The following is a 55,237-nucleotide window of genomic DNA, read 5'->3' as shown; positions in this document are numbered from 1 at the left end:
AGAGGGCGGGCTGTCCCTCGATGAAGTCCACGTTGCTGCGCACGATGCGGAAATGGCTCTCCGCATAGCGCGCGAGCGCACCCGTGAAACGGCCGCCCGTGAAATGAATGTGCCGGCGCGGATCGGAAAGAAGCGTCACCACCGCCTCGAACTCGGCGGGGGCGATGTTCTCCACCGTCGCCCTTAAGTTGCCGATGACAGCTTCCGAAAAGGAAGAGAGCGCCGGGGCGCCCTGGCTCTTGTCGGCGGGGCCGGCCTTGGCGAGCGGCGAGAGCAGCTGGGCCTCCAGCTCCTCCCGCAGGTGCTTCTGAAAGTCCGGAAAGCCGCTGAAGCCCAGGCGGGTGACGAAGCGCAGGGCCGACGGGGCGGAAATGCCCGCGCGGGAGGCGAATTCCGCCACCGTATCGAGGCCGGCGAAGGGATAATGGCTCAGGAGCAGGTGCGCGGCCCGCTTCTCGCTGGGCGTAAAGGACTCCATCTCGAGCCGGATGCGCTCGGCGAGGCTCGGCGGGGCGGTCGGCGGAAGGCGACGGTCGTGACGCATACCGGATTGATTCACAGCCCCTCCTTGACGGTTCTGAAAACCTGTATCAGAAATTTCAAAACAAGAGAAACAGCAAGAAACGTATCAAGCGTTCAAGTGGGGACTTATCCTGCTCTAGGCAGGTCAAGGGAGTACCGGATGATGCAGGCGGCTCAGATGACAGCCGGAGTGACCTCTGCCGCAACGGCAGAGCAACCGGTTGCTGTCGTGGAGAATCCAGGCGGACGCTCGCCGATCTTGCTCATCTGTGAACATGCCTCCAAACACCTGCCGGCGCGCTACGGCACGCTCGGCCTCGGGCCTGTGGAGCTCGAGAGCCATATCGCCTGGGATCCCGGCGCGCTCGGCGTGGCCATGGAACTCTCGCGGCTTCTCGATGCGCCGCTGATCCATGCCAGCGTCTCACGCCTCGTTCTCGACCTCAACCGGGATCCGTCCGCGCCGGATTCGATCTGGACCCTGAGCGAACGCACCACGATCCCTGGCAACCTCGATCTCGACGCGGCGGAGCGGGCCTATCGCGTGCGTGAAGTGTATCATCCGTTTCACGACGCGATCGACGCCTTCGCCGATGCGCGAAAGGCGGCCGGGCAGCTTAGCGCGGTGGTCTCCATCCATTCCTTCACGCCCGTCTACCGGGATGTGCCGCGCCCCTGGCAGATCGGCCTCATCTTCAACCGCGACGAGCGCTATGCCCGCAGCGTCGAGGCCGGGTTGAAGAAGGATCCGGCGCTCGTCGTCGGCATGAACGAACCCTATTCACCAGCGGATCGGGTTTTCCACACCCTCGAGCGCCATGCCGAGAAACGTGGCCTGCCTCCGCTGATGATCGAAATCCGCAACGACCTGATCCGCACGGAAGAAGGACAGGCGTCGTGGGCAAACCGTCTGGCGCCGCTTTTGAGGGAGGGGGCACGGACGCTCTGATCACGGGCATGGCGCAGGACGTGCCATGGCCCGAAAGGCAGACTATTCTTGGAGGAAGAGTCGATGTCAGTCGGACAAGGAAGTCCTGGGGTTCATGCCCCGCCAGCCGGCGCGCAGAATGCGGCCGGCGTTACCTACACTACTGTCGATGAAAGCTACTTCGAAGCAAGGCGTCTGAAACGCCACGCGCGCGTCTGGTCGCTCTGGGCGCTCGGCGTCGGCGCAGTGATCTCGGGCCATTACTCGGGCTGGAACCTCGGCCTCGCCAACGGCTTCGGCGCCATGTTCTTCGCCACCATCATCATCGCCATCATGTATCTGGGCCTGACCTTCTCGATCGCCGAGATGTCGCCGGCCCTGCCGCATACGGGCGGTGCCTACTCGTTCGCGCGCACCTCCATGGGGCCTTGGGCGGGCTACATCACGGGCATCGCGGAGAACATCGAGTTCGTTCTCACACCGGCGGTGATCGTGTTCTTCATCGGTTCGTATCTATCGGCGATCTTCGGCACCGCACCGGAGTTCCAGCCCGTCTACTGGATATTGTGCTACGCGCTGTTCGTGGGGCTCAACATCGTCGGCGTTGAGCTCTCGTTCAAGGTGACGGTCACCGTGACCGTGCTTGCGCTGGCATGCCTCGTGGTCTTCTACGTGTCGGTGCTGCTCTCCGGCCAGTTCGATTTCTCGCGCTGGGCGCTGAACATTGGTCCCGACGGTGCCGAGCTGCCGAACGGCGGCGGAGCGTTCCTGCCCATGGGGGTCGGCAGCATCTTCGCTGCCATGCCGTTCGCCGTATGGCTGTTCCTCGCCATCGAGCAGCTTCCGCTTGCGGCTGAGGAATCCCACGATCCGCAGCGCGACATGCCCAAGGGTATCATCGCAGGCATCCTCACGCTGATCGTCTCGGCTTTCTGCGTGGTGTTCCTAAACTCCGGCATCGCTCCGGGTGCCGCGGGCGTCGCGAAATCTGGCGAACCGCTCCTGGACGGTTTCCGCACCCTCTTCGGCACGGATATCGCGAAGATCCTGGCGGGCGTGGCCGTGATCGGCCTCATCGCCTCGTTCCACACGATCATCTTCGCTTTCGGACGGCAGATCTACTCGCTCTCGCGGGCAGGCTACTTCCCGTCCTTCCTGTCGGTGACACATGGTACCCGCAAGTCGCCACACATCGCGCTCATCACAGGCGCGCTGCTTGGCCTGGCGGTCATGCTGATCATCTGGTTCGTGCGCGGATCGGAGGCTGGCGCCACAGTCATCGGCGGCACATTGCTCAACATGGCCGTGGCAGGCGCGATGCTCGCCTATTTCATGCAGGGCATGTCCTACATCGTGCTCAAGAAGAAGTTCGCTCATCTGGCGCGGCCCTACAAGAGCCCGTTCGGCATCGCAGGCGCCGTAATCTGCATGGCAATCGCTGCCGTGACGCTCTACTTCCAGCTCACCGATCCGGTCTTCCAGACGGCGGTGTTCGGCGTTGCGATCTACTACGCGATCATGATGGCCTACTTCCTGGTTCATGGACGCCACAAGCTCATCCTCTCGCCGGAGGAAGAGTTCGCCGTGTCCAAGGGCGAGGCCGAGTACAAGTCATACTGATGACAAGCGGGAGCGCGCACCCTGCGCGCTCCCTTCATCTTTCTCGTTGGGGTTTACGAGCATGACCGCTCCCAAAATCAAGAACGCTGCCGACGCAATCGAATACGTGCGCAGCCGCGACCTGCCGTTCGTGAAGATCGGCCTCACCGATGTCGATGGCATCATGCGCGGCAAATACATGGCCCGCGACAAGTTCGAATCGGCCCTCGAAAAGGGCTTCGGCTTCTGCGACGTGGTGCTGGGCTGGGACTCCAACGATCAGCTTTATGACAACACCACGTTGACCGGCTGGCATACCGCTTATCCCGATGCCACGGCGCGGGTGATCCCGGAATCCATGCGCCTCATTCCCTTCGAGAACGACCTGCCGTTCTTCCTTGCGGAATTCGAGGGCTATGCGGAGGCGGCCTGTCCGCGCGGCGTCCTGCGCCGTGTGTTGAAGAAGGCACAGGAGATGGGCTTCGGCGTCTCGGCCGCCGCCGAGTTCGAGTTCTTCGTGTTCGAGGAAACGCCGCATTCCGTGCGCGAAAAGGGTTACAAGGACCTCAAGAACATTACGCCGGGCTTCTTCGGCTATTCGGTTCTGCGCTCCGGCGTGCACGCGGATTTCTACCACGAACTGCTCGACCTCGCGAACAAGATGGATTTCGAGATCGAGGGCCTGCACACGGAAACCGGCCCCGGCGTTCTCGAGGCCGCGATCCGCGTGGACGATGCGCTCAAGGCTGCCGACAAGGCGGTCTTGTTCAAGACCTACACCAAGATCCTCGCGCAGCGCCGTGGCTGGATGGCCACCTTCATGGCCAAGTGGTCCCGCGACTGGCCCGGTCAGTCCGGCCACCTGCACTCGTCGCTGCGCCATCTGAGCACCGGCAAGGGCGCGTTCTACGATGCCCAGGCTAAGCACAACATGTCGGACATCATGCGCTGGTATGTGGGCGGCCAGCAGCAGCTGATGCCCGAGATCCTCGCCATGGTGGCCTGCACGGTGAACAGCTATACCCGCCTCATCCCGGGCTTCTGGGCGCCCACCGATTCCGCCTGGGGCGTGGAGAACCGCACCACGGCGTTGCGCGTCATCCCGGGCTCGGAAAAATCGCAACGTGTAGAGTATCGCGTCGCCGCCGCCGACATCAACCCGTATATCGCGCTTGCCGCCGCCATCGGCTCCGGCCTTTGGGGCATCGAGAACCAGATCGATCCGGGCGAGCCGATTGAAGGCAACGCCTATGCGGTGGAGCACCCGAAGGAGCGGGCCCTGCCGCGCTCGCTTGGCGAGGCGGCGGAGCGCCTGAAGGGCTCCAAGGCGGCGCGCGAGCTGTTCGGCGATACCTTCGTGGAGCATTTCGCGGCAACCCGCGAATGGGAGGAGCGCGAGGCCCGCAAGGCCATCACCGACTGGCAGCTCGCCCGCTACTTCGAAATCATCTAAAAGACCTTTTAAGATTCAAACCAGGAGAAGACGGTGGTCCTTAACCGGCCATCGTCTTTCAAACGTAAAATCATGGCTGATACCGATATCGTCTGCATTTCCCCCATCGACGGACGCGAACTCGTCCGCCGCCCCATCATGTCCGAGGCCGCCATCGACGCCGCCGTGAAGGCCGCGCGCGAGGCGCATAAGGCGTGGCGCCACGTGCCACTCTCCGAGCGCGCCGCGAAGGTCTCGGCCTTCCTCGATGCGCTGCTCGCCATGAACCAGGAAGTAGTGCCCGAAATCGCCCAGATGATGGGCCGCCCGGTGCGCTATGGCGGCGAGTTCCGCGGCGTCGAGGAACGGGCGCGCTACATGATCTCCATCGCGGAGAAGAGCCTGCAGAACATCCCCGCCGATGACGAGAAGCCTGGCTTCCGGCGCATGATCAAGCGCGAGCCGGTGGGTCTGGTGATGGTTATCGCGCCGTGGAACTATCCGTATCTGACCGCGATCAACACCATCGTGCCCGCGCTCATGGCCGGCAACGCGGTCCTGCTGAAGCACGCCTCGCAGACGGTACTCGCGGGCGAGCGCTTCCAGATGGCGATGGACCGGGCGGGCATGCCGAAGGGCCTGTTCCAGAACATGCACCTGTCGCACGATCAGACGAGCCGGATCCTGGGTGGCGGCCTCGTCGACCACTGCAACTTCACCGGCTCCGTCGGCGGCGGCAAGGCCATCGAGCGCGCGGCGGCGGGTTCCTTCACCTCTCTCGGCCTCGAGCTCGGCGGCAAGGACCCGGCCTATGTGCGGGCGGACGCCAACATCGACCACGCCATCGAGAACCTAGTCGACGGCGCGTTCTTCAATTCGGGCCAGTGCTGCTGCGGCATCGAGCGCATCTATGTGCACGAGAAGCACTATGACCGTTTCGTGGAAGGCGCGGTCGACCTCGTGAACAAATACGTGCTCGGCAACCCGCTGGAGGAGGCGACGACCCTTGGTCCGATGGCGCACAAGCGCTTCGCCGACATCGTGCGCCAGCAGAACGCGGAAGCGGTGGCGAAGGGTGCAAAGGCGCATATCGACGCGAGGAAATTCGCGGCGGATGTGGGCAACACCGCCTATCTCGCGCCGCAGGTTCTCACGGACGTCGATCACTCCATGAGCGTCATGCGTGAGGAGAGCTTCGGCCCCACCGTGGGCATCATGAAGGTGAAGGGCGACGAAGAAGCCATTCGCCTCATGAACGACTCGCCCTATGGCCTCTCCGCGGCGATCTGGACCTCCGACGTGGATGCGGCGGAAGCCATCGGCGAGAAGCTGGAAACCGGCACTGTCTTCATGAACCGCTGCGACTATCTCGATCCCGCGCTCGCCTGGACCGGCGTGAAGGATACGGGCCGCGGCGCGAGCCTCTCGCGCCTGGCTTACGAGTCGCTCACCCGTCCGAAATCCTACCACCTCCGTCAGATCTGATCGGAAGCATCATGACCACGTCTCCACGCTCCAACTGGAACTACCCCACCGCCGTCCGCTTCGGCGCAGGCCGCATCGCGGAACTGGCGGAAGCCTGCAAGGCGGTCGGTATCTCCTCGCCGCTCATCGTCACGGACCCGTTCCTCGCCACGCAAGCCATGACGAAGGCGGCGCTCGACCAGCTCAATGCTGCGGGCCTGAAGGCCGCGCTCTTCTCCGAGATCAAGCCGAACCCGGTCGAGACCAATGTCTACAAGGGTCTCGAGGTTCTGCGCGCCGGCAAGCATGACGGCGTCGTCGCCTTCGGCGGCGGCTCGGCGCTCGATGCGGGCAAGGTCATCGCCTTCATGGCGGGCCAGACGCGCCCCATGTGGGATTTCGAGGATATCGGCGATTGGTGGACCCGCGCGGATCCCAAGGGCATCCTGCCGATCATCGCCGTGCCGACCACGGCGGGCACGGGCTCGGAAGTGGGCCGCGCCGGCGTGATCACGCAGGAAGCGACGCACACCAAGAAGGTGATTTTCCATCCGCTCATGATGCCGAAGATCGTGATCTGCGATCCGGAGCTGACGGTGGGCATGCCGCCGCACATCACGGCGGGCACGGGTCTCGATGCGCTGGCTCACTGCATCGAAGCCTATTGCGCGCCCGGCTATCACCCGATGGCCGACGGCATCGCGGTGGAAGGCATCCGCCTTGTGAAGGAATATCTGCCGCGCGCTTACAAGGACGGCAAGGACATCGAAGCCCGCGCGCAGATGATGTCCGCAGCCGCCATGGGCGCCACCGCCTTCCAGAAGGGTCTCGGCGCGATCCACGCGCTGTCGCACCCGACCGGCGCGCTCTATGACACGCATCATGGCCTCACCAATGCGGTCTTCATGCCGTATGTGCTGGTCTATAACCGCAAGGCCATCGAGGAACGGATCGTGCGGCTTGCCGCCTATATCGGCCTCGAGCCGTCGTTCCAGGCCTTCCTCGATTGGGTGCTGAAGCTGCGCAAGGATCTCGGCGTGCCGCACACGCTGGACGGCCTGAAGGTCGACAGCGCGCGTTTCGACGAGATGTCGGAGATGGCGCCCAACGATCCCACCGCCGGCGGCAATCCGGTGCCGCTCACCAAGGAGAGCGCCCGCAAGCTCTTCGAGGATGCGCTGGCCGGGCGGCTCTGAGCCAAGTTACAGCCGCTTCATGAAAAGGCACCGCTGTCGGTCGGCAGCGGTGCCTTTCCCGTCATAGGTCTTCGGTCGGTTATGCGGCGGCCTTCAGGGGGGCCTTGCGCTCGGCGCGCAACGGCTTGAGCGCCTCCGTCCAACGGAACAGCTCGTCGAGCATCGTCGCCGCCGAGGTCTTGTAGATGTCGAGCGGCTTGAGCTTGCCGTTCTCGTCCAGGTTCTGGAACACCATCGGCATGGGAACGCCTTCCGGAATCGGCATCATCTTCAGGGTGGTCACGATCTGCTTCGCCATCTGGACGGAACGCAGGCCGCCCGAGATGCCGCCATAGCTCACGAAGCCGGCGGGGGCGTAGTTCCACTCACGGGACAGGTAGTTGAGGGCGTTCACGAGGGCCGGGGGCGGCGCGTAATTGTATTCGGGCGTCACGAACACGAAAGCGTCGGCGGCCGATACGCTCTCGGCCCAGGCCTTGGTGTGAGCGTGGTGATAGCTCTGTTTCATCGGGTGCTCAGGCTCGTCGAAGACCGGCAGGTTGAACGCGGCCAGGTCGACCAGAACCGGCTCGAACTTGCCGTGCTCGGCCGCAAACTCGCTGAACCATTGCGCGATGCCGGGGCCGACCCGGCCGGGACGGGTGCTGCCGATGATGATGTGGAGCTTGGGCTTCATGGGATCTCCAGGTTGCTTTAGGGACGAGAACGATTAAGTTCTCTTTTGTTACCGAGGCTCATTAAGTAACTTTCAGAGCGCGGCGCAAGGAGGCACTTTCATGTCACCCGGTCACATTCATGTGCCCACCGATTGCCGGACCGTGACGGAAATCCTGTCCCGGGTCGGCGACAAATGGAGCGTCCAGGTCGTGGTCCAGCTCGGCAGCGGACCTAAGAGATTCAATGAGTTGCGCCGGATCGTGAGCGGAATTTCGCAGCGCATGCTGACCCTGACCTTGCGGGGGCTGGAGCGAGACGGGCTCGTCACGCGCACCGTTTATCCGACCATTCCGCCGCGGGTGGAGTACCAACTCACAGGGCTGGGTTGCTCCCTGCTCAAGACTGTGCGGGCTCTAGGCGCCTGGGCCATCGAGAACCGGGACGAGATTCTGGCCGCCCGGCGGCGTTTCGATGCGGCGGAGGATGAGGGCCGAGCCCCGGAGCGGAAGCGTCAGGACGCCGCGTGAGTCGTGTCAGGCGGCGATCCTGCGTTCCAGAAGCTGCCAGAGGGCCCGGTCGTGAAAGGTTTCGATCACGTCGTCGGCCCCGACGGCCCGCATATCCTCGGCGCTGAGGCCCGTCAGGACGCCGAAGGAGTAAAGCCCCGCCCCCTTGGCCGCCCTCATGCCGGAAGGCGAATCCTCGAAGGCGATGGCCTCGTCCGCGGCGATGCCGAGACGTTCCAGGGCCGTGAGATAGGGCAGGGGATCGGGCTTGCCGCGTGCCACCTGATCGATGGTGATCTTGATCGCGAATCGGTCGGTGATGCCCAGGACATCCAGGATATGGGTGGCGTTCAGAAGCGGGGCATTGGTGACGAGGGCGATCCGGATGCCGCGCGCATCGGCCCAGTCCAGCAGGTCGAGAAGCCCGTCGAGAGGTTTCAGGGCCTGCGCCAGACGCCGGAAGGCGGCCTCCTTGCGGTCGGCATAGGCCTCGTGCTCCTCGACGGGCAGATGGGGCAGGAGCGCCGCGAAGATCGCCTCGTTGGTGTGGCCGATGATCGAGCTGCGATAGAGTTCCTCGTCGATGACGATGCCCTCGGGCGCCAGGATCTCGGCAAACGCCTCCAGGTGCACGGGGTCGCTGTGCACGAGGGTGCCGTCCATGTCGAAGATCAGGGCTTTCAGCATCGAACAATCTCTTGAAGATATCGGGAAGCGTTCGGAGAACGGGGATAACTCCCTTTCGGCCTGAATGCACCCCGTTGGAATTGCAGCTCTGCTCTATAGATATTCATGGAAGAGATAAACCGCCTCCGAGCCACTTCCGCCATGGTTCCTGCCTGCTGCCAGCCCGGTTCGGAGACATGACGATGCGGCTGAAGACTTATCTCAGGCGTCTTTACGAGGGCGACAGTCCTCAGGCTCACCGGTTTCGCTACGGGCTGCTCGTTTTCGACATCGCGACCATCCTGTTCATCGTCGCCACGTCGTTCTTGCCGCGCTCTCCGGCCTTCGAGTGGATGGACGTCGCCATCGGCGTGATCGTTCTGGCCGATTTCACGGCCCGCCTCGTCATCAGCCGGACCCCCGTGAAGGATCTGGCGCATCCGATGACACTGGCGGATGCTGCGGCGATCGTGTCGTTCCTCGCGCCCGCCGTGGGCGAGCATTTCGGGTTCCTGCGCATCCTGCGCACGGTCCGGCTCTTGCGGACCTATCAGCTGCTGGCCCGGCTGCGCGCCGATTTTCCGTTCTTCCGGCGTTACGAAGACCTAGTCATCGCAGCCGTGAACCTGGGCGTCTTCATCTTCATCATGACGGGCTTCGTCTACGAGACGCAGCATCGGACCAACGCTGAAATCAGAAACTATATCGACGCGCTCTACTTCACCATCGCAGCGCTCACCACGACGGGCTTCGGCGACATTACCTTAAGGGGAACGCTGGGACATCTTCTGTCCGTCATCATCATGATCTTCGGCGTGACGCTTTTCCTGCGCCTCGTGCAGGTCCTGCTCAGGCCCGAAAAGGTGCGCTATCCCTGTCCGGTCTGCGGACTTCAGCGGCACGACAGGGACGCGGTTCATTGCAAGGCCTGTGGGACGATCCTCAAGATCCCCGATGAGGGAGACGTGTAACCTCACGCCTCCGGAATGACGGCCACGCCGCGCTGGGACGCGAAGGAGATCGACACCGGCGTGCCCGGCGCGATGGGCTCCTTGCGCCCGTACTGAACCACGAAGAGATTTCCGATGGGGCTCTCCACCTCGTATTCCACCTGCGCCCCGAGATAGGAGGCCTTGCGCACCGTCCCGGCGAGTGTGCCGGCCGCCTCGTCGAGCAGGATGGCATCGGGCCGCACGGCCAGCTTCACGGCGCCTGAGCCTGCGTCCCTGTGCGGAAGATCGAGGCTGAGGGGGCCGACCTGAACCCGGGCCATGGCTCCGCTTACGCTTGCGATATCGCCGGCGATGATGTTGGCGTCGCCGATGAAGTCCGCGACGAACAGGCTCGCAGGCTCCTCGTAGAGTTCCCGCGGCGTTCCGGTCTGGGCGATGCGCGCGTTCGACATGACGATGATGCGGTCGGAGACGGCGAGCGCCTCCTCCTGGTCATGCGTCACATAGGCGACGGTGAGGTTGAGACTCTGCTGCAGCTCGCGGATATCCTCGCGCACGCGCCTGCGCAGCTTGGCGTCGAGGTTCGAGAGCGGCTCGTCGAAAAGCAGGACCTGCGGCTCCAGCACGAGGGCGCGCGCCACGGCCACACGCTGCTGCTGTCCGCCCGAGAGCTCGGACGGGGCACGCTTTTCAAGTCCCTTGAGGCCGATGAGCGAGAGCTTCTCCATCGCCATCTCGTAGGCGTCCTTCTTCGGAACGCCCTGCACGATGGGGCCGTAAGCCACGTTCTCCAGCACCGACATGTGCGGAAAGAGGGCGTAGGACTGGAACACCATGCTCACGTCGCGGTCGGCGGCGGAGAGGTTCGTCACGTCGCGCCCGCCGATCAGGATCTGCCCTTCGCTCGCCATTTCGAGGCCCGCAATCATGCGCAGCGTCGTGGTCTTGCCGCAGCCGGACGGGCCGAGCAGCGTAACGAGCTGGCCCGGCTCGATGGTGAAGGAGACGCTGTCCACGGCGGTGACGTTGCCATAGCGCTTCGTCACGTTCCGGAACTCGACGGAAGCCGCCTGCTTCTTGGAGAGGTGGGAGCGGGACAGGGAGTGGATGGAAGACATCTTGTTCATGGAACCGCCTGCACGGCAACGGGGGAGGGGGCGGCGCTTGCGCTGCGGCGCCCGAGGCGACGCTCGCCGACGGCCAGCTGGATCGCGACGATGGCGAGCAGCATGACGACGATGAGCACGGTGGAATAGGCGATGGCGAGGCCGAACTCACCTGCCTCGACGCGGCCGACGATATAGGTCGTGGCCATGTTGTACTCGGCGGTGACGAGGAAGATCACGGCGCTCACGGCGGTCATGGCGCGCACGAAGGAATAGACCAGCGAGGCGACGATAGCCGGCCGCAGGAGCGGCAGCACCACGCGGCGCATGGTGGTCGACGAGCCTGCGCCGAGGGTCAGAGAGGCTTCGTCGAGGCTCTTGTCGATCTGGCTCAGCGTCGCGATGCCGGAGCGCACGCCCACCGGCATGTTGCGGAACACGAAGCACATGACCAGGACGAAGCCCGTGCCGGTGATCTCGATCGGGGGAACGTTGAAGGCGAGGATGTAGGACACGCCCACCACGGTGCCGGGGATCGCGAAGCTCAAGAGCGTGCCGAACTCGAAGGCACGCTGGCCGGAGAATCGCTGGCGGGTGAGCAGATAGGCCGTGAGCAGGCCGATCGCCGCCGTGAGCGGCGCCGCCACCGCCGCCACCTTCACCGTTGCGAAGAACGAGTTCCAGGCAGAGCCGGAGAAATAGAGGCCCCAATCCGCGCGTTCGACTCGGAACGCTGTGAGGAAGTGTTCGAGGGTCGGCGTGTAGTCGCGGCCCATGGAGCGCACGAAGGCGCCCACGACGATGATGACGTACACGACGAGGGTGAAGATCGCCCACGGGACGGCGGTGAGATAGGAAGCGAGCGCCACGCGCCGCGGCAGCGGCAGCGGAATGCCCGCATCGCCCTTGCCGGTCACCGTGGTGTAGACCTTCTTGCCGAGCCAGGCATGCTGCAGCCAGAAGGCGCCGAGCGTGAAGGCGAGCAGGATGATGGACAAGACCGCGGCGCGGCCCTGGTCCTGCTGCGCGCCCACCACCGCGAAGAAGATCTTGGTGGAGAGCACCTCGTAATTGCCTCCGAGAACGAGCGGGTTGCCGAAATCGGCGAGGCTTTCCACGAAGCCGAGAAGGAAGGCGTTGGCGAGGCCGGGGCGCATCAGCGGCAGCGTCACGGTCCAGAAAGTCGTCCAGCTCTTGGCCCGCAGGGTCTGCGACGCCTCCTCGAGGGTCGGGCTGATGCCCTGTACCACGCCGATCAGGACGAGGAAGGCGATGGGCGTGAAGGCCAGGAGCTGCGCGATGAACACGCCGGGGAGCCCGTAGATCCAGCGCGAGCGGGGCACGCCGAACCAATCCCACAGCACGGCGGAGAGCGCGCCGGAACGGCCGAAGAGCAAGATGAGCGCGAGGCCGATCACGAAAGGCGGCGTGATGATCGGCAGAACGCTCATCAGGCGCAGGATCTTCTTGTAGCGGAACCCGGTGCGGGTTGCGATGAGCGCGAAAGCCAGGCCCAGGGCCGTGGTGCCGACGCCGACCAGAAGGCCGAGAAACAGCGTGTTCCAGGCCACGCCGCAGCGCAGGTCGCTCGTCAGGCAGTCGAGGCCCCAGATCGACTTGTCGAGGAACTTCGTGATGAACTCGGTCGGGGCGAAATGGCCGCTATTGTCGGCGAAGGCGCTCGCCAGGATCGTCGTGACCGGGAAGAAGACGAAGACGATGATGAGCGCGATGACGACGCCGATGGATGAGGTGACGAAGGCATCGCCGCGGCACCAGCCGCGCGCCGCGAGGCCATGGCAGAGAAGGATGAGAAGGGCGGTCGACGTCAGCGCGGCGCCGTAACCCATTCCGGACTGACGGGGGCCCGGCTCGCCGAAGAGGCTCTTGAGGATGTCGAGCGTCCAGCCGTTGAGACCGACGGAGAAGCCCTGGAGCACGACGAGCGCGAGACCTAAGAGGCCCGATGCGATGAGCCAGGTGCCGTTGCGCTGCATGTCGGGCCGGACGACCGGCAGGAGCGCCATGCCGAGCGGGAGGAGGAGCGGCAGAAGCCACCAGGCTCTGTGAACGCCGTGAGCGAGAGCCGAGCCGCTGACGAAGTAATCGGCAAGAGTGGGAACGGCAGAGCGGTCGAACCCGTACCAGGGCAGGAGGGCAAAGCCGACCCATCCCAGAACGATCCAGCCAAGGGTTGCCCGTGACATCGTGATGTTCCAGCCTCACGGCCGATGCGTGGATCGGCCGGCAACGCAATCGGATAATGACGAGCCTTCGGCGAAGCGGACATCGCTTCGCCGAAGGCGGATAGGCTTGTTTCGGGGCCTATTTCGGCAGGTTCTTCACCTCGTTGTCCCACTTGGACAGGAGGCGCTTGCGCTCTTCCGAGGAACCGTATTTCGCAAAGTCGAAGTTGATCAGCTTGACGTCGCTGAGCTTGGGCGCCTGCGGCGGGACCGGCGTGTTCTTGTTCGACGGCACCTGATAGGACTTGGCGGCCGCTCCGAGCTTCTGCGCGTCGGGCGTCAGGGCCCAGTCGTAGAACTTCTTGGCATTGTCCAGGTTCTTGGCGCCCTTGATGATCGACATGGAGCCGATCTCGTAGCCCGTGCCCTCGCAGGGAGCGACTACCTTCACGGGCGCCTTGTCCACCACCATCGTCACGACATCGTGCATGAAGGCGATGCCGACCGTGGTCTCGCCCAGCGCCGTCGCCTTCGCGGGAGCCGCGCCCGACTTGGTGTACTGGTTCACGTTCTTGTGCAGGGCCTTGAGGTACTCGAAGCCTTTGTCCTCGCCCATGATCTGGATGATGGTGGCCAGAAGCGTATAGGCCGTGCCGGAAGAGTTCGGATCCGCGACCTGCACTTCGTCCTTCAACTCGGGCTTGAGCAGATCCGCCCAGCACTTCAGGTCACCGGTCTTTTTCGATTGCGCGAGGTCGGTGTTGTAGCCGAAGCCGAGCGCGCCGGAATAGATGCCGACGGTACGCTGCTTGGACTGCTCCCACTGACGCACGGCCCAATCCTGCAGCTCGCTCATCTTCGGCGACTTGTACGCCTCGGTGAGGCCTTCCTCGGCCGCCTGCATGTGGGGATCGCCCGTGCCGCCCCACCAGATGTCGGCTCGCGGATTGGCCGCCTCGGCCTTCACTTGCGCGTAGATCTCACCGGAGCTCTTGCGGGTCATGGAAACCTTGATGCCCGTTTCGCGCTCGAACGCGGTCGTCATGGCGCGGCACCATTCTTCCTGCACGGCGCAATACATGACGAGCTCGCCCTGGGCCTGGGCTGCTCCGGCGGACATGAAGGACATGGCCGTCATGGCGCCTGCCAGCATGGATGCCGCAGCAAAGGACTTCTTCAAAGACATTCTTTCCTCCCGTAATGTTATGTTTGTCTTTGTTTTTGGTTGGCCGGCTAAGCTCCCCTCATTGTGGCGGCGGGTCAAGAGCCTTGCCACCTCTTCACGGTTGAATCTTTAGAATAAGATCTTATCCCTCAGGGCTCCTTCGCGATCCCGGTCGCGTCCATGAGCGTTCCGGCGAGTTCCGGCGTGCAGGCGAGAACGGGGTTGCCCTTGCGCAGGCCGTCCTTGGCCAGGAAATCGTTGGTCCAGCCGCCGGCTTCCTCGATGATCAGCAGGCCCGCGAGGACATCCCAGGAATTGATGTGGAGCTCGCAATAGCCGTCGATGCGTCCGTCGGCGACATAGGCCAGGCCCAGGGTGCCGGAGCCCGCGCGGCGGACATTGGCGCCGCCCTTCTTCAGGTTTTCGACCACGGCAATGTAAGGCTCGGTCGGCAGGCGCGACGACCAGCCGGCCTCGACGGTGGCCTGGCGCATGTCGGCCAGGCCGCTCACCCGGATCGGATCGCCGTTGAGATGGGCCCCGCGACCGCGCTGGGCGCTGTAGAGTTCGTCCTGCATGACGTTGTAGACCGCGCCGATTTCCGTGCGGCCGTCGCGCACGAAGGCGATGGAGATGGCGAAATGCGGAATGCCGCGGGCGAAATTCGCCGTGCCGTCGATGGGATCGACCACCCACACATCCCTTCCGAAAGAACCGCCGCCTTCCTCGCCGAAGAAGGAATCGTCCGGAAACAGCGCGCCCAGGCGGGTCCGGATCAGTTCCTCCACTTCCGCATCGGTCGCCGTCAGGAAGTCCTGCGGGCCCTTGAAGTCCGGCCTTTGCGAGCGCGGCCGTTCCAGGAAGCGCTTGCGCGCCAATACGCCTGCCTCGCGCGCAATTGCGCAGGCTGCGGCAAATCTCAGGTCCAGATCGTTGGCTGACATGCGGGGTAAGGCCTTTCGGATCAAAAAGAGGGGAGCGTTGTTATGATGCGGTCACGAAGCTTTGAGAGGATGGAGAATCGTATGAGATCGACGGTTGACGATGTCCTCATTTCTTTCAAACGGGTACTTTATTAGCCGGCTCAAATCGCCTACGTTACAAGCTAACTGACAGGAATCCTATTCTCGCCGAATGCCCCAGAATCCGAAAGAAGAATTAAGCCAGGTCGCAGCTTTGCCCTTCCGCATCAACGAGGGAAGGATCGAGGTGCTTCTCGTCACGTCGCGTGAAACCAAGCGCTGGCTGATTCCCAAGGGCTGGCCCATGAAGGGAAAGAAGCCGCACAAGGCGGCCGCGCAGGAGGCCGAAGAGGAGGCCGGCGTGAAGGGCGAAATCGGCAACACGCCTTTGGGCCATTACGACTACTGGAAGCGCCGGGCCGCGCATTTCGACCTGTGCCGCGTCAAGGTCTATCCGCTCGAAGTCTCCAAGCAGCTCAAGTCCTGGCGCGAGAAGGGCCAGCGCAAGGCGCAGTGGTTCGAGGTCGAGGAGGCGGCGCATCAGGTGCTGGAGCCGGCACTCGCCGAGCTCATCCGCTCCTTGCCCGCACATGTCCAGCCCGCGGCTCCCGCGGAGTGACGGGCAGTTTTAGGAGTGCCTGAGGGAACGCAAAGCCCCTCAAGAAGTCTTCCCCTCTGACGAAAGCGACCGGGCGGCACCTGCGCGGCGGTTATCCGACATGGGAGGAAGATGGCGATGAAGGCGCTTGTTTGGCACGGCACCACCGACATCCGTTGCGATTCGGTCCCCGATCCCGGGATCGAGCACCCGCGCGATGCGATCATCAAGGTGACGAGCTGTGCCATCTGCGGCTCGGACCTTCACCTTTACGACCACTTCATGCCCGGCATGAAATCCGGCGACATCATGGGGCACGAGACCATGGGCGAGGTCGTCGAGGTCGGGGCCGAGGCCAAAGGCACGCTCAAGGTCGGCGACCGGGTGGTGATCCCCTTCACCATCATCTGCGGCCAGTGCGACCAGTGCAGGCGCGGCAACTTCTCGGTCTGCGAGCGGACGAACCGCAACGGCGAGATGGCGGCCAAGGCCTTCGGCCACAGCACGGCGGGCCTGTTCGGTTACACGCATCTGACGGGCGGCTATGCGGGCGGGCAGGCGGAGTACCTGCGCGTGCCTTTCGCCGACGCCACGCATATCAAGGTTCCAGACGGGATTCCCGATGAGAAGCTGCTCTTTCTCAGCGATATCTTTCCCACGGGATGGCAGGCGGCGGTGCAGTGCGACATCGAGCCCACGGACACGGTGGCGATCTGGGGTGCGGGGCCCGTCGGCCAGATGGCGATCCGCAGCGCTATCCTTCTCGGCGCCAGGCAGGTGGTCGCCATCGACCGCATTCCCGAACGCCTCGCCATGGCGAAGGCCGGAGGCGCGATCACGATCAACTTCGACGAGGAGAGCGTCGTCGAACGCTTGAACGAACTCACCGGCGGCAAGGGACCCGAGAAGTGCATCGATGCGGTCGGCATGGAGGCTCACGCCGCAGGCACCGTCGACGCGATGTATGACCGGGTCAAACAGGCCACGATGATGGAGACGGACCGTCCGCATGTGCTGCGCGAGATGGCCTATGTCTGCCGCCCTGCCGGAACGCTTTCGGTCCCCGGCGTCTATGGCGGCCTTCTCGACAAGATTCCGTTCGGTGCGATCATGAACAAGGGGCTGACGATCCGCACGGGTCAGACACACGTGAACCGTTGGACCGACGATCTCCTGCGCCGCATCGAGGAGGGACAGATCGACCCGTCCTTCGTGATCACGCACACGGTGGGCCTCGAGCAGGGGCCTGAGATGTACAAGATCTTCCGCGACAAGCAGGACGGCTGCATCAAGGTCGTCCTCAAACCCTGACAGGTGTCCATCATGCGTTATGAAACCGAAAGAACGCGCCGCCGCGGCCACGCCGACACGGCCACCGATACGCTGGCCCGCGGCCTCGGGCTGTTCTCCATCGCCCTCGGCATCGCCGAGGTGGCGGCGCCTCGCGCGTTGGCGCGGGCGCTCGGCATGAGAGGCCAGGAGGGCTTGATCGCAGGCTACGGTCTGCGCGAGATCGCAACCGGCATCGGCATCCTGGCCTCGAAGGATCCGACGCCGTGGATCTGGGGCCGCGTAGCGGGCGACGGGCTCGATCTTGCCACGCTGGCCACCGCACTCGAAGGCAGGAACCCGAAGAAGAGCAATATCGGCATCGCCATGGCGGCGGTGGCAGGCGTGACGGCGCTCGATGTCTATTGCGCACAGACGCTCAGCCGCGAGAGCCCCCGGCCTTTGCCGCCCATGCAGGACTATTCGGGCCGCACCGGCTTTCCGCGCGGCGTGGAGCGCTCGCGCGGGGCGGCGAGCGATTTCGAGGCGCCGAGGGACTTTCGCACGCCCGAGGCCATGCGGCCCTATACGCAGCCCGAACGGCCTCGACATCCGCAGCCATCCATGTAACCTCATGGCATGACAAAGCCGCGGGTTTTCACCATCGGATACGAGGGAGCGGACGTGGACTGTTTCCTCGCTACCTTGAAGGATGCAGGCGTCGAGACGCTGGCCGACGTGCGCGCGGTGGCGCTTTCCCGCAAGCGCGGTTTCTCGAAATCCGCCTTACGCGATGCGCTGTCCGATCAGGGCATCGGCTACAGGCATTTCATCGCGCTCGGCACGCCGAAGGAGGGCCGCCAGGCGGCGCGCGCCGGAGACGGCGAGCTGATGCGTCGGATCTATTGCGACGAGGTTCTGACGTCCGAGCCCGCTCAAGAAGCCCTTCGCGAATTGGAGACCCTGGCGGCGACCCAGCCCATCTGCCTTCTGTGCTTCGAACGCGACCCCGCCACCTGCCATCGCCGCGTGCTGGCGCAGCGGCTCGCCGAGAAGGGCTTCGAGACGGTGGATCTCACGGTCCTCTGAAGCTAGGGGAAGAAGGGCGCAGAGGGGCGGGTATCATGAATGCAATCGTTACGGCCGTGAGCAGCAACCCCAGGCACGGCTTCAGCAAGCGCAACCAGATTTTCATTCGCCTGCTGGCCGGCCTTGGCGTCGAAGGCGACGCGCATGCGGGCGAAACGGTCAAGCATCGCTCGCGGGTGGCCAAGGACCCGAACCAGCCGAATCTCCGGCAGGTTCATCTCATGCATGCGGAGCTTTTCGACGAGCTCGAAACCCGGGGCTTCGTCGTGACGGCCGGTGACATGGGGGAGAACATCACGACGCGCGGCATCGACCTTCTGAGCCTGCCGGCGGGAACGCGCCTGCTGCTCGGCGAGAGCGCTGTCGTCGAGGTTACCGGCTTGCGTAATCCCTGTGTCCAGATCGACCGTTTCCAGAAGGGGCTCATGAAGGCGGTGCTGGCGAAGGACGGGCAAGGCAAGCTCATCCGCAAGTCCGGCATCATGGGCATCGTGCTTCAAGGCGGCGATGTCCGGGCCGGAGACACGATCCGCATCGAGCTTCCGCCAGGACCGCATCGGCCGCTGGAGGTCGTGTAGGTCCCTGGTGGCAGGGCGAAACAAAACGGCGGTTGCCAAGTTGAACGAACTGCATTAACTTGCGCCTAGGTTTAATTTCAAGAGAGGGAGGACTGCATGGCTTTTGTGTGCTTGCTGAACGTTCCTCCCATGTCCAAGCCGACACCCTAGGCTGGACAGGGCAGGGCTCCGAGGCCCGGCAAACCTTATCAATCTTTCCAAATTTCTGATCATCGAGCGACGTCGGGCATCATAAGCCGCCGTTCCGCTGTCGCTCCTCCAAACTTCCGGGAGAGGCGCGCTCCGAGCGCCGCCTGTTCGCTTTCATGAACCAGCAAACGAAAAGCGGGGACGCCACCCGCGACGTCTTGAGATTCACGTTCCGCCACTGGCGCGCCGAGCCGCGCTACGTGGCGTTGATTGTCGTCGCCATGATGACGTCGACGCTCGCCGACGTCTTCATGCCCGTCTTCGCGGGCAGGCTCGTCGATGCCATTGCCGTGGGCGGATCCGATCGTGAGGGCGCGCTCCACGCGGCGCTCATGGCCTTCGCTTTCATGACCGGTCTCGGCCTGCTCATGATCGTCATGCGGCATCTCGCGTTCTACGGCATCGTGGAGCTGACGCTGCGCGTCATGAGCCGCGTGGCGCAGGATGCGTTCGCACGCGTGCAGCGTTTCTCGACCGACTGGCACGCGAATTCCTTCGCGGGCTCCACCGTGCGCAAGATCACGCGCGGCATGTGGGCGCTCGACCTGATGAACGACACGCTTCTGCTGGCGCTGCTGCCGTCGGTCACGGTCCTGGCCGGTTCGATGATCGTGCTCGGCCTGCGCTGGCCGGTGATGGGACTCGTCATCGGCATGAGCTCTCTCGCCTTCATCGTCATGACGGCCCTTCTCGCCATGCGCTACGTTGCGCCCGCGGCACGGCTCGCCAATGCCTGGGACACGCGCGTCGGCGGAACGTTGGCGGACGCTTTGAGCTGCAACGCGGTGGTGAAGGCTTTCGGCGCGGAAGCGCGGGAGGATTCCCGTCTCGTCTGGGTGCTGAACAAATGGCATAAGCGGACGAGCCGTCTCTGGCAGCGCGGCACCAACAGCGGCTCGATGCAGTTCATCGCGCTGCTTTTCATCCGCGCCGCCATCATCGGCACGGCGATCTGGCTCTGGTGGGAAGACCGCGCGACGCCCGGCGACATCGCCTATGTGCTCACGACCTATTTCGTGATCCATGGCTACCTGCGCGACATCGGCATGCACATCAACAACCTGCGCCGATCCGTGAACGATATGGAGGAACTCGTCGAGATCCATCGACAGCCTGTCGGCGTGGCGGACCGGCCCGGTGCGAGACCGATCCATATCGGGCGCGGGGAGGTCGCGTTCGACCGCGTCACGTTCCACTATGCCGGGCACGGTACGCCGCTCTACCGCGATCTCTCGCTGACGGTGCGCGCGGGCGAGCGCGTAGGTCTCGTGGGACCTTCGGGATCGGGCAAGACGACCCTCGTCAAGCTCATCCAGCGCCTCTACGACGTGACGGGCGGCGAGATCCGCATCGACGGCCAGGATATCGCCGGAGCGCAGCAGGCGTCGTTGCGTTCGCAGATCGCCATCGTGCAGCAGGAGCCCATCCTGTTCCATCGCACGCTCGCCGAGAACATCGCCTATGGACGGCCGGGCTCGGGCATGGCGGAGATCGAGCGCGCGGCGCGGCTCGCCAATGCGCACGACTTCATCATGAGCCTGCCGAAGGGCTATTCCACGCTCGTGGGCGAGCGTGGCGTGAAGCTCTCCGGCGGCGAGCGCCAGCGCGTGGCCATCGCCCGCGCCTTCCTGGCCGATGCTCCCATCCTGATCCTGGACGAGGCGACCTCCGCCCTCGACTCGGAATCGGAGGTGCTGATCCAGCAGGCGATGGAGCGGCTCATGGTGGGGCGCACCTCCATCGTGATCGCGCATCGCCTTTCGACGGTGCGCGCGCTCGACCGCATCCTCGTGTTCGAGAAGGGGCGGATCGTGGAGGAGGGGGATCACGACAGCCTCTACCGCCGGGGCGGGCTCTACCGGCGTCTGTGCGACCATCAGGGGCTGGAATTCACGAAGGCCCATCGGACCGGCATGGCTGCGGAATAGGCCGTCTGGACAAGGGAGCGGGGGCCTCATAAGGAAAACGGCATGTTCGAAGTCAAAGATATTCCTCTGTCAGGCAGCAAGCGGGACTTCTATGCCTCGCTGGCCCAGCAACTCACCGGTCTCCTCGAGGGCGAGCCGGACATGATCGCCAACGCGGCCAACATGTCCGCGCTGATCTTTCAGTTCCTGCCCGATCTGAACTGGGCCGGGTTCTATTTCATGCGCGGGGGAGAGCTGGTCCTCGGCCCCTTCCAGGGCAAGACCGCCTGCGTGCGCATCGCGGTGGGGCGCGGCGTGTGCGGCACGGCGGTGGAGCGCAAGGCTTCCATCGTGGTGCCGGACGTGCATGCCTTTCCGGGGCACATTGCCTGCGACAGCGCCTCCCGCTCGGAGCTCGTCGTGCCGCTCATCAAGGACGGTCGGGTGCTCGGCGTTCTCGATCTCGACAGCCCCAACCCGAACCGCTTCGACGAGGAGGATCGCGAGGGCTGCGAGAGGCTCGTGCAGATCTACCTCTCCTCCTCCGAGATCGCGCTTTAAGTCCTCAACATGCCGCAGGCCTATATCGACACCTATTACAGCCGAACCCTCGCGAGCCCGGACGCCTATCCTGCCGCCGCGGGGCCCATCCAGGCCGATGTGTGCGTTGTCGGCGGCGGGCTGGCCGGTCTCACGGCGGCGCTCAAGCTCGCCAGCAGCGGGCGCAAGGTCGTGCTGATCGAGGCGCAGCGCGTGGCCTGGGGCGCATCGGGGCGCAATGGCGGCTTCGTGTCGGCCGGCTATGCGACGGGCCTTGCCGCCATCGAGCGGCGTGTAGGCGCGGACGGGGCGAAGGAGCTTTTCCGTCTGTCGATGGAAGGGGTCGAGATCGTCCGCTCGACCATCGAGGCCCTCGGCATCGAGGAGGCCCGGCCCGTTCCCGGCATCGCGAAGGCCCTGCGCTACGATTCAGCGGGAGCCATGCGGGCCGCCTGCGAAAAGCAGAGGCGCGATTTCGGATTGCAGCTGCGCTATCTTCCCCGTGACGAGGTGCGCAGCCTCTTCGCCTCGCCGAAATATCATGAGGCGGTTCTCGATGAGGGCGCGTTCCATTTCCATCCGCTGAACTACGCCCGCGCGCTCGCCAGGGAGGCGGTCCGCCTGGGCGCTGCGATCCATGAAGGCTCGCCTGTCCTGTCCGCCGATCTGGATGGGCCGCGCAAGATCGTCAGGACGAAGCAGGCCGAGATCGTGGCCGAGCATGTGGTGTTCGCGACGGGCGGCTATACGGGCTCAGTGCTGCCCGCGCTGCGCCGCGCCTTCCTGCCGATCGCGACTTATGTCCTGCTGACGGAACGCGCGCCGGATCTGGTGCAGAGCGCCATCCGGACCCCTGCCGCGATCCTCGATGATCGCAGGGCAGGGGATTACTACCGGCTCGTCGATGACGGCAGCCGTATCCTTTGGGGTGGGCGCATCACCACGCGCACCACCGATCCGCGCGACATCGCAGCCCTGCTCAGGCGCGAGATGGTCACGACCTATCCGCAACTCTCCGGCTTGAAGGTAGAGGTCGCGTGGTCGGGCCTCATGTCCTACGCCCGGCATCTGATGCCGCAGATCGGCCGGTGGAAACCTGGCGTCTGGTACTGCACGGCCTTCGGCGGCCACGGCATGAACACGACCGCCATCGGCGGAACGGTCATCGCCGAAGCCATTGCAGGCGAGAGCGACCGCTATCGCCTGTTTGCCCCCTTCGATCTGGCATGGAATGGCGGCATCCTGGGCCGCGCCGCGGTTCAGCTCACCTATTGGGCTTATCAGGCGAGCGATGCGGCGAGGGAGTGGCGCTCCCTTTAAAGCGTTCTTTTGTTGAAGGGGTTCGGTTCGCCGTCAGACGGCTTCGCGGGCAGGACGCCGATCGGGCGCGCCTTTCACAGTCGGTGGATGCGAAGCCGCGTCACATCTTGGCGGCGGAGGCCACGATCCAGATGCAGCTGAAGCTGAAGACAAGCGCGATCAGGCTCATCAGATGAGCCAATGCATCGTTGGCAGGGTGCCGTTTCCCTAACTGATTCATCGGACTTCCTCGAAAGTCGGAAGATTTGATGAACTGGATTATGCCTAAGCTTGTTTCTTGTCTAGATGGTTAACGCGGAATTTCCGATCTGCCGCAGATGCTGCAAATTGTTCCGTAACATTGTTCTTCCGAGAAGCCGCTTCTGCTCGCGGCAATACACGGTCATCGCGATCCTCTCATGAGAGAAGCTGGGTCACAGGCCGGATCGATTTTGGTCTATGGAAGGAGGGGCACAGGCCGGGCATCATGCCTTCGAACCTTCGTGCCGGACAACGTGGCTGGTGCTGCCAGAGAGGATCGAACTCTCACTGGGGGAGTGCCAAAGCCATATAGATCAAGTACTTACGGTGCGCCCGCCAAAGAAATGTGTGAAAGCACGGAGTGAAAGTCAATGGTGGGCGTCTCACTCGCCACGCCCGTGATCCCATGGAAGGATCAGCGCTCGGCGTTCAGTCTTCGGATCGCTCATCACCTCCGGAACCGAGCGAGCCCACTCGATCTTCTCCCGCAAGAGCCGCTTCTGGTCTGCTCGTGGAAGTGACTTGATGTTCGGGAACAGGCCCTCGTAACGCGCCTTCGAGTGGTTGGGGTGGAGCTTTTCAAGGTTCTTTGCAATCCACCAAGCCTGCTGGACCTGGGCCTCGATAGGCATGGTTCCGGTGGCCTTCGCGTAGTCGGACCATCCGATGAACAATGCAACATCGTTTTGCTCATCTGTGAATTGATAGAGCAGTTCGTCGTCGTCTCGTTCGACGGCCTTACCCTTTCCTACCCACCTCGTCGCATGTTTGAAAGCGGTCCAGTATTGGCGTTGAAGACGCCTGAACCTTTCCAGGTCAATGTTCGGGTTCTCATTCAGCACCTGGGTAACGAATGGAGCGGCGGATTTTCCGGCGTAGAACTCGATCACCTCGCAACCGCCTCCAGCGAGGCAGTGGACCGAAACGGGATCGTGATCCATCAGGTACAGCGCTAATGCAGTGCCAAGCTGCCGCCTCGCACTCTCAACCTTCAAGTTCATGCGCTCCTCCAGGGCAACGACCTGAACCTATCCGAGCGAAGCTCCTTTTGGAAAGAATCCGATCCTATCGTCCCCGACAGAGGAGATCGGCGACCTGACAGGCTCGGTCGATCTCCTGGACAACACTCATGATCTCGGCGGCAGTCACTGCCGGAACTCGTTCTGCGATTGCACACAGGCGCGTCCGCAGTGTCGTGACCGTCTTCGATGGCACCCGCGCCACGTCGCGTCCTTCGCGGTCGTAGTCCTTGAGGTACGTCGGTCCCCGCCCAAGAAATCGGCGGCAGTAGTCGTACTTGGATCGTACCAGTCCCAGGTCGTGAAGGGCGTAATACGTGTTCTTGAGGCTTATTCCCAGCATGTCAGGTCTCCTTGGCTAAATACCGGCGGAAGAAGCCATCTGCGGTGTACTTCCCGAACACAAGGAGACCTGAGTTGAACACTGTCATTGAGGCGGCGAATAGCCTCGCCGTCCAACGCATCCTGCGCCGGTATTTATCGCCTGAGCGCGGAAACGAAGTTCGCACCGTCGAAGGTGCGTGTATCACGAGTCGTCGTACCTGGAGCCGCTACGGGGTTCCGGCTGATGCCACCTGTTGGCGGGTCATCATCGAGCACCCTGAACTGGGATGGTCCGTTACCGCACGGGCAGTGTGGAGGGATGGGCGGCTCATGGAGCCGGTGGCGACACACACCACCATCGAGAAGTACTGGGCCGACAACACCCAGTTGATTGACGATGAGGATGCGGCCTGTCTCGCGTTCAACGACTGGGCGCAGTCGGTGCCGGTATGAGCATCGTCGATCTTCAACTCTCTCGACGTGCTGCTGCCTGGGAGAACTTCTTTACGAACTTCGGCGCGAACGTCGCCATGAGTATCGCCTACAATCCCGTGTCTGGTGGAACTGCCTCGATCTGCATCCGGGAGACGCCAAGTGGGAAGCGCTTTCCGATCCCGACCTCTGGTGTGCCCGACACCCCAGGCCAGCACCGGCTTCCATCGGTCAGAACTATCTCGCTCGACCGCATCCGCTCGGACCTGGACTGGTTTGACTACCGGATTGGCCGTGCGCTGTGTGGAACTCGCTTCACGAATGCCCCTGGAGAACTTCGGCCTGCCTGGGTGGGGTTCGTCGAGAACCTCGAAACGAACGCGCACGTGCATTTACTCTTCAGGATGCCCGATGATGTCGTTGACGAGTTCACCGAACTTGCCTTCCCGTTATGGGACCAGCGCTGCAAGTCGGCTTCGATCCGGGTCAAGCTCGTCTGGGGCAATGGATGGGCGCACTACGCCACCAAGGACCAGTGGGGCATGGCGCTGGAAGGCGACCCAGGTCTTTTCGTCTGCAACCGCTCTCGGAAATAGCTGAGCCCACGGGAGATCGGGGCTGCATCCAGCGCGAACCCTCCTGGCACAGCGTATGTCAATCTCACCAAGCGGCCTCATCTTGGGGCCGCAATGGGCTACCTGTGTTTCATGGTCAGCATGATCCAGATGACAGAAGCTGGAGGTCGATGTCAGGTTGTGAGCTTCGCCTGGAGATCGCGCAGCTTGTTCGCTGATCGAGTTCTCTCGTTTTTCATCTGCTGCTGGATGCGCTGCTGGCGTTCCGATCTGGAGCGAGCTTGTTCTGGAGAGAGGGGCTTCCGAGGCTTGATGGTGCCTGCTGATGGGGAGGTCGGTTTTCGAGGCTGTGTCTCGACAAGTTCGTAATAGCGCATGACCGTATTTAGCCGGTGCTCATCCACAGAGGAATTTCATGGCACTTGAGCCAAGTCGTACGAAATGGTAGTTGTCAAAATGTAGGGTGAAGAAATGTGACCCCTACATCCGACCCGCCGCATGGCGGGTTTTTTGTTGACTGTCGCATTCCAGGGAGGCGGTGTTGAGTCTCCCAGAATGGTATGCTATTACTGAAATGTAGGTCGCGAAATGTGACCGCGCCGAACCCGCCCATGGCGGGTTTTTTGTTGTCTGTACCATGTCCAGGGGAGGTCTTGAGCCGCTCCATAGCGGCATGGTATGGAGTGAAATGCAGGGTGGGCATTGTGCCTCCTGCGCCCGACCCGCCGCATGGCGGGTTTTTTGTTGACCTCGGAAGCAATCACAGAGTGTTCGACTTCACGTTGGACCAGATTGGCTTCGCGCTCACGGTCATCGGTCTCGCCCTTCAACTCTGGCAGATGAAGAACCCCAGTCCGCGTCGGCGGACTCGGGTTTCCTATCGCCATTGGAAGATCGGGAAGATCGAGCGGACCTCGTATGATCGCGAAGAAGACATCTGGTCCTGATCCCTCGCCCCATAGCTTGAGTTTCTTCTGAAACAGCGTGGATCGAGGGCATTGACGCATGGTCAAGTTGTGCTAATTTCTTCGGAAATCGAAACAGAAATCAACTCGGAACCCCTACAGAATATGGCGAAGCGACCTGGAGAAATTGTCAAGGCGACCGCGTACTTCAGGACATCGAGCGCCTCGAACGTGGGCATCGACAAGGACAGCGAGCGCCGTCAGCGTGAGGCTGTCAAAGCTTACGCAAAGCTCGCCGGATTTGAGATCATTGATGAGTTCTACGATGCCGCAGTGAGCGGGTCCGATACCATTGAGACCCGTCCTGGGTTTTCGGCTCTCCTGGATCGCATCGAAGGCAATGGCGTTCGTGTTGTTCTCGTCGAGGACGCATCACGTCTTGCTCGCTCCGTTCTCGTCCAGGAACTCGCCATCCTCGCCTTGAAGGCTCGCGATGTTCGAGTGCTCGCCGCCAACGGCGATGACCTCACAGAGACCAACGACGAAATGAAGGTCGCCATGAGGCAGATCGCTGGGGCCTTCGCGCAACTCGAAAAGACACGGCTGGTGAAGAAGCTTCGTGCAGCCCGTGAGCGGAAACGCGCGACCGGCATGAAGGTCGAGGGCCGGAAGTCCCATGCTGAAACCCGTCCGGAGGTAGTGGCCGAGGCGAAGCGCCTGCGCCGCCGGTCGCCAAAGACCGGCCAGCGGCGTTCCCTGCGCGAAATCGCCGACGAACTTGCGCGTCAAGGCTTCACAAGTGCCAGTGGTCGTCCGTTCTCATCGTCCGTTGTCAAGGCAATGGTCGAATCCTGATCTTCCAGGGCACACTTTCGAGAAGCCCTGGAAGATCAGATGGGACAGCATCAAGGTTGCCCTGGAGGCGGCGTGTAGCGGGTAAATCGCTTCAAGGCTCGCGCCATCATCCGAATCGTAGGAGCTTCGTACCGGCGAGCGACGTTCTTCGGTGCGTGGCCTACAATGGCATCGCTGATGCGCTCCTCGACGCCTGCATCCAGGGCGCGGTTTTTGAAGGTATGACGCCAGCCGTGATTCGGGTCCACCTGCTGGTCGAGCTTCACGGAGGCTCGTAGCCATTTGGCGAGTTTCTGGGCACGTTGTTCTGCGGGTCCGAACGTCGCATCGGGATCATGGCGCGTCGGGTCATAGAACAGCGGGCCATTGCCGATGGCGTTCACCATTTCCAGGAAGCCCTGCTCAACAAGGTGCTCGTGGATAGGGACCGTCCTGGCAGTTCCAGCCTTGGTCTCCCGGAAGTGCATCACCCAGATTCCTTGCTCCTGTCGGATGTCTTCCACGTGCAATGCCGTAATCTCGGCGACACGCGCACCAGAGTAGGCACACAGCCAAGGGCACCATCGCTTGGCACGGGCAAAAGACGGGTTCCGCCCACAAGGCTTCACCGATGTCGCAAGGTTGAGGATCGCCTCTACCTCGGACTCGCGGAAGTGGCGCTCTCTCGATGCGGTCTCACGTATCTCATCCAGCCGAATCTCTGCTGCGGGATTCGACGGAATGAGCTTCTTGCCTTGGTGAGTGGTCGCCCACCCGAACACCGACTTTACCGCAGCAAGATCATTGCGATTGATGACCCTCGGCTTGATCCCGTCAACATCACGCCGTTGCTCTGCCCAGGCGAAGATGTCATCGCCTGTGATTGTCTGGATGTCCTGGTCGCAACAGAAGGCTGCAAGCGAGTCGAAAGTGGGTTTGTAGCGGCGGATCGTTGCAGGGGCGCGCTTATCAGCTTGGTATGCGCTCCAGCGGTTCCACAGTTCTTCGACAGTTACCTGATGCTGGGCTCCAGGGCGCGCCCTCAAGCCAGAACTCGGTTTTCCGCTGCCCTCCCTCTGGAGTGTGCGCGGTCCAGTGATGCCCTTGCCGAGGTGAGGGCCGAGCCTCGCGGCAACCTGATCCATAATGCTTGCGACTTCGGACACAACCAGGGCACGGTTCGCATCCGTGTCAGCAACACCATTGTCCCGCAGTGTGTCAGCCGCTGTTGGCGCGAATCGCTCTACCGCCACCTCCCACTTCATGGTGGGGTTCGACAGGGGAGGGACGGGCACCTTCTGCGTGTCGCTTTTCGGATATGCAGCCAACGCCGCTCTCTTCTGCCGCCAGAACTCCTTCAAGGCGGCGTCTGCCAGCGCGTGGCGTTCCTTGGCAACGCGAGGTTCCTTGGTCCGCAATGAGACCTGGACGAACTCGCCGATTTTGACGGCCTTCGAACCTTCACCAACTGGAAGCGTAACCGTTGTCCCCTTCAGGGCAGCTACAAGGTCTTCTGGTGTTCGCTGGCGTAAGTAGAGGGCACCTGTCTCGGGGTGCTTCCAAGGTGCGGCCATTTTGAGGATCATGTGTGCGTCCCATGTGTGAAAGCGGGACGCTCGTAAGTGCCTGTTCTACCTCAACTTCCTGCAACGCAGGGGAGGGGCGATGGTGCTGCCAGAGAGGATCGAACTCTCGACCTCTCCCTTACCAAGGGAGTGCTCTACCACTGAGCTACGGCAGCGCGCCAACGAGGAGGGCCGCTTAGTGCCACAGGGCCGCCCTCCATGCAAGCTTGAAAATGATCTTTATTCGGCGGCCTGGACTTTTGGCTCCAACGGGAGCCTGAGCGCCGTCCAGACCTCCACCAGGGCGGCGGCGAGGGCGTCGATATGGGCGTTTGAATGGAACGGGCCGGGGGTGATGCGCAGCCGCTCGGTGCCGCGGGGAACCGTGGGGTAGTTGATGGGCTGGATGTAGATGCCGTGCTTCTCCAGCAGGCGGTCGGAGGCGGCCTTGCAGGCCTCGGCATTGCCCACCATTACCGGCACGATATGGGTCGGCGTGTCCATGACGGGCAGCCCGGCGCCGCTCAGCACCGCCTTGGTGCGGGCGACCTGGCGCTGCTGCTGCTGGCGCTCGGTGGAGGACGCCTTGAGGTGTCGAATCGACGCCGTGGCGGCCGCCGCGACCGCCGGGGGCAGGGCGGTGGTGAAGATGAAGCCCGGGGCGAAGCTGCGGATGGCGTCCATCACGGCCCGGGTGCCGGTCAGGTATCCGCCCATCACGCCGAATGCCTTGCCGAGGGTGCCCTCGATCACGTCGATCCGGTGCATGGCGCCCTCGCGCTCGGCGATGCCCGCGCCCCGGGGGCCGTACATGCCCACCGCATGGACCTCGTCGATATAGGTCATGGCGTTGTAGCGCTCGGCGAGGTCGCAGATGGCGTGGATGGGAGAGATGTCCCCATCCATGGAATAGACGCTTTCGAACACGATGAGCTTGGGCCGGTCGCCCGCCGCCTGGAGCAGCTCTTCCAGGTGTTCGAGGTCGTTGTGGCGGAAGATCTGCTTCTCGCATCCCGACTGGCGCACGCCCTCGATCATCGAGTTGTGGTTCAGGGCATCCGAGAGGATGACGCAGTTCGGGATGAGCTTGGCCAGCGTCGAGATGCCCGTCTGATTCGAGACGTAGCCCGAGGTGAAGACGAGAGCCGCCTCCTTGCCGTGCAGGTCCGCAAGCTCGGCCTCGAGGCCCACGATGGGGTTGCTGTTGCCCGAAATGTTGCGGGTGCCGCCCGCGCCGGTGCCCAGGCGCCAGGCGGTCTCGACCATGGCGCGGGTCACGTCCCGGTTCTGTCCCATGCCGAGATAGTCGTTGGAGCACCAGACCGTGATGGGGCGCGGACCCTCGGGGGAGTGCCAGATCGCCTGGGGATATCGGCCCGCCAGCCTCTCGATATCGGCGAAGACGCGATAGCGGCGCTCCGCCTGAAGACGTTCGAGGGCTGACGTGAAGAAGCTTTGATAATCCATCATCTCACCGGGTGGGCAACGCAATGCCCGGGAATGTCGAACTCATTATGCCAGACCGCATTGATCCGGGTCAAAGTCCTGGGGCGTGATATTGCGGTTGAGAGCCGCCTGCGAAGCCTCTATTGAATAAAGGCGACGATGGGTCGCGTGAACCATGGCTGACGTGAAATCGCAAGAAAAAGCCGACCGGCTCAAGGCGGCTCTGAAGGAAAACCTGAAGCGTCGCAAGGCCCAGGCGCGGGGGCGGCAGGCCGCCAGGGCTTCGGGAACCGAAGGCGGGAGCTCGAGCGTTTCGACGGAGCGCGACAAGCCGTCCGACTAGCCTGGAAGATCAGATGCGCGCATAGCGCATGGCTCGCTGAAGATAGTGCAAGGGGATTTCAATGGATCGCATTCGCATCCGGGGCGGGGCGCCTCTCAACGGAATGATTCCGATTTCGGGCGCCAAGAATGCGGCCCTGCCTCTCATGATCGCAAGCCTCCTGACCGAGGAGACCCTGGAGCTCGGCAATGTGCCCCGGCTCGCAGACATCTCCTCGCTCCTGCGGATCATGAGCAATTTCGGCGTCGATCACTCCATCGCCGGCCGCCGCCCTGGTCAGACGTCCGAGACGGGCCAGACCGTCCGGCTGACGGCCAAGAACGTCATCGACACCACAGCGCCTTACGAGCTGGTCTCGACCATGCGCGCGAGCTTCTGGGTCATCGCTCCCCTGGTGGCCCGCTTCGGCCATGCCAAGGTTTCGATGCCGGGCGGCTGCGCCATCGGCACCCGGCCGGTGGACCTTCTCATCATGGCCCTGGCCAAGCTCGGCGCCGCCATTGAGATCGATGGCGGCTACGTGGTGGCCTCGGCCCCGAAGGGGCTGATCGGGGCCGAAATCGACTTTCCGAAGGTGACGGTGGGCGGCACCCATGTGGCCCTCATGGCGGCCACCCTGGCCCAGGGCACCACGGTGATCCGCAATGCGGCCCGCGAGCCGGAGGTGGTGGATCTGGCCGAATGCCTCATCAAGATGGGGGCCAGGATCCAGGGGGCGGGAACCTCCGAGATCGTGGTCGAGGGCGTGTCCCGTCTTCACGGCACCTCCCATGATGTGATGCCCGACCGCATCGAGACCGGCACCTACGCCATGGCGGTGGCCATGACCGGCGGCGACCTGGTGCTCGACAACACGAAGGCCGAGTACCTCCAGTCGGCCCTCGACGTGCTGGGCCAGGCGGGAGCCGAGGTGAGCGCCACCCCGGGCGGCATCCGCATCCGCCGCAACGGCAACGGTATCCAGGCCGTGGACGTGACCACGGATCCCTTCCCGGGCTTCCCCACCGACCTCCAGGCCCAGTTCATGGCGCTCATGACGCGGGCCAACGGCACCTCCCGCATTCGCGAGACGATCTTCGAGAACCGCTTCATGCACGTGCAGGAACTCGCGCGCCTCGGCGCCCAGATCCGCCTCGACGGCGACAGCGCCTATGTGGCGGGCGTGCCGGGCCTGAAAGGCGCGCCGGTCATGGCGACGGATCTTCGCGCTTCCGTCTCCCTGGTCATCGCGGGCCTCGTGGCCGAGGGCGAGACCACCATCAACCGGGTCTATCACCTGGACCGGGGCTTCGAGGCGCTCGAGGCCAAGCTTGCCCGCTGCGGCGCGCAGATCGAGCGCCTGCGGGGCTAAAGCGCACATGAGGCCGGCAACACAGCCGGCCTTTTTTCTGTCTCGCGCCGCTCCAAGGCCGCAGACGGTGCGGCCGGAAGGTTGCGCCGGGGCAGACGGCTCTCTACCTAAACATTAAAGTTCAGTAACAGGTTGGTGGGCCATGGATCTCCTGAGACTTGTCGCGTTCGACCCTGAAGACCTTTCCGTCATATCCGCCCACCTGCAGGATTCGCTCCTGCGGGTCGGCGACATCGCCTATCTGCCCAAGGAGAGGCGCTTCGCCGTCCAGGTCCGCCGCTTCGACTGGGAGGCGGCCACCCCTCAACGGCGGCTGACCTGCATGCATTTCGAGAACGTCACGGGCGTGCGCGTCCGCGGGATCGACCAGACCAACAAGGACGCGGTTCTTAACCTTCTTGCCATCGCCTTCGAGGAACGGAACGCTCCGTCTGGCACGGCCACCTTGATCTTTGCCGATGGCGGAGCCATCCAGGTGGACCTGGAGTGCATCGAAATGCAGATGAAAGATACAGGCCCTGTCTGGGCCGCCGAAAGCCGTCCCTCCCACGACGACCGGCTGCAAACGGCGGAGCGCCCGTAAATGGCGCAGAGGCTCGACACGCGGGACGCTTCCTTCCCGCAGGCTTTCGCCGCACTGCTCGCCGCCAAGCGCGAGGTGTCGGAGGATGTGGACCAGGCGGTGCGCGCCATCATCGAGGATGTGGTGGCGCGGGGCGACGAGGCCCTGATCGACTTCACCTACCGATTCGACGGGCTCGCCCTGCAGCCGGAGACCCTGCGCGTTTCGGAGGCCGAGATCGCCGCCGCGGAGTCCCAATGCTCGAAGGAGGCGCTGGAGGCCCTGGCCCTGGCGAAGGAGCGCATCGAGGCTTATCACGGTGCGCAGCGTCCGCAGGACTACATGACCACGGATGCCGCCGGCGTCACGCTGGGCTGGCGCTGGACGGCCATCGAATCCGTCGGGCTCTACGTTCCGGGCGGCCTCGCCAGCTATCCCTCCTCCGTTCTGATGAACGCCGTTCCGGCGAAGGTCGCGGGCGTTCCGCGCATCGCCATGGTGGTGCCGACACCGCGGGGAGAGACGAACCCGCTCGTGCTCGCGGCCGCCCGGCTCGCCGGCGTCGACGAGGTGTTCCGCATCGGCGGCGCGCAGGCCATCGCCGCGCTGGCCTACGGCACCGAGACCGTCAAGCCCGTCGCCAAGATCATGGGGCCCGGCAACGCCTATGTGGCGGCCGCCAAGCGCCGCGTTTTCGGCCAGGTCGGCATCGACATGATCGCGGGTCCCTCGGAGGTTCTCATCCTTGCCGATGCCCACGGCAATCCCGACTGGATCGCCGCCGATCTGCTGGCGCAGGCCGAGCACGACACGGCCGCGCAATCCATCCTCATCACGGACAGCCCTGAGCTGGCCGACGCGGTGGAAAAGGCCGTCGAACGCCAGCTCACGACCCTGCCGAAGGCGGAGATCGCCGGGGCGAGCTGGCGCGATTACGGGGCGATCATCCTTATCGACAGGCTGGAGAACGCCATTCCCCTGGTGGACCGGCTGGCGCCCGAGCATCTCGAGATCGAGACGGAGAACGCCGAGGAGCTCGCGGCCAAGGTCCGCAATGCGGGCTCGATTTTTCTCGGCAGCCACACGCCCGAAGCCATCGGCGATTATGTCGGCGGCCCGAACCATATCCTGCCCACCGCCCGCTCGGCCCGGTTCTCCTCCGGACTCGGTGTGCTTGACTTCATGAAGCGAAGCTCGATCCTGAAGTGCAGTGCGGAAGCCCTGCGCAAGCTCGGCCCCGCAGCCATCGCCCTTGGGCAATCCGAGGGGTTGGAAGGTCACGCGCGGTCGGTTGCGATCCGCCTGAACCTGTGAGGCGAGCGGAGGGGGGATGGCGAACGCAGCGAAAGAGCGATGCCGGCTGGTCGCCGTCACCCTCGACGAGGCTTCGATCGGGCGCGGCAATCCCGATCAGGAGCATGAGCGGGCGATCGCCATCTACGACATTCTCGAAGAGAACACCTTCGCCCTGCCGAACTACGAGGGCGGGCCCTATGGCTTGCGCATCTCGCTGATCGAGAAGAAACTCTGCTTCGAGGTGCGCGCGCAGGACGGCGCGCATCTCGTTTCCCACCATCTCTCGCTCACGCCGTTCCGCAAGGCCATTCGCGACTACGAGCTGATCTGCGACAGCTATTATCAGGCGATCCGCTCCGCCTCGCCCGCGCAGATCGAGGCCATAGACATGGGCCGGCGCGGATTGCACAACGAGGCGGCCGAACTCCTGATGAAGCGCCTGGAAGGCAAGATCGTCCTGGACTTCGATACGGCGCGGCGCATTTTCACGCTGATCTTCGCGCTTCACTGGAAGGGCTGACGGTTGGACGAGCCGCGCTCGAAACGGATCCACTCCGTGCTGTTCGTCTGCGCGATGAATGCGGTGCGCTCGCCCATGGCCGAGGCCATTGCGCGCCATTACTTCGGCAAGTCGATCTACGTGCAGTCCGCCGGCGTCCGCAAGGGCGAGCCGGACGGCTTCATGGCGGCGATCCTGTCCGAGATCGGCATCGATGCCTCCAGGCACAAGCCGCGCACGCTCGAAGAGCTGGAGGAGTGGGAAGGGCTCAACTTCGACCTCATCATCTCCCTTTCGCCCGAGGCGCATCACGCGGCGCTCGAACTGACGCGCACCATCGCAGCCGAGGTGGAATACTGGCCGACCCCCGATCCGACGATCACGCAGGGCTCGCGCGAGCAGGTGCTCGACGCTTATCGCAACATCCGCGACGGGCTGGCGTACCGCATCCGCCTGCGGCTGAAGCAGAGTTCACCCAAGAGCGCGAATGACGGCGAGGGTGCCTAGCCCCGCCGCAAGGCCGACGATATCGATCCGCGTCGCCGCCATGGCGACGATGGCAGCCGTCAGGGCCATGATGGCGGGCCAGCCGTTGTCGAGCACCACGGGCAGGATCGTCGCCAGGATGATGGAGCCGGGCAGGGCGCGCAGGCCGCGCTCGATGCGCGGCGTGATGCGCACGCGGCTCATCACCACGACACCCGCGATGCGGCAAAGGAACGTCGCCAGCATCATGGCGGCGATGGCGAGAACCGCGCCCCAGGGGCTCGCGATGATGGTGCCCGTCATGCTCATTCGATCAGCATTCCCGCGATCACGCCCGCCAGTGCGCCGGCGATGATGAAGACATAGCCCGGCACCAGGGCATGGACGACCAGCGATACGAGGCCCGCCACGAGCCAGGGCAGCGCGGGCTTCGCACCCTTCCAGAGCGGCACGAGCATCACCCCGAAGAAGATCGGCATCACCAGGTCGAGGCCGAAGCGCTTTGGCTCCGGGACCAGGGCTCCGGCAAAGAAGCCCGTGAAGGTGGAGACGAGCCAGACGACCCAGAGGACGAGCCCGCATCCCAGGAGCACGCCGACGTCGCGGCCGCCTTCGCTGTGATAGCGCGTGCCGACGAGCCAGCCCGCTTCGGTGATGAGGAAGAGATTGAGCGCCGTGCGGGCGAGAGGCTCATCCTTGAGCCAGGGTTGCAGCGTCGCGCCCAGAAGGATCATGCGCGCATTCACGACGGCGGTGACCGTCATGATCGTGAGGATCGTGGAGGGCGTCCAGGCACTCTGCCAGATTTCGAGCCCCACCATCTGCGAGGCGCCGGCATAGACGAAGGCGGAGAGGCCGAGGGTCTCGCCCAGCGACAGGCCCTTCTGGGATGCCGCCGTGCCGAAGGCCAGGGCGAACATGATGAAGCCCGGAAAGGCGGGAAAAGCGGCGCGCGCGCCTTGGCGCAGGCCTGCCGTGGAAAAATGAGGGCGGAGAGCGGGGGACATGAGCGTCACGCTCTCTGCCTTCCCGCATCCCCGCCGTCAATTGGAGATTCGCGATTGGGTGCGAAGCCGCCAGCTTATCCGATGGCGCCGTTCACCAGCGGATATACCTCGATGAAGCCCTCGTAGATCATCTTGAGAGCCACGTAGAGAATGATCGCGAGGCCGAGATAGGCGATCCAGCGATAGCGCTGGAGCAGGCGCGCGATGAACGAGGCTGCAAGGCCCATGAGGGCGATCGACAGAAGAAGGCCGAAGGCCAGGATGTAGGGATGCTCCATGGCCGCGCCCGCCACGGCGAGCACGTTGTCGAGGGACATGGACACGTCCGCGATGACGATCTGCCAGGCCGCCTGGGCGAAGGTCTTGCGCGGAGCGCCGCCCGCGATGGTACCGTCCTTGTTGATGTCCTCATCGGCCAGCGCTTCTTCTGCGGCAGCTTCCTCGTCGTGGCTCGTGCGCAGCTCGCGCCACATCTTCCAGCAGACCCACAGGAGAAGGATGCCGCCTGCAAGCAGAAGGCCGACGATCTGAAGAAGCTGGGTCGTCACCAGCGCAAAGACGATGCGCAGGACGGTGGCGGCGAGGACGCCGAGAAGGATCGCCTTGTTGCGCTGTTCCTTCGGCAGGCCTGCGGCGGCCAGGCCGATGACGATGGCGTTGTCGCCCGCCAGGGCCAGGTCGATGCCGACCACCATGAGGAAGGCAACGACCTCGGGGCCGAAGAATTGGGAAATATCGAACATTCAATGCCTCGTGTGTCGGGTGCGGGCAGCACACGCGAAGCGCTCAAAAAGACGCATTTGCCATCGCCCCGGTCCGCAAATCGTCGGATCAGGGACCGAAATGCAGGCAAAACCGTCTTTTTGAACGAACCCAGGCCACCCTGGTTTTCATCCAGTCCGACATCGCCGCTCCTTAGGGAGCGACCAGAGGGGCCCGGCCTGGCAATAGCGTTCCATCTAGACAAGTGGAGGCGAGGGATCAAGTCGTCTCTCGCTAAGCACGCAACTCTGTCCGATAGTCGTATAGACGTTTGTTGCAGGGCTGTTCATTGCAGGAGGCTCTGTTGAGAAGCTTTTCCAACCGGGAACCGGTGGCTTGATCCGTTCTCCGGCCTCGGGCCAAATCGGGTTCCGGCAACCTTAGGCGCGGCAGCGTCTCCGGGAGGTGTTCATGTCTCTTGCTCACGAGGGCTCAGGGCCCCCGCGCCGCGGCTCTGTCCGCGCTCCGCAGAACCTTGCCGGAGGGTTGCTCCTCCTCGCCCTCGCGGCCCTGGCCCTCTGGCTGACGCGGGATCTCGATCAGGGCACCCTGAACGCCATGGGGCCGGCTATGCTGCCGCGCTGGCTGGCCGTCGGGGTCGGCCTGTCGGGTCTCGCGCTTCTCGTTTTCTCCTTCGTCAAGGAGGGGGAACTGCTGGAGCGCTGGAGCCTGCGCGGACCCTTCTTCATCATCCTCGCCATCCTGGCCTTCACGGTCACGATCCGCGGCTACTCCTTCGGGTCCTTCGCCATTCCGGGGCTCGGCCTTCTGGTTTCGGGGCCCCTCGCCATCGTTCTGGGCGGCTATGCCACGCCCGAAGCGCGGCTGCGCGACCTCGTCATTCTCAGCCTCAGTCTCACCCCCTTCTGCATGGTGCTGTTCGGCGATCTCCTGAACCTGCCGATCCCGGTCTTTCCCCAGGCGCTGACAGGCCTCTTCCCTGTGGGCTGGTCCCAGAAGGCTGTGCTGCGCGCCTGCGCCGCCATCCTGGCCGTGGCGGCCGTTCTGGTGTTCGTCGCCACCCGGGGGCGCGCGTCCACCGATGCGGCCGATCGCAGCGGGAGGATCTGATGGGGGATTTCCTTTCCAACCTCAGCCTCGGCTTCGGCGTCGCGCTGAGCCTGCAGAACCTGGGCCTCGCCTTTCTCGGCTGCCTTGTCGGCACCCTCATCGGCGTTCTGCCGGGCGTGGGTCCCATCGCCACCATCGCCATGCTGCTGCCGATCACTTTCGGGCTCGATCCCGTCGGCGCGCTGATCATGCTGGCGGGTATCTATTACGGCGCCCAGTACGGCGGCTCGACCACGGCGATCCTGGTCAACATCCCCGGCGAGGCGACCTCCGTCGTCACGGCTCTCGACGGCCACCAGATGGCCCGCCAGGGCCGCGCCGGCGTGGCCCTCGGCATCGCCGCCATCGGCTCGTTCTTTGCGGGCACGGTGGCGACTCTCGTCATCGCGGCGCTCGGTGCGCCGCTCACCGGCCTCGCGCTGATCTTCGGCCCGACCGAATATTTCTCGCTGATGGTCATGGGCCTCGTCTTCGCCGTGGTGCTGGCGCGCGGGTCGATTCTCAAGGCCGTGGCCATGATCCTGACGGGCGTCCTGCTCTCCACGGTCGGCCTCGATCTCGAGACGGGCGAGGAGCGCATGACCTTCGGGCTTTCCTTCCTGTCCGACGGCATCGACTTCGCCGTGCTGGCCATGGGCATCTTCGGCATTGCCGAGATCATGCGCAATCTCGACCATACGGAGCACCGTGACGTGGTGCGCCAGGCCATCGGCCGCCTGCTGCCGAACAGGGACGACTTCAAGCAATCCTACAAGCCGGTGCTGCGCGGCACGTTGATCGGCGCGATCTTAGGGATTCTGCCCGGCAACGGCGCGGTGCTCGGGCCGTTTGCGTCCTACACGCTGGAGAAGAAGCTCGCCAAGGATCCCAGGCGCTTCGGCCGCGGTGCCATCGAGGGCGTGGCGGGGCCCGAGAGCGCCAACAATGCCGGCGCGCAGACCTCTTTCATTCCGCTGCTGACGCTGGGCATTCCGCCGAATGCGGTGATGGCGCTCATGGTCGGCGCTATGACGATCCACGGCATCATCCCGGGTCCGCAGGTGATGACCAAGAACCCGACCCTGTTCTGGGGCATGATCGCCTCGATGTGGGTGGGCAACCTGATGCTGCTCGTCATCAACCTGCCGCTGGTCGGCATGTGGGTGCGGCTTCTGAAAGTGCCGTACAGGCTGCTGTTCCCGGCGATCCTGATGTTCTGCTGCATCGGCATCTACTCGATCAACTCGCTCCCGACCGACGTCATGTTCATCGCCCTGTTCGGGCTGGTGGGCTACATGCTGATCAAGTTCGGCTTCGAGCCCGCCCCGATGCTCTTGGGCTTCGTGCTCGGCAAGCTGATGGAGGAAAATCTGCGCCGTTCGCTGATCCTTTCGCGGGGTTCGCTGGAGACCTTCGTCGAGCGTCCCATCAGCGCCGGACTACTCGCCGTCGCCGCCATCCTGCTCGTGATCGCCCTCCTGCCTTCCATCCGCAAGGGAAGGGATGAGGTCTTCACCGAGTAGCTTGCCTTCGCCGAGGTCTTTCCCAAGTGTAAGGCCGTTACTGTCCTGAGGGAGGAATTGATGAAGAAAATCGCTCTGGCTCTCGCCGCCGTTGCCGGCATCGCCGCAACGGGGGCCTGGGCCCAAGGCTACCCCACGCGCCCGATCACCATGATCGTGCCCTTCGCGGCCGGCGGCCCGACCGACGTGGTTGCCCGCATCGTGACGGATCACATGAGCCGTACCCTCGGCCAGCAGATCGTGATCGAGAACGTGGCCGGCGCCGGCGGCACCACGGGCATCACCCGCGCCGCGCAGTCCGAACCGGACGGCTACACCATCATGATGGGCCATATGGGCACCCATGGCGCCGCCCCGGCCCTGTATCCGAACCTGAAATACGATCCGACCAAGGATTTCGCGCCCATCGGCATGGCTGCGGGAACGCCGATCGTGATCGTGGCCAAGAAGGATTTCCCGGCCAACGACCTGAAGGGCTTCCTCGAATACCTGAAGGCGAACGGCGAGAAGGTGAATATGGCCCATGCGGGTGTGGGCTCCGTGTCGCATTCCACCGGGATCTTCTTCAATTCCGTGGTCAAGGCGAAGCCCACCATGGTGACCTATCGCGGCACCGGTCCGGCCCTCAACGACCTGATGGCCAACACGGTCGACTTCATGACCGACCAGATCGTCAACGTGGCGCCGCAGATCCAGGGTGGCAACATCAAGGCCTTCGCTATCGCGACACCCGAGCGGTCCCCGGTCCTGCCGAACGTCCCGACCACCAAGGAAGCGGGCCTCGACGGCTACGAGGTCAGCGCCTGGAACGCGGTATTCGCACCCAAGGGCACCCCGCCGGAGGTCGTGAAGAAACTCAGCGACGCTCTCAGCAAGTCCCTCGACGACGAGAACACCAAGAAGCGCCTGCTCGAGCTGGGCGGCGTGATCCCGAGCGCCTCCGAGCGGACCCCCGAAGCCCTCCAGAAGCTCGTGGAGAGCGAGGTGGCCCGCTGGACCCCGGTCCTCAAGGCGGCCGGCGCCACGGCGCAGTAACGCGTCCAACCTTGACCATGCGGTGCGGCGGGCCCCTGAAGCCCGCCTTTCCCATTTCCGGGCCAGAGTGGCGAAACAGGTCTTGAAATTGCTCGCCCGGGCGATTACACCCACCCTCACGTGCAGCCGTAGCTCAGTTGGTTAGAGCACCAGATTGTGGATCTGGGGGTCCCCCGTTCGAGCCGGGGCGGCTGTACCACCTCCATGGCAGCTCTGCCTCGCAGGTTCGAGGCCCTTTTCTCCCAATCTCAGACACTGGGCCGCCGAAATGTCCGGAACAGGCGGACGTGTCGTGCGCTTTCGTGGCCGGAACCAGAAACCGGCTTTCCGAGGCTATCTCCCATTCGTGAATTGCAGTAGGAGCGGGCTTGGCGGCTTTGCGGTCGTTCGTCGCCCGAGCGCATGCGCTTGAAGCAAGGTGGGATTGTGGTGGGATCGGATCCGGTGGGAGATGACGCGCGTCGGGCGCGGGTCGGCGTTCTTTATGCCCTGGCGGCTTTCTTCATGTGGGGGTTGGCCGTGCCGCTGCACTTCAAGCTCCTCTCGGCGATGCCGCCGCTTCAGATCCTGGCGCATCGGATCGTCTGGGCGAGCGTCTTCGCCCTCGGCTTGATCGCCGCTTTCCGGCAGGGGCGCCAACTCATCGAAACCGTCTTGTCGGGCCGCCGGCTCCTGCTGCTTGCCGTCTCCGCCGGCCTGATCGCGGTCAACTGGCTCATCTATATCTGGGCGGTGAATTCGGGGCACCTCGTGCAGACGAGCCTCGGCTATTTCATCAACCCGCTTCTGAACGTGGTGCTGGGGGTGCTTTTCCTCCGGGAGCGGCTTCTGCCGGCCCAGATCGCGGCTTGCCTCCTCGCGGGCGCCGGAGTGCTCACGCTCGGCGTCGCCTCGGGGGAGATGCCCTGGGTCGCCCTGGCGCTCGCGTGCAGCTTCGCTTTCTACGGCCTCGTCAGGAAGGTCGTGCCCGTCGCGCCGCTCGTCGGGTTCTGCGTCGAATCCCTGCTGCTGACCCCTCTGGCCCTGGTCTATCTTGGCGTGACGTTCGCGGACGGCAGCGCCGTGGCGTTCCAGGGAGATTTACGCTTCGATGCGCTCGTCGTTCTCACGGGCTTCAGCACGGCGGCTCCGCTCATCTGGTTCGCCGCCGCCGCGCAGCGGTTGAAGCTCTCGACCATCGGCCTGCTGCAATATCTGGCGCCGTCCGGCCAGCTCGCGCTCGGCGTGCTCGTCTATGGGGAACCCTTCGACTGGGTCGATGCCGTGGCCTTCGCGCTGATCTGGATCGCTCTTGCGATCTACACGGCAAGCGCCCTGAGAACGGGGTCCCGGCCGCGGACACCTGCTGTCGCCAGAAGGTAGCGCCCCGGTCGCACCAGGAGACGAAAAACCGCGCCCGCTTGCTCCGATGGAGCGGGCATGTATGCTGACATCAAAGAGACAAGCGTCCCTGCGTCCGGCCTAGGCTCACGACGAGTCTTTTTTGATCGGCGTTTTTGCCGACGTCGCTCCCGCCCCATCATCGCTCATGCGATCCGGAAGGAGCTTGGTATGGATCTTCGCAAGTGCATCGCCGAGGCTATCGGCACGTTCTGGCTCACCTTCGCAGGCTGCGGCAGCGCCGTGATCGCCGCGGCCTTTCCCGAGGTCGGCATCGGGCTGCTCGGCGTTTCGCTCGCCTTCGGCCTGACGGTTCTCACCATGGCTTACGCGATCGGCCATATTTCCGGCTGCCACCTGAACCCTGCGGTCACCGTAGGCCTTTGGGCCGGCGGGCGCTTTCCGGCGAGGGACGTCGGCCCCTACATCGCATCGCAGGTGATTGGTGCCGTCATCGCGGCGGCCGTGCTCTACGTCATCGCCAGCGGAGCGCCCGGCTTCGATCTCGCGAAAGGTTTTGCGGCCAATGGCTACGGCGCTCATTCGCCGGGGCAGTACAGCCTGTTCGCAGGTCTGGTCGCCGAACTCGTGCTCACCATGATGTTCCTCTTCATCATCATGGGAGCCACCCACGGCAAGGCGCCTGTCGGCTTTGCGCCGATCGCCATCGGCCTTGCGCTCACGCTCATTCATCTGGTCGGGATCCCGGTAACGAACACATCCGTGAATCCGGCGCGCAGCACCGGACCGGCCCTGTTCGTCGGCGGATGGGCGCTGGCGCAGCTCTGGCTTTTCTGGGTCGCGCCGCTGATCGGCGGCGCCCTGGGAGGCGTGCTTTATCGATGGATCAGCGAGGAGCCTTCCGCGCAGGTCACAGGCTTCAAGCCCGCCACGCCCGCTGAATGAGAATGGGGCCGGTGCATCCATGAAGCGGAAGCGGCCCCGGTTTAGCCGGGGCCGCTTGTCTGCTCTTACGTGCGCTCGCGATCAGATGACGAGGAAGTCGGCTGCCGTGAGCTTGGCATGGTTCTCGATCACGGCGAACTTCACCGCCGCCGTCGAGCCCGTGCCGTCGGCATCGTAATACAGGGCGCCCGACTTGCTGTCGTAGATGATGCGGTCGTTGGCATCCAAAGCCTTGGTGCCGGTGACGAAGGCGCTTGCCGCGAGGCTGCCCCACTTGAGCTTGGTGAAGACCGAGTCGTTGAGGCGGATCGTGTCGTCGGCCGGGTTGAAGTCGACGATGGAGTCGACGTTCTTGGCGCCCGGCTTGGTGTCGAAGGTGAAGGCATCCTTGCCCGCACCGCCGATCAGCACGTCGCTGCCGCCCTTGCCCCAGATCTTGTCGTTGCCGCTCTTGGCGTCGATCAGGTCGTTGCCGGAACTGCCGGTCAGGCTGTTGGCCGCGCTCGTGCCGGTCACCGTCTTGGTGGTCGCAGGGCGCGCGGGCGGGGGCGTCGTATCCACCTTCCCGGCATCGGCGACCTTGAGCGTCACGACACCGGTATCGGAATCGCCGTCGGCGTCCTTGACGGTGTAGGTGAAGCTGTCCGAGCCGAAGAAGTTGCTCTTGGGGGTGTAGACGAAGGAGCCGTCGGCACTAAGCTTCACGCTGCCGCCCTGGGCGGTGGCGAAGGTGCCGGCGACAGCGGCCTTGCCGCCATCGGCGGCGACGTCGTTGGCGAGCACGCCCTTGGAGGCGCTTACCGTCAGCACCGTGTCCTCCGTCGCGGCGTAGCCGTCGTCCATGGCGGTCACGGGATGGTCCTGCGCGTCCGGCGTCGGCGTGGGCGTAGTCACGGTGCCGTTGTGGTTGAAGCTCAGGGCGTAGAACGAGGTCTGGCCGTAGCCCGAACCGTTGCTCTCGTTGGCGCCGAGATAGGCTCCAGCCTTGAAGTAGAAAGTGTCCGACTGCCACACGCTGTTGATCTTGCTGACGGACTTGTAGATCTGGCCGTCGGCGAAAATCGTCACTTCGAGATTATCGCCCTTGGCGTTGATCGTGTAGGAGAAGCGCTCGTCCAGCGAGACATCCGGCTGCTGGCCTGAAGCGTTCACGAAGTAGAACTTCGTCTCGGAGTTGTTCGATCCAGCTTGGTCGTTGGCGAAATAGAGCTTGCCGTTTTCCCAGTAGAGACGGACCAGTTCGTCGTCCTCTCCGTGGATCTGGCCGACGACGATGCGTCCGCCGACGCCATCGCGGAGAGGGGCGGCATCGACTTCGAGCGTCGCGCTCATGAAGCCGCCGGTCTTGAGATCCCAGGCCGCCGTTGCCGTGCCGTTCATCTCGCGCAGTTCGGACCGGGCATAGGACGAGCCGCTCGTCGTGGCGCCCTCGACCGGAGCGACGAAGGTCATGGCGCCGTCGGCGGCCGTGTAGAAATACAGGGGATGCTGGTAGCCGGCGAGATTCTTGACTTCCAGCGCGTTGCCGCTGAAGCCGCCATTCGCGTCGACCGGAAGGGTGATCTTCCAATTGGACAAATCAAAGTTGCCGCTCGGCGCGGCAGAAGAACTCAAAGCCATGATGTCTGCCCCAAAATTGAGCGAGCCTCTTTTTCGAGGCTTCTGAGTAAGAATGAGGCCGGCTCGGAAAGAACAGGCCGGAAGTCAACGGAATTCGATAACGCAACAGATAAAGCGGACAGGAAAGACGCAGTGAAATACTTTCAATACTGCGATTTTCGAGATTTATGTCCCGCTTTCCGCTGCTGAGCATTTGATCGACGAATAAGGCAACTTCAAGGCAAAAGCGTCACTTTGTTTCATGAGGACGGTTGGTGAGTGCTGCGGCCGTCTCTATTCCGTCAGGATTTCCTCCGGTCGCTTGAGCTCCTTCAGGTCCGTCGCGATCTTGCCGTATCCGAAACGGGCGGCGAGCGACTCGAACGAGGATTGAGCGTCCTGTCCGCTCTGGATGCCGTGGCAGACGGCGAAATACTGGATGACGGCGTTTTCCTCGGCACCGGAGGGCGATGCCAGATTCAGGGTCGCGGCGCTCCAATGCCCGGCATCCTCATCCCAGATGGCCGTAGGGGTTTTCTTCGAGCAGAAGACATAGCCTGTCGAGGTTTCGCCGCCCGTTCTCGGGCTGCGCTTCCCGTAATCGCCCCGCGGGTGATGAGAGGTCCATCCCTTGAGCTCAACCTTGAAGAGCGCTCCGCGGGCGTTCGAGCCGACGAGGTCGCGGCTCTCGATGCTGAACCACGAGCAGTAATCCATGTGGCAGCGGCCCTTCATCAGTTCCGCCGCGCCTGCGGAAGGACTCGCGATGAAACCGGCCATGCCAAGGATCAGAAACGCAGCAGGCTTCATCGTCATCGGGAGCCTTTCGGGAGAGGTCGTCATCGAGCGTCAGTGCAGCACCAGAAGCCAGCTCACCAGAGCCAGGGGAGCGACGATGCCGAAGAGGAAGGAAACAGCGTCTCGAGCCATGAAAGCCTCCTACCGATTAACGAAAAGTAAATCGTCGGAGGGTTGGGGGCGGTGCGCTGCGGCACGTGGCGTTCAGGACGATTCAGCGATCGCTCCCGGCGGGCGTCTCGGTTCGTGACGAGGTGCCTGCCGTGTCCGGTGCTTCGGCTTGTGTCGCCTGACGCGCCTTGCGCTTGTTTCCAAGCCATTTGAACAGCATCCAGCCAAGGCCCGAGCTGAGCGCGGCGATGACGACGAGACCGGAGCTGGGATAGTCGCGAAAGTTGATCCGTCGCGCCCGATCGAGCTCGTCGAGGCCGGCTTCGGGCTGTTCGTGGGTTTCAGGCATGGCGCCGCCTCGGTCGGAATGCTTCAGATATAATCCCCGCAAGCCCGCTGTCCATCAAGGCCAGCGTGAAAGCCGGAATTGCCGGAGCGTGGCGAGGAGCGGTGCGGTTCCACGCTCGGAGCCGGCATTCTAACGCGATGCGGAGAGCCCGGCGGCTGCGGGAACAGGGCTCTTCGTCAGCGTCATCCGGCTGCCCTCGCGCTCGCAGGAAACGGTCACGAAACCGTCCGTGGCATTGAGCCTGACCGTGACGACGTCATTCGTGCTGACGAGCTTCACGGGCTCCTCGTCCATGTCCTGCGAGGCCTCGCTGATGATGGAGAGGCACTCGCCGAACGGCATCGACGCGATGCGGGTATCGGCGGATTGGGCGTAAGCCGCGGATCCGGCAGCAAGGGCACAGCAGGCGCCGACCAGAAGAGTCATCGAAAAGGAGCGCATGGACAGATTCTCCAACATCGGGAAGACACCACGCCCGAGATCTGTTCGCTGTGCCCTATCGCACAGGAAGGAACGTGGTCGGGCAGGGGGCCGTTCCTCGCTGACGATGTCGCAGGAGGCTGAGACTTGCCGCGACCCGCCGAGCTTATCCGCCTCCTCGTTATCAGAGCCTGAATCGCAGCCGTTTCTGCGAGACCGCTGTCACCTGAAGCGGCAAGCGTGGCCGTCATGTCGTCGCACGCGGCTGAGCAGCCTTGCCATGCGGGATGAAATGTAAGAAGCTTGCATCGATCACAAGAAGCCGCCGAAAAGTTGGGCGCGGAGAACAACTCCGTTGCCTTTCTGTATTTCCACGATCTGTCTTTGACCGCTTGCCGGGAGAGGATTCCGGCCAGCGGAGCCGATGCGTTCTCGTCTCATTCCATTGCGCGTTCAGATATGATTCATCCCAAGATTGTCAGGGATGGTCCCATGACGACATGCGGACCAGACCCTTTGCAGGACGCCCGCGATCTTCAGGCTCGGGTGAGGGCGCTGAAAGCCCTGCTCGAATTGCAGCGCTGGCAGGTCGAGGTGCTCAACGACCGGCTCTATTCCTCCGCGCCCGGTGGCGTGGCGGCCAAGCGGCTGCTCGCCCTCAAGCGCAGCGAGAAGGCAGCGGACGATTTCAAAACGCGCAAGCGTTGAACGCTTTCGAACGCATCCGTTTCGTCTCTCATTCATGCAAAAAGGCCCGGCATTGCCGCCGGGCCTTCTGAAAACCGAGTGTAATCGGTGATCAGTTGAACTTGTAGTTCAAGCCGGCGCGCAGGACGCCGAACTCCGCGTCGCGGTCCACGTTCGCGCGACCGCCGAGGGCGTAGTTGTCCTTCGTGTCGATATCGACGTAGAGACCTTCGACCTTGGCGGTGAAGTTGTTCGTGATGGCGTATTCCACGCCGCCGCCGATGGTCCAGCCCCAGTTGATCTCGTCGCCGCTGTGATGGCCGAGAATCGGATCGTAGCCCTTGTTGCCGCCGATATCGCCATAGGCGAAGCCGGCCGTGCCGTAGACGAGGGCGCGGTCGAAGGCCACGCCGCCGCGGGCGCGGATCGTGCCGAAGAAGCCGTCGGAATCACCCGGGTAGTAGATGTTGCCATAGGAGGCGCCCTTGTTGCCGACGGCCGCATATTGCAGATCCGTCTCGACGCCGGCCACGAACATGCCGAACTGATAATTGTAGCCTGCCTGAGCGCCGCCGACGAAACCGCCCTTGCGCTTGCCGTAGCTGGTGCCGAAGGCCGGATCGTAATAGCGGCTGTCGCCCACGTTCCAGCCGTAGCCGGCGTTCAGACCGGCGTAGAAACCGGTCCAGGTGAAGACCGGAAGCGCATTATAGGCCGGAGCGGGGGAATAGCGGGACGGAAGATCGGCCGCCTGGGCGGTCGAAGCCGCAAGGGCGAGGGCCGCTGAGGCAGCGAGCAGTCCAAGAGCAGATTTACGCATGACTGTATTCCGTACTTGAGAAGCAGTGGTCGCTAGGCATTTCTTGCCTGTCGGGGCTACTCATAAAGGAGTATGAGAGACAGTTGCAATATGATTGCCTGTAACTGTTTCAAACATGATTGATGCTTTATGAACATTTACTGTTCATCAACCATGGTGTTGCGGTCCGGCTTGAGATCGGACGTCGAATATGTGCAGATCGGGACATCAAGTTTGGCTTTCGAGCCTCAAAGTAAGAGACAAACTCGGCCTCGTCTTCACGCGAAGACGAGGCCTTTTTCTTGGCTCGCCGGTCGTGAGTTGAAAGCCCGTTCCGTCAGGAACGGCGTCGGTTACTGCGAGCCCAGCGCAAGCCGGGCGATCGTGTCCACATCGGCGCTCATGGCAATCCTGTCCGGATCGAGATCGGTGACCGGAAACCAGCGCGCATCGAGAGCATCGTCGGCAGCGATGGGCTGACCGGAGATCCAGCGGCATTTCACGGCGATGAGAATGTAGTGCTGCCGCAAGACATCGGAGGAATCCGGCACGAGGATGTCGAGACTGGTGATGATGTCCTGCGCTTCAGCCTCGATTCCGGTCTCTTCCAGGAGTTCCCGGAGGGCCGCAGCCTTCACCGTCTCGCCGAACTCGATCTTGCCGCCGGGAAAGCCCCAGAGGCCCGCATCGGGAGGATTGGCGCGCCGCACGAGCAGGGTGCGTCCTTCATGAACGACGACGGCAATGACGGCGGGAATGGGATACTTGGACATGAAAAAGGCCCGGCCTGCGATGGCCGAGCCTTAACTCAGAAAAGCGCCGCCGTGTAGCATTTAGCGGCTTTGCGCGTGGAACGCCGATTTCAGAGGCTCGACGCTTTTCGTGAACCAGAGCGCCGTCGTCTCGGCGATGTCCTTCCACTGGGCCGAGGCCGTCTCGTAGGCCTTGCGCGTGGCATGGCTTTGCGCCTTGAGAGCCTCGGGCAAGGGAGAGGGGCTCATCACCGAACGCCACAGGTCGATGGCTGCATCGCTCTGCGTATGGAAGGCTTCGATGATCTTACCGTTCACCTCGAGGGCGCCCTGGGCCGAAGCGGCCACGGCTTCGCTCACGGCCTTGCGGATGGCGTCGCTCTGCCTGCGCGCGGAAGCGAAGAGAGCATCGGCTTCAACCGGTTTCGCAGAGATCTGAGGCAGGGGCGCGGCCGCCGCTTCCGCGAGCCTCTCGACCGCCTCGGTGGTCGGAGCGGCTGCCATCTCGACGAGGTCGACCTTTTCAGCGCTCCTGGCTGTACTCTTCACTCTGGGCTTCTTCACTTCCGCCATCGTGATGTCCTCGCAAGGTTTGGGGAGAAGGATCTTACTTCTTGGAGCCCGGCTGCTTCATGGCCGACTGGGCCAGGGAGCCGAATTCCTTCATCTGGGCCTGCATCGCCTCGAACTGCGTGCGGGCGAACTCGGCCTGAATCTGCATGGCCTCCTGCATATCCTTGGCGCGCACCATCCGCTGGGCGAGGTCGAAGGCGGCATGCAGGTTCTGCTCGGCATAGGTGAAGGTCTTGCGGGCGGCGTCGCGAGCGCTGGTCTGGACCGTGGTCGCCGAACCCTCGAAGGTGTCGGCCGTCTTCTGCGCGGCGTTGATGAAGCCGTCGACCGCTTTTCGGGCCTGCTCGACGCTCTTCTCGGCGAAGTCGCGCATCTCCGTGGGAATCTCGTAACCTGGGGGCTGGTTCGTGGCCATGTCATGCTCCTGTCGTTAAGGCATTTGTGCAGTGCAATATCACATTGTGCAATGCGAAATCAACTCTTGGATGCCTCGCTTATTAAGGTTACCTGAAAGTAAAAGGATTCAAGTGTTCTCCCTTGCATGCCCCGGCGCGCGGTTTAGTCTAAAAAGCTCTGTCGGAAGTGACATTGTGGCAGTGGACACCAAGGGCCGTTGATGACGGGGGCTCCCAACCCATTCGAGACGCTGATCGCGCGGCTTGCCGCCGAGCCGGACCTGGGCCTGTTGGCCGAGCCCGGAAAGGGTGTGCTCGTCTGGGACCGGGCAGGGGAGAAGCTGCTTTGGGCGTCGCCTTCCGCCGAAGGCTTGAAGGAGGCCTATGTCGATTCATCCGGCCGTGTCAGGCCGGATTTCCGCGCCCGCGATCGTCTCAAGTCCCTGGCCGCCGGTCTTGCGCCCGTGGAGGGCATGCGCCTGGAGCGCCTGCGCCTGGATCCGGCCCGTCCCTGGCTTCCGGTTGCATGCGCCTGCCGCCTTGCCTTTCTCGAGGGCGGGGAAAGGGTGCTGGTCACGGCCTTTGTGGGGCCGGTGCCCAAGGTGCCCGCGCGCCCGCGCCTGGCGGAATCCATTCCCCATCGGAACGAGGCGACGCAGTCCTCGTCCGGGACCGGATCACGGCAGGACAAGCCCGCCACCCTTCGCTTCATATGGCAGACGGATGCCGAAACCCGCTTCACCCAGGTGTCGCCGGGCCTTGCCAGGGCTGTCGGAGCCGAGGCCGGAAACATCGTCGGCAAGACCTGGGACGAACTCTCGCGCACCGTCGTCGAGGATCCGCACGGGGACGTGGCGGCCTTGTTCGCGCGCCACGAGACATGGAGCGGACGGACCGTTTTCTGGACCCTGGGGCAGGGCCCGCGTCAGGTACCGGTCGACTGGGGCGGCATGCCGGTTTTCAGCGCGGACCGGGAGCTCGTCGGCTTTCGCGGCTTCGGCCTGCTGCGCATGGACGCCATCCGTGAGCGGGCCATATCCTCTCAATCGGCGGAACGGCTTCCGGACGACCTGATCGCCCAGAGCCTGGTGCACGACGAAACCCTGCCCTTCCGTCCGCCGGAGGAGATGCCGGCGGAAGAACCCGCGCCGGAGGCGGAGACGCCCGACGAAGACCGCTGGTTCGCCGATCTCCGCAACCAGGTCGCCGAGGCGCTGGCCAGCACCAATCCGCCCCACGAACCGGCCGAACGGCCCGCGGCCGCGCAGAGGCCGCAGGCGAGTTCGGGTCTCTCCGCGGCGGAGCGCAACGCCTTCCGGGAGATCGCCCGCGCCCTCGGCGCGCGCCTGGAGGAGGATACGCTTTCCCGAAAAGAAACATCCGGGGACGCTGCGGCCGCAACCGCCTCCCAAGCGACGGTCGAGCCGGACGCCGAGAAGGAGATTCCGCCTTCGCCGGCCACCGTTCCCGCCGGTGGCGACCGCATCCTCGACCGGCTGCCGATCGGCATTCTGGTTCATCGCGGTGAAAGCGTTCTGTTCGCCAACCGCTTCCTCCTCGAGCTGACAGACTATGACGATGTCGCGCAGATCCGGAGGGACGGCGGCCTCGTTCATCTTTTCCGCGGATCGCCCGCGCTGGGCGGCTCCGGCGAGGAGGATTCCGCCCTCGCGCTGACGACCCGCGCGAACGAGAACGTCGCCGTCACCGTGCGCAGCTCCACGGCGGAGTGGAACGGCGAGGCTGCCGACCTGATGGTCATCCGCAAGGCGGCCCGCGCCGAGGCGCCGGCCGAGACGCGGGATCCCGCGCAGGAGCATCGCATCCACGAGCTCGAGGCGATCCTCGACACGGCGACCGACGGGGTCATCGTGCTCAACGAGACCGGGCGCATCATCTCCCTGAACCGCTCGGCCGAGGCACTCTTCGGCTATGACGAGCGGGCGGTCGCGGGCGATGCCATCACGGTGCTGCTCGAGCCGCAAAGCCACATGGTCGCCCTCGACTACCTCGACGGCCTGCGCTCTTCCGGCGTCGCCAGCCTCTTGAACGACGGGCGCGAGGTGCTTGGCCGGGTGCGCCAGGGCGGCTCGATCCCGCTCTTCATGACCATGGGCCGCCTGGGCGACGGGCCGGAGCGCCGGTTCTGCGCGGTCCTGCGCGACATCACCGCCTTCAAGAAGGCCGAAGGCGAGCTGATCGGCGCCAAGCACGCCGCCGAGGAGGCGAGCGCCCAGAAGTCGGATCTCCTGGCCAAGATCAGCCACGAGATCCGCACGCCCCTCAACGCCATTCTCGGCTTCGCCGAGGTGATGCTCGAGGAGCGCTTCGGCTCCATCGGGAACGAGCGCTACAAGGAATATCTCAGGGACGTTCACGCCTCGGGCTCGCATGTGATCAGCCTCGTGAACGACCTTCTGGATCTCGCGAAGATCGAGGCGGGACGGCTCGAACTCTCCTTCACGGGCGTGGCCCTCAACGATCTCGTCTCCTCCTGCGTGACCCTGCTTCAGCCGCAGGCCGCGCGCGACCGCATCGTCATGCGGATGAGCTTCGCGCCCAAGCTGCCGCCGGTGGTGGCGGACGAGCGCTCCATGCGCCAGATCGTGCTCAACCTCGTCTCCAACGCGATCAAGTTCACGGATGCGGGCGGACAGGTGATCGTGTCCACGGCCATGACGGACCGGGGCGAGGTGGCCTTCCGCGTGCGGGATACCGGCATCGGCATGTCGCCTGAGGAGGTCGAGGCCGCTCTCGAACCCTTCCGCCAGCTCGCGACCTCGCGCAAGCGCGGCGGTACGGGACTGGGGCTTCCGCTCACCAAGGCCCTCGTCGAGGCGAACCGCGGCGCGCTGCAGATCTCCAGCCAGCCGAGGGAAGGAACGCTCGTCGAGGTGATCTTCCCGCCCACGCGGGTCCTGGCGGAATAGCGCCGGACAGCAAGGCCCTGTGCGATAGATCAATCATAAGGATGCGCCTTGCGGTTATAGGCTTTTGCCATAGGTTTTGATGGGCCGCCCTCGGCCCGGAACTCTCACGAGACGAAGGATCTCCATGTCTACCTATCGCCTCGACAAGCTGCTTGCGCCCCGCTCCATCGCGGTCGTGGGCGCAAGCCCGCGTCCGGGATCTCTCGGCCTGACCTTCCTGCGCAATCTCGTCGCCGGCGGCTTCGAGGGACAGCTCTTTCCCGTCAATCCGCATCATGCCGAGATCGAGGGGCTGACCTGCTACGCGTCCCTGTCGAAGCTTCCCGAGACGCCGGATCTCATCGTCGTCGCGGTTCCGCCGCAGAGAGTGCTCGGCGTGATCCAGGAGGCCGGGCGCGTGGGCGTGAGCGTGGCCATCATCGCGACTGCGGGCATGGGCTATGGCGAAGGAACGCTGAGCGACAAGGTCAGGATCGCCGCGCGCGCGCATGGATTGCGCATCATCGGCCCCAACTGCATCGGCGTGCTGGCCCCGCGGGTCAAGATGAATGCGAGCTTCGCCGCGCACAGCGCGAGGCCCGGCGATCTGGCGCTCGTCTCCCAATCGGGCGCGGTGGCGGCGGGTCTCGTGGAATGGGCGGCCCAGCGGCATGTGGGCTTCTCCGCCATCGTGTCCCTCGGCGACAAGGTCGATGTGGATTTCAGCGATTGCCTCGATTTCTTCTCCGCCGACAGCGGGACAAGGGCGATCCTGCTCTACATCGAGTCCATCGGCAACGCGCAGAAATTCATGTCGGCGGCCCGCGCCGCGGCCCGCGTCAAGCCGGTGGTGGTGATCAAGGCCGGACGTCACGCGCAGGGCGCGAAGGCCGCCGCGACGCATACGGGTGCGCTGGCCGGCTCCGATGCGGTCTATGACGCCGCCTTCCGCCGCGCGGGCCTGCTGCGCGTGCTCGACCTTGACCAGCTCTTCGCCGCGGCGGAGACTCTCGGGCGTCAGAAGCCTTTCCCCGGCAATCGCCTGGCGCTGCTGACCAATGGCGGCGGCGTCGGCGTGCTCGCCGTCGACCGCCTGATCGACCTCGGCGGAACGCTCGCGGGCATCTCGGAGAAGACGCATAAGGCCCTGGACGCGATCCTGCCTCCGACCTGGTCGAAGGGAAACCCGATCGATATCGTCGGCGATGCGAGCCCCGAGCGCTACGCGGGCGCCTTGGAGGCGCTGCTCGCGGATCCCGAGAACGATGCCGTTCTCGTTCTCAACGTGCCGACCGCCGTGGCGGGGGCGTCCGATGTGGCGGCTTCCATCGTCAATGTGGTGAGGCGCGATCGTGCGAAGGGCTATCGCCAGAAACCGGTCTTCGCTGCCTGGATCGGCGAAGACCCGGATTCGGCTCGCGTGTTCGAGGAGGGGCGCATTCCGCATTTCGCCACCGAGGCCGATGCGGTGCGCGGTTTCATGCAGCTCGTGCGCTATCGCGAGGCGCAGAACCAGCTGATGGAGACGCCCGACAACCTGCCCCATGATTTCGTGCCGGATACGGACGCCGCTCGCGCCATCGTCGAGCATGTGATCGCGCAGAATCGCCGCTGGCTCGATCCCCTCGAGGTCAACGCGCTGCTCAGGGCCTATGACATCCCCGCCGCTCCGGTGATCCTGGCGACGACGCCGGACGAGGCGGCGGAGGCGGCGCGTCCCATCATCGCCGAGGGGGGCACGGTGGCGGTCAAGGTTCTCTCGCCCGACATCGTGCACAAATCCGATATCGGCGGCGTGAAGCTCGACCTCACCTCCGAGGACGCGGTGCGCAGGGCCGCCGCCGACATCTTCGAGCGCGCCGCGCGCCTCAAGCCTCAGGCTCATGTGACGGGCGTCACCGTGCAGCCCATGGTGCGCCGCGCGAAGGCGCGCGAGCTCATCATGGGCATCGCCGACGATCCGTCCTTCGGTCCCGTCGTTCTCTTCGGGCGCGGCGGCACGGCGGTCGAGGTGATCAACGACAAGGCCCTGGCCCTGCCGCCTCTCGACCTGAAGCTCGCCCACGATCTCATCGCGCATACCCGCGTGTCGCGCCGCCTCAAGGCCTACCGGGACGTTCCTGCCGCCGACGAGGGGGCCATTGCGCTGACCCTCGTGAAGCTCGCGCAGATGGCCGCCGATCTGCCGGAGCTGCGTGAGCTCGACATCAACCCACTGCTTGCCGACCATACGGGCGTGATCGCGGTCGATGCCCGCGTGGCGGTGGCGCCCGAGACCCGCAAGGCCAGCGGGCATCCGCGCTTTGCGGTGCGTCCCTATCCGAAGGAGTGGGAACGAACCATCGTCCTGCGCAGCGGCAAGAACGCTTTCGTGCGGCCCGTGCGTCCCGAGGACGAGGACGAGTTTCGGCGTTTCTTCGAAAAGATCACGCCGGAAGACCTGCGCCTTCGCTTCTTCGCTCCGGTGCGCGACTTCAGCCACACCTTCCTCGCGCGCCTCACCCAGCTCGACTATGCCCGCGCCATCGCCTTCGTCGCCTTCGACGGGAACACGGGGGAGATGATGGGGGCGGTCCGGCTCCATGCGGATGCGAACCACGAGACGGGGGAATACGGCATCCTTCTGCGCTCCGATCTCAAGGGCCTCGGCCTCGGCTGGGAGCTGATGCGACTCATGATCGAATGGGCAAAGGCCGAAGGCCTCCGCGAGGTCGAGGGGCAGGTGCTGCGCGAGAATTCCACCATGCTCGACATGTGCCGCAGCCTCGGCTTCTCGATCCGCATCGATCCCGACGATCCGGAGCTGCGCCTCGTGACGTTGCCGATCGCCTCCATCGCGGAGCCCGGCAAGCTCGTGCAGAAGTCCTGATCGGAAGGGAACGGCGAAAGTTCGTCAGTGCGGCGCGGAGAGGAGGGAGCGGAAGGTGTCCGTCGTCCCCGTCCAATGGATGTCGGAGATCCGCCATCCTTTCGCGGTCTTGACCAGATCGTAGGTGATTGTCTGGCGACGGCCGGAATTGACGAAATTGACGACGCCTTTCGCGCGGTCCGGCTCGACCGGCGTGACCGTCACGTTGACCGACTTGATCGAGAAGTCCTGCGCGTTGATGAAGGGATCGAAGCCGATCCGTCCCAGTTCGCCCTCGGATTCCTTCTGGTCGCGTACGATGAGTTCGGTCAGCGTTTCGTCGAAATAGCGGCTCGCCAGTTCCTCGCTCGTGTAATCCGCGCCGGATGCGTTCTTGCCCATATAGAGCTTGTAGATTCCTATCAGGAACTGCCGTGCCGCGTCATCCTGCGCGATGGACGGGGCGGTCGCGGACAGGCCGATGAAGACGATGGCCGCGAAAAGCGCGGCCAGACGGAGCAGGAACGATGCTGCGAGATTCTGGATCATGGATGCCGGGGAATGGCGCGGGGTGGCGATGGAGGCGGCAGGACGCCCGCCGCTGAGGGCATTGCGCGGCGAAGCG

General features: G+C 64.0%; 56 protein-coding genes and 2 tRNA genes (2 of these 58 cut by a window edge). 34 read left to right on the top strand and 24 right to left on the bottom strand.

The features are described from left to right. Positions 1-559, bottom strand: the 5' portion of a protein-coding gene (locus L879_RS0106680; RefSeq protein ID WP_245265173.1) for a MurR/RpiR family transcriptional regulator. It extends 329 nt beyond the left edge of the window; only the first 559 of its 888 coding nucleotides appear in the window; its start codon is at positions 557-559; its stop codon lies off the left edge, out of view. Positions 560-682: 123 nt separating this feature from the next. On the opposite strand from L879_RS0106680, the gene L879_RS0106675 reads away from it, so the two are divergent. From L879_RS0106675 to L879_RS0106655, 5 genes are all read left to right on the top strand, one after another. After that, a complete protein-coding gene (locus tag L879_RS0106675; protein ID WP_084020763.1) occupies positions 683-1,471 on the top strand; it encodes an N-formylglutamate amidohydrolase in 789 nt (262 codons plus the stop codon). 63 nt (positions 1,472-1,534) lie between these two features. Next, positions 1,535-3,070 carry an amino acid permease gene (locus tag L879_RS0106670; protein WP_027315423.1) on the top strand — a complete coding sequence of 512 codons (1,536 nt, stop codon included), beginning with the start codon at positions 1,535-1,537 and terminating at the stop codon, positions 3,068-3,070. A 61-nt stretch (positions 3,071-3,131) separates the two neighbouring features. Then, entirely contained in the window at positions 3,132-4,502 is a 1,371-nt protein-coding gene (locus L879_RS0106665) for a glutamine synthetase family protein (RefSeq protein WP_027315422.1), read from the top strand. 72 nt (positions 4,503-4,574) lie between these two features. Then, entirely contained in the window at positions 4,575-5,966 is a 1,392-nt protein-coding gene (locus L879_RS0106660; RefSeq protein WP_027315421.1) for an aldehyde dehydrogenase family protein, read from the top strand. A gap of 11 nt (positions 5,967-5,977) precedes the next feature. Beyond that, the gene (locus L879_RS0106655) at positions 5,978-7,141 is read left to right on the top strand and encodes an iron-containing alcohol dehydrogenase (protein WP_027315420.1); all 1,164 of its coding nucleotides are present in this window, start codon (positions 5,978-5,980) and stop codon (positions 7,139-7,141) included. A 79-nt stretch (positions 7,142-7,220) separates the two neighbouring features. Here the strand turns inward: L879_RS0106655 and L879_RS0106650 are convergent, their stop codons facing one another. Continuing rightward, positions 7,221-7,817 (bottom strand): NADPH-dependent FMN reductase, encoded by a 597-nt coding sequence (locus L879_RS0106650; RefSeq protein WP_027315419.1) that lies wholly within the window; start codon positions 7,815-7,817, stop codon positions 7,221-7,223. Between the two features lie 100 nt (positions 7,818-7,917). Here L879_RS0106650 and L879_RS0106645 point away from each other — a divergent pair, with 100 nt between their 5' ends. Then, positions 7,918-8,325, top strand: a complete 408-nt coding sequence (locus tag L879_RS0106645) for a winged helix-turn-helix transcriptional regulator (RefSeq protein WP_027315418.1) — start codon at positions 7,918-7,920, stop codon at positions 8,323-8,325. A gap of 6 nt (positions 8,326-8,331) precedes the next feature. Here the strand turns inward: L879_RS0106645 and L879_RS0106640 are convergent, their stop codons facing one another. Then, on the bottom strand, positions 8,332-8,991 hold the full coding sequence (locus L879_RS0106640) for an HAD family hydrolase (protein ID WP_027315417.1): 660 nt from the start codon (positions 8,989-8,991) through the stop codon (positions 8,332-8,334). Positions 8,992-9,173: 182 nt separating this feature from the next. On the opposite strand from L879_RS0106640, the gene L879_RS0106635 reads away from it, so the two are divergent. Continuing rightward, a complete protein-coding gene (locus L879_RS0106635) occupies positions 9,174-9,941 on the top strand; it encodes a potassium channel family protein (protein WP_027315416.1) in 768 nt (255 codons plus the stop codon). Positions 9,942-9,943: 2 nt separating this feature from the next. Here the strand turns inward: L879_RS0106635 and L879_RS0106630 are convergent, their stop codons facing one another. The 4 genes from L879_RS0106630 to L879_RS0106615 all read right to left on the bottom strand — a co-directional run bounded on the left by L879_RS0106630 (position 9,944) and on the right by L879_RS0106615 (position 15,324). Further along, complete coding sequence (locus L879_RS0106630) at positions 9,944-11,041, bottom strand: ABC transporter ATP-binding protein (protein ID WP_051435115.1); 1,098 nt, start codon at positions 11,039-11,041, stop codon at positions 9,944-9,946. A 5-nt stretch (positions 11,042-11,046) separates the two neighbouring features. Then, positions 11,047-13,236, bottom strand: a complete 2,190-nt coding sequence (locus tag L879_RS0106625; protein WP_027315414.1) for an ABC transporter permease — start codon at positions 13,234-13,236, stop codon at positions 11,047-11,049. Between the two features lie 118 nt (positions 13,237-13,354). Continuing rightward, positions 13,355-14,395, bottom strand: a complete 1,041-nt coding sequence (locus L879_RS0106620) for an ABC transporter substrate-binding protein (RefSeq protein ID WP_497006549.1) — start codon at positions 14,393-14,395, stop codon at positions 13,355-13,357. A 134-nt stretch (positions 14,396-14,529) separates the two neighbouring features. Beyond that, positions 14,530-15,324: an inositol monophosphatase family protein gene (locus L879_RS0106615; protein ID WP_035458836.1), complete on the bottom strand. Its 795-nt coding sequence runs from the start codon at positions 15,322-15,324 to the stop codon at positions 14,530-14,532. 190 nt (positions 15,325-15,514) lie between these two features. Here L879_RS0106615 and L879_RS0106610 point away from each other — a divergent pair, with 190 nt between their 5' ends. From L879_RS0106610 to L879_RS0106575, 8 genes are all read left to right on the top strand, one after another. Continuing rightward, positions 15,515-15,961, top strand: a complete 447-nt coding sequence (locus tag L879_RS0106610) for an NUDIX hydrolase (protein WP_027315411.1) — start codon at positions 15,515-15,517, stop codon at positions 15,959-15,961. 117 nt (positions 15,962-16,078) lie between these two features. After that, complete coding sequence (locus L879_RS0106605) at positions 16,079-17,251, top strand: zinc-dependent alcohol dehydrogenase (RefSeq protein ID WP_027315410.1); 1,173 nt, start codon at positions 16,079-16,081, stop codon at positions 17,249-17,251. Positions 17,252-17,263: 12 nt separating this feature from the next. Beyond that, positions 17,264-17,839, top strand: a complete 576-nt coding sequence (locus L879_RS0106600) for a hypothetical protein (RefSeq protein WP_027315409.1) — start codon at positions 17,264-17,266, stop codon at positions 17,837-17,839. 9 nt (positions 17,840-17,848) lie between these two features. Then, complete coding sequence (locus L879_RS0106595) at positions 17,849-18,298, top strand: DUF488 domain-containing protein (RefSeq protein ID WP_027315408.1); 450 nt, start codon at positions 17,849-17,851, stop codon at positions 18,296-18,298. Between the two features lie 35 nt (positions 18,299-18,333). Next, the gene (locus L879_RS0106590) at positions 18,334-18,876 is read left to right on the top strand and encodes an MOSC domain-containing protein (RefSeq protein ID WP_027315407.1); all 543 of its coding nucleotides are present in this window, start codon (positions 18,334-18,336) and stop codon (positions 18,874-18,876) included. Between the two features lie 305 nt (positions 18,877-19,181). After that, positions 19,182-20,993 (top strand): ABC transporter ATP-binding protein, encoded by a 1,812-nt coding sequence (locus tag L879_RS0106585; RefSeq protein ID WP_027315406.1) that lies wholly within the window; start codon positions 19,182-19,184, stop codon positions 20,991-20,993. Between the two features lie 42 nt (positions 20,994-21,035). Further along, positions 21,036-21,533, top strand: coding sequence for a GAF domain-containing protein (locus tag L879_RS0106580; RefSeq protein WP_027315405.1), 498 nt, complete (start codon positions 21,036-21,038; stop codon positions 21,531-21,533). 9 nt (positions 21,534-21,542) lie between these two features. After that, positions 21,543-22,832 (top strand): NAD(P)/FAD-dependent oxidoreductase, encoded by a 1,290-nt coding sequence (locus L879_RS0106575; protein WP_027315404.1) that lies wholly within the window; start codon positions 21,543-21,545, stop codon positions 22,830-22,832. 623 nt (positions 22,833-23,455) lie between these two features. Here the strand turns inward: L879_RS0106575 and L879_RS0106565 are convergent. Continuing rightward, positions 23,456-24,073, bottom strand: coding sequence for a hypothetical protein (locus L879_RS0106565; RefSeq protein ID WP_027315403.1), 618 nt, complete (start codon positions 24,071-24,073; stop codon positions 23,456-23,458). A 64-nt stretch (positions 24,074-24,137) separates the two neighbouring features. Beyond that, positions 24,138-24,434, bottom strand: a complete 297-nt coding sequence (locus L879_RS24675; protein ID WP_027315402.1) for a DUF6626 family protein — start codon at positions 24,432-24,434, stop codon at positions 24,138-24,140. A gap of 74 nt (positions 24,435-24,508) precedes the next feature. On the opposite strand from L879_RS24675, the gene L879_RS0106555 reads away from it, so the two are divergent. From L879_RS0106555 to L879_RS0106540, 4 genes are all read left to right on the top strand, one after another. Beyond that, positions 24,509-24,868 (top strand): hypothetical protein, encoded by a 360-nt coding sequence (locus L879_RS0106555; RefSeq protein WP_035458833.1) that lies wholly within the window; start codon positions 24,509-24,511, stop codon positions 24,866-24,868. Then, positions 24,865-25,443, top strand: coding sequence for a hypothetical protein (locus L879_RS0106550; RefSeq protein ID WP_027315400.1), 579 nt, complete (start codon positions 24,865-24,867; stop codon positions 25,441-25,443). Before L879_RS0106555 ends, L879_RS0106550 begins: the two co-directional genes overlap by 4 nt. Positions 25,444-26,189: 746 nt before the next feature. Beyond that, on the top strand, positions 26,190-26,369 hold the full coding sequence (locus L879_RS23855) for a hypothetical protein (RefSeq protein WP_027315399.1): 180 nt from the start codon (positions 26,190-26,192) through the stop codon (positions 26,367-26,369). Between the two features lie 123 nt (positions 26,370-26,492). Then, positions 26,493-27,182 carry a recombinase family protein gene (locus L879_RS0106540; RefSeq protein ID WP_027315398.1) on the top strand — a complete coding sequence of 230 codons (690 nt, stop codon included), beginning with the start codon at positions 26,493-26,495 and terminating at the stop codon, positions 27,180-27,182. 50 nt (positions 27,183-27,232) lie between these two features. Here the strand turns inward: L879_RS0106540 and L879_RS0106535 are convergent, their stop codons facing one another. From L879_RS0106535 to hemA, 3 genes are all read right to left on the bottom strand, one after another. After that, on the bottom strand, positions 27,233-28,747 hold the full coding sequence (locus tag L879_RS0106535) for a tyrosine-type recombinase/integrase (protein ID WP_027315397.1): 1,515 nt from the start codon (positions 28,745-28,747) through the stop codon (positions 27,233-27,235). 80 nt (positions 28,748-28,827) lie between these two features. Further along, positions 28,828-28,902 (bottom strand) — tRNA-Thr (locus tag L879_RS0106530). Between the two features lie 64 nt (positions 28,903-28,966). Further along, a complete protein-coding gene (gene hemA, locus L879_RS0106525; protein ID WP_027315396.1) occupies positions 28,967-30,193 on the bottom strand; it encodes a 5-aminolevulinate synthase in 1,227 nt (408 codons plus the stop codon). A 154-nt stretch (positions 30,194-30,347) separates the two neighbouring features. Between hemA and L879_RS23945 the strand changes: the two genes are divergently transcribed. The 6 genes from L879_RS23945 to L879_RS0106495 all read left to right on the top strand — a co-directional run bounded on the left by L879_RS23945 (position 30,348) and on the right by L879_RS0106495 (position 34,730). Beyond that, positions 30,348-30,515 (top strand): hypothetical protein, encoded by a 168-nt coding sequence (locus L879_RS23945; protein ID WP_154664110.1) that lies wholly within the window; start codon positions 30,348-30,350, stop codon positions 30,513-30,515. Between the two features lie 61 nt (positions 30,516-30,576). After that, the gene (gene murA, locus L879_RS0106515; protein ID WP_027315395.1) at positions 30,577-31,866 is read left to right on the top strand and encodes a UDP-N-acetylglucosamine 1-carboxyvinyltransferase; all 1,290 of its coding nucleotides are present in this window, start codon (positions 30,577-30,579) and stop codon (positions 31,864-31,866) included. 142 nt (positions 31,867-32,008) lie between these two features. After that, positions 32,009-32,449 carry a DUF2948 family protein gene (locus L879_RS0106510; RefSeq protein ID WP_027315394.1) on the top strand — a complete coding sequence of 147 codons (441 nt, stop codon included), beginning with the start codon at positions 32,009-32,011 and terminating at the stop codon, positions 32,447-32,449. Continuing rightward, complete coding sequence (gene hisD, locus L879_RS0106505; RefSeq protein ID WP_027315393.1) at positions 32,450-33,742, top strand: histidinol dehydrogenase; 1,293 nt, start codon at positions 32,450-32,452, stop codon at positions 33,740-33,742. Between the two features lie 16 nt (positions 33,743-33,758). Beyond that, complete coding sequence (locus L879_RS0106500) at positions 33,759-34,244, top strand: UPF0262 family protein (protein WP_027315392.1); 486 nt, start codon at positions 33,759-33,761, stop codon at positions 34,242-34,244. 3 nt (positions 34,245-34,247) lie between these two features. Continuing rightward, positions 34,248-34,730, top strand: a complete 483-nt coding sequence (locus L879_RS0106495) for an arsenate-mycothiol transferase ArsC (RefSeq protein WP_027315391.1) — start codon at positions 34,248-34,250, stop codon at positions 34,728-34,730. Here the strand turns inward: L879_RS0106495 and L879_RS0106490 are convergent. The 3 genes from L879_RS0106490 to L879_RS0106480 all read right to left on the bottom strand — a co-directional run bounded on the left by L879_RS0106490 (position 34,695) and on the right by L879_RS0106480 (position 36,459). Then, positions 34,695-35,012: an AzlD family protein gene (locus tag L879_RS0106490; protein WP_035458830.1), complete on the bottom strand. Its 318-nt coding sequence runs from the start codon at positions 35,010-35,012 to the stop codon at positions 34,695-34,697. The genes L879_RS0106495 and L879_RS0106490 overlap by 36 nt on opposite strands. A 2-nt stretch (positions 35,013-35,014) precedes the next feature. Continuing rightward, on the bottom strand, positions 35,015-35,716 hold the full coding sequence (locus L879_RS0106485) for an AzlC family ABC transporter permease (protein WP_027315389.1): 702 nt from the start codon (positions 35,714-35,716) through the stop codon (positions 35,015-35,017). Positions 35,717-35,790: 74 nt separating this feature from the next. Continuing rightward, a complete protein-coding gene (locus L879_RS0106480) occupies positions 35,791-36,459 on the bottom strand; it encodes a TerC family protein (RefSeq protein WP_154664109.1) in 669 nt (222 codons plus the stop codon). A 430-nt stretch (positions 36,460-36,889) separates the two neighbouring features. On the opposite strand from L879_RS0106480, the gene L879_RS0106475 reads away from it, so the two are divergent. From L879_RS0106475 to aqpZ, 6 genes are all read left to right on the top strand, one after another. Continuing rightward, complete coding sequence (locus tag L879_RS0106475; RefSeq protein ID WP_027315387.1) at positions 36,890-37,549, top strand: tripartite tricarboxylate transporter TctB family protein; 660 nt, start codon at positions 36,890-36,892, stop codon at positions 37,547-37,549. Next, a complete protein-coding gene (locus tag L879_RS0106470) occupies positions 37,549-39,051 on the top strand; it encodes a tripartite tricarboxylate transporter permease (RefSeq protein WP_027315386.1) in 1,503 nt (500 codons plus the stop codon). Before L879_RS0106475 ends, L879_RS0106470 begins: the two co-directional genes overlap by 1 nt. Positions 39,052-39,111: 60 nt before the next feature. Then, entirely contained in the window at positions 39,112-40,086 is a 975-nt protein-coding gene (locus L879_RS0106465; protein ID WP_027315385.1) for a tripartite tricarboxylate transporter substrate-binding protein, read from the top strand. 122 nt (positions 40,087-40,208) lie between these two features. Beyond that, positions 40,209-40,285 (top strand) — tRNA-His (locus L879_RS0106460). 245 nt (positions 40,286-40,530) lie between these two features. Beyond that, positions 40,531-41,448 carry an EamA family transporter RarD gene (gene rarD / locus L879_RS0106455; RefSeq protein WP_027315384.1) on the top strand — a complete coding sequence of 306 codons (918 nt, stop codon included), beginning with the start codon at positions 40,531-40,533 and terminating at the stop codon, positions 41,446-41,448. A gap of 189 nt (positions 41,449-41,637) precedes the next feature. Next, positions 41,638-42,372: an aquaporin Z gene (gene aqpZ / locus L879_RS0106450; RefSeq protein WP_027315383.1), complete on the top strand. Its 735-nt coding sequence runs from the start codon at positions 41,638-41,640 to the stop codon at positions 42,370-42,372. An 81-nt stretch (positions 42,373-42,453) separates the two neighbouring features. Here aqpZ and L879_RS20730 read toward each other — a convergent pair whose 3' ends face one another. The 4 genes from L879_RS20730 to L879_RS0106430 all read right to left on the bottom strand — a co-directional run bounded on the left by L879_RS20730 (position 42,454) and on the right by L879_RS0106430 (position 45,670). Next, positions 42,454-43,950, bottom strand: coding sequence for a polysaccharide lyase family 7 protein (locus L879_RS20730; RefSeq protein WP_051435110.1), 1,497 nt, complete (start codon positions 43,948-43,950; stop codon positions 42,454-42,456). A 315-nt stretch (positions 43,951-44,265) separates the two neighbouring features. Continuing rightward, entirely contained in the window at positions 44,266-44,787 is a 522-nt protein-coding gene (locus L879_RS0106440; protein ID WP_027315382.1) for a hypothetical protein, read from the bottom strand. A gap of 196 nt (positions 44,788-44,983) precedes the next feature. Further along, entirely contained in the window at positions 44,984-45,229 is a 246-nt protein-coding gene (locus L879_RS0106435; protein WP_027315381.1) for a hypothetical protein, read from the bottom strand. Between the two features lie 129 nt (positions 45,230-45,358). Continuing rightward, entirely contained in the window at positions 45,359-45,670 is a 312-nt protein-coding gene (locus L879_RS0106430) for a hypothetical protein (protein WP_035458828.1), read from the bottom strand. 471 nt (positions 45,671-46,141) lie between these two features. Here L879_RS0106430 and L879_RS20725 point away from each other — a divergent pair, with 471 nt between their 5' ends. Then, positions 46,142-46,357: a hypothetical protein gene (locus L879_RS20725; protein WP_154664107.1), complete on the top strand. Its 216-nt coding sequence runs from the start codon at positions 46,142-46,144 to the stop codon at positions 46,355-46,357. A 91-nt stretch (positions 46,358-46,448) separates the two neighbouring features. On the opposite strand, the gene L879_RS0106420 is transcribed toward L879_RS20725, so the two are convergent. The 4 genes from L879_RS0106420 to L879_RS0106405 all read right to left on the bottom strand — a co-directional run bounded on the left by L879_RS0106420 (position 46,449) and on the right by L879_RS0106405 (position 48,875). Next, positions 46,449-47,156, bottom strand: coding sequence for an outer membrane protein (locus L879_RS0106420; RefSeq protein WP_027315378.1), 708 nt, complete (start codon positions 47,154-47,156; stop codon positions 46,449-46,451). A 332-nt stretch (positions 47,157-47,488) separates the two neighbouring features. Beyond that, positions 47,489-47,908, bottom strand: a complete 420-nt coding sequence (locus L879_RS0106415; protein ID WP_051435109.1) for an NUDIX hydrolase — start codon at positions 47,906-47,908, stop codon at positions 47,489-47,491. Positions 47,909-47,968: 60 nt separating this feature from the next. Then, entirely contained in the window at positions 47,969-48,460 is a 492-nt protein-coding gene (locus L879_RS0106410; RefSeq protein ID WP_027315376.1) for a phasin family protein, read from the bottom strand. 34 nt (positions 48,461-48,494) lie between these two features. Next, positions 48,495-48,875: a phasin gene (locus L879_RS0106405; protein WP_027315375.1), complete on the bottom strand. Its 381-nt coding sequence runs from the start codon at positions 48,873-48,875 to the stop codon at positions 48,495-48,497. 201 nt (positions 48,876-49,076) lie between these two features. Between L879_RS0106405 and L879_RS0106400 the strand changes: the two genes are divergently transcribed. After that, positions 49,077-51,785: a PAS domain-containing sensor histidine kinase gene (locus tag L879_RS0106400; RefSeq protein ID WP_035458824.1), complete on the top strand. Its 2,709-nt coding sequence runs from the start codon at positions 49,077-49,079 to the stop codon at positions 51,783-51,785. Positions 51,786-51,909: 124 nt separating this feature from the next. Beyond that, positions 51,910-54,633, top strand: coding sequence for a bifunctional acetate--CoA ligase family protein/GNAT family N-acetyltransferase (locus L879_RS0106395; protein ID WP_027315373.1), 2,724 nt, complete (start codon positions 51,910-51,912; stop codon positions 54,631-54,633). 24 nt (positions 54,634-54,657) lie between these two features. Here the strand turns inward: L879_RS0106395 and L879_RS0106390 are convergent, their stop codons facing one another. Beyond that, on the bottom strand, positions 54,658-55,237 hold the 3' portion of the coding sequence (locus L879_RS0106390; protein WP_027315372.1) for a DUF3828 domain-containing protein. It continues 23 nt past the right edge of the window; the window shows 580 of its 603 coding nt (coding positions 24-603); its start codon lies beyond the right edge, outside the window; its stop codon occupies positions 54,658-54,660.

Origin of the sequence: Microvirga flocculans ATCC BAA-817 (genome assembly GCF_000518665.1) — a bacterium.
Classification (GTDB): Bacteria; Pseudomonadota; Alphaproteobacteria; order Rhizobiales; family Beijerinckiaceae; genus Microvirga; species Microvirga flocculans.
The sequence above is the reverse complement of the archived record's forward strand: the minus strand, read 5'-3'. Positions and strand labels throughout refer to the sequence as shown.

Coding starts and splice junctions, on each gene's coding strand:
- L879_RS0106630 (WP_051435115.1), bottom strand. CDS start 11,041: ATGTCTTCCATCCACTCCCTGTCCCGCTCCCACCTCTCCAAGAAGCAG.
- L879_RS0106600 (WP_027315409.1), top strand. CDS start 17,264: ATGCGTTATGAAACCGAAAGAACGCGCCGCCGCGGCCACGCCGACACG.
- L879_RS0106625 (WP_027315414.1), bottom strand. CDS start 13,236: ATGTCACGGGCAACCCTTGGCTGGATCGTTCTGGGATGGGTCGGCTTT.
- L879_RS0106395 (WP_027315373.1), top strand. CDS start 51,910: ATGTCTACCTATCGCCTCGACAAGCTGCTTGCGCCCCGCTCCATCGCG.
- L879_RS0106675 (WP_084020763.1), top strand. CDS start 683: ATGATGCAGGCGGCTCAGATGACAGCCGGAGTGACCTCTGCCGCAACG.
- L879_RS0106605 (WP_027315410.1), top strand. CDS start 16,079: ATGAAGGCGCTTGTTTGGCACGGCACCACCGACATCCGTTGCGATTCG.
- L879_RS0106420 (WP_027315378.1), bottom strand. CDS start 47,156: ATGCGTAAATCTGCTCTTGGACTGCTCGCTGCCTCAGCGGCCCTCGCC.
- L879_RS0106465 (WP_027315385.1), top strand. CDS start 39,112: ATGAAGAAAATCGCTCTGGCTCTCGCCGCCGTTGCCGGCATCGCCGCA.
- aqpZ (WP_027315383.1), top strand. CDS start 41,638: ATGGATCTTCGCAAGTGCATCGCCGAGGCTATCGGCACGTTCTGGCTC.
- L879_RS0106490 (WP_035458830.1), bottom strand. CDS start 35,012: ATGACGGGCACCATCATCGCGAGCCCCTGGGGCGCGGTTCTCGCCATC.
- L879_RS0106410 (WP_027315376.1), bottom strand. CDS start 48,460: ATGGCGGAAGTGAAGAAGCCCAGAGTGAAGAGTACAGCCAGGAGCGCT.
- hisD (WP_027315393.1), top strand. CDS start 32,450: ATGGCGCAGAGGCTCGACACGCGGGACGCTTCCTTCCCGCAGGCTTTC.
- L879_RS0106575 (WP_027315404.1), top strand. CDS start 21,543: ATGCCGCAGGCCTATATCGACACCTATTACAGCCGAACCCTCGCGAGC.
- L879_RS24675 (WP_027315402.1), bottom strand. CDS start 24,434: ATGCTGGGAATAAGCCTCAAGAACACGTATTACGCCCTTCACGACCTG.
- L879_RS0106500 (WP_027315392.1), top strand. CDS start 33,759: ATGGCGAACGCAGCGAAAGAGCGATGCCGGCTGGTCGCCGTCACCCTC.
- L879_RS0106405 (WP_027315375.1), bottom strand. CDS start 48,875: ATGGCCACGAACCAGCCCCCAGGTTACGAGATTCCCACGGAGATGCGC.
- L879_RS0106640 (WP_027315417.1), bottom strand. CDS start 8,991: ATGCTGAAAGCCCTGATCTTCGACATGGACGGCACCCTCGTGCACAGC.
- L879_RS20725 (WP_154664107.1), top strand. CDS start 46,142: ATGACGACATGCGGACCAGACCCTTTGCAGGACGCCCGCGATCTTCAG.
- L879_RS0106670 (WP_027315423.1), top strand. CDS start 1,535: ATGTCAGTCGGACAAGGAAGTCCTGGGGTTCATGCCCCGCCAGCCGGC.
- L879_RS0106590 (WP_027315407.1), top strand. CDS start 18,334: ATGAATGCAATCGTTACGGCCGTGAGCAGCAACCCCAGGCACGGCTTC.
- L879_RS0106510 (WP_027315394.1), top strand. CDS start 32,009: ATGGATCTCCTGAGACTTGTCGCGTTCGACCCTGAAGACCTTTCCGTC.
- murA (WP_027315395.1), top strand. CDS start 30,577: ATGGATCGCATTCGCATCCGGGGCGGGGCGCCTCTCAACGGAATGATT.
- L879_RS0106595 (WP_027315408.1), top strand. CDS start 17,849: ATGACAAAGCCGCGGGTTTTCACCATCGGATACGAGGGAGCGGACGTG.
- L879_RS0106585 (WP_027315406.1), top strand. CDS start 19,182: ATGAACCAGCAAACGAAAAGCGGGGACGCCACCCGCGACGTCTTGAGA.
- L879_RS0106660 (WP_027315421.1), top strand. CDS start 4,575: ATGGCTGATACCGATATCGTCTGCATTTCCCCCATCGACGGACGCGAA.
- L879_RS23945 (WP_154664110.1), top strand. CDS start 30,348: ATGGCTGACGTGAAATCGCAAGAAAAAGCCGACCGGCTCAAGGCGGCT.
- L879_RS0106470 (WP_027315386.1), top strand. CDS start 37,549: ATGGGGGATTTCCTTTCCAACCTCAGCCTCGGCTTCGGCGTCGCGCTG.
- L879_RS0106475 (WP_027315387.1), top strand. CDS start 36,890: ATGTCTCTTGCTCACGAGGGCTCAGGGCCCCCGCGCCGCGGCTCTGTC.
- L879_RS0106400 (WP_035458824.1), top strand. CDS start 49,077: ATGACGGGGGCTCCCAACCCATTCGAGACGCTGATCGCGCGGCTTGCC.
- L879_RS0106540 (WP_027315398.1), top strand. CDS start 26,493: ATGGCGAAGCGACCTGGAGAAATTGTCAAGGCGACCGCGTACTTCAGG.
- hemA (WP_027315396.1), bottom strand. CDS start 30,193: ATGGATTATCAAAGCTTCTTCACGTCAGCCCTCGAACGTCTTCAGGCG.
- L879_RS0106435 (WP_027315381.1), bottom strand. CDS start 45,229: ATGCCTGAAACCCACGAACAGCCCGAAGCCGGCCTCGACGAGCTCGAT.
- L879_RS0106415 (WP_051435109.1), bottom strand. CDS start 47,908: ATGTCCAAGTATCCCATTCCCGCCGTCATTGCCGTCGTCGTTCATGAA.
- L879_RS0106485 (WP_027315389.1), bottom strand. CDS start 35,716: ATGTCCCCCGCTCTCCGCCCTCATTTTTCCACGGCAGGCCTGCGCCAA.
- L879_RS0106665 (WP_027315422.1), top strand. CDS start 3,132: ATGACCGCTCCCAAAATCAAGAACGCTGCCGACGCAATCGAATACGTG.
- L879_RS0106645 (WP_027315418.1), top strand. CDS start 7,918: ATGTCACCCGGTCACATTCATGTGCCCACCGATTGCCGGACCGTGACG.
- L879_RS0106440 (WP_027315382.1), bottom strand. CDS start 44,787: ATGACGATGAAGCCTGCTGCGTTTCTGATCCTTGGCATGGCCGGTTTC.
- L879_RS0106635 (WP_027315416.1), top strand. CDS start 9,174: ATGCGGCTGAAGACTTATCTCAGGCGTCTTTACGAGGGCGACAGTCCT.
- L879_RS0106550 (WP_027315400.1), top strand. CDS start 24,865: ATGAGCATCGTCGATCTTCAACTCTCTCGACGTGCTGCTGCCTGGGAG.
- L879_RS0106535 (WP_027315397.1), bottom strand. CDS start 28,747: ATGATCCTCAAAATGGCCGCACCTTGGAAGCACCCCGAGACAGGTGCC.
- L879_RS0106655 (WP_027315420.1), top strand. CDS start 5,978: ATGACCACGTCTCCACGCTCCAACTGGAACTACCCCACCGCCGTCCGC.
- L879_RS0106650 (WP_027315419.1), bottom strand. CDS start 7,817: ATGAAGCCCAAGCTCCACATCATCATCGGCAGCACCCGTCCCGGCCGG.
- L879_RS0106430 (WP_035458828.1), bottom strand. CDS start 45,670: ATGCGCTCCTTTTCGATGACTCTTCTGGTCGGCGCCTGCTGTGCCCTT.
- L879_RS0106480 (WP_154664109.1), bottom strand. CDS start 36,459: ATGTTCGATATTTCCCAATTCTTCGGCCCCGAGGTCGTTGCCTTCCTC.
- L879_RS0106610 (WP_027315411.1), top strand. CDS start 15,515: ATGCCCCAGAATCCGAAAGAAGAATTAAGCCAGGTCGCAGCTTTGCCC.
- L879_RS0106565 (WP_027315403.1), bottom strand. CDS start 24,073: ATGAACTTGAAGGTTGAGAGTGCGAGGCGGCAGCTTGGCACTGCATTA.
- L879_RS0106615 (WP_035458836.1), bottom strand. CDS start 15,324: ATGTCAGCCAACGATCTGGACCTGAGATTTGCCGCAGCCTGCGCAATT.
- L879_RS0106580 (WP_027315405.1), top strand. CDS start 21,036: ATGTTCGAAGTCAAAGATATTCCTCTGTCAGGCAGCAAGCGGGACTTC.